The organism is uncultured Oscillibacter sp. (assembly GCF_947654275.1).
Lineage (GTDB): Bacteria > Bacillota > Clostridia > Oscillospirales > Oscillospiraceae > Oscillibacter.
Genome location: NZ_CANTJS010000014.1, coordinates 1 through 56665 on the forward strand (window position 1 = coordinate 1; position 56665 = coordinate 56665).

54 protein-coding genes and 2 tRNA genes (1 of these 56 cut by a window edge) are annotated in these 56665 nt (G+C 61.7%); 35 read left to right on the forward strand and 21 right to left on the reverse strand.

Annotation, left to right across the window (positions count from 1 at the left end; all coding sequences use genetic code 11):
* Positions 1-1350 (forward strand): hypothetical protein (locus Q0063_RS05320; protein WP_367180337.1); only part of this gene is annotated, 1350 nt, incomplete at its 5' end.
* A 538-nt stretch (positions 1351-1888) separates the two neighbouring features.
* Here Q0063_RS05320 and Q0063_RS05325 read toward each other — a convergent pair.
* From Q0063_RS05325 to Q0063_RS05335, 3 genes are all read right to left on the reverse strand, one after another.
* Positions 1889-1981, reverse strand: a tRNA-Ser gene (locus Q0063_RS05325).
* A 45-nt stretch (positions 1982-2026) separates the two neighbouring features.
* Positions 2027-2114, reverse strand: a tRNA-Ser gene (locus Q0063_RS05330).
* Positions 2115-2425: 311 nt separating this feature from the next.
* Positions 2426-2935 carry a dihydrofolate reductase family protein gene (locus tag Q0063_RS05335; RefSeq protein ID WP_297870942.1) on the reverse strand — a complete coding sequence of 170 codons (510 nt, stop codon included), beginning with the start codon at positions 2933-2935 and terminating at the stop codon, positions 2426-2428.
* Between the two features lie 321 nt (positions 2936-3256).
* Here Q0063_RS05335 and Q0063_RS05340 point away from each other — a divergent pair, with 321 nt between their 5' ends.
* From Q0063_RS05340 to Q0063_RS05355, 4 genes are all read left to right on the forward strand, one after another.
* Positions 3257-8041, forward strand: coding sequence for a nicotinate-nicotinamide nucleotide adenylyltransferase (locus Q0063_RS05340; RefSeq protein WP_297870943.1), 4785 nt, complete (start codon positions 3257-3259; stop codon positions 8039-8041).
* A gap of 95 nt (positions 8042-8136) precedes the next feature.
* Positions 8137-9390 carry a lactate dehydrogenase gene (locus tag Q0063_RS05345; RefSeq protein WP_297870944.1) on the forward strand — a complete coding sequence of 418 codons (1254 nt, stop codon included), beginning with the start codon at positions 8137-8139 and terminating at the stop codon, positions 9388-9390.
* A gap of 6 nt (positions 9391-9396) precedes the next feature.
* Positions 9397-9690 carry a hypothetical protein gene (locus tag Q0063_RS05350; RefSeq protein ID WP_297870945.1) on the forward strand — a complete coding sequence of 98 codons (294 nt, stop codon included), beginning with the start codon at positions 9397-9399 and terminating at the stop codon, positions 9688-9690.
* Between the two features lie 19 nt (positions 9691-9709).
* Entirely contained in the window at positions 9710-10780 is a 1071-nt protein-coding gene (locus Q0063_RS05355) for an NAD(P)H-dependent oxidoreductase (RefSeq protein WP_297870946.1), read from the forward strand.
* A gap of 239 nt (positions 10781-11019) precedes the next feature.
* Here the strand turns inward: Q0063_RS05355 and Q0063_RS05360 are convergent, their stop codons facing one another.
* From Q0063_RS05360 to Q0063_RS05370, 3 genes are all read right to left on the reverse strand, one after another.
* Positions 11020-11361 carry a hypothetical protein gene (locus tag Q0063_RS05360; RefSeq protein WP_297870947.1) on the reverse strand — a complete coding sequence of 114 codons (342 nt, stop codon included), beginning with the start codon at positions 11359-11361 and terminating at the stop codon, positions 11020-11022.
* Between the two features lie 109 nt (positions 11362-11470).
* Entirely contained in the window at positions 11471-11788 is a 318-nt protein-coding gene (gene trxA / locus Q0063_RS05365; protein ID WP_297870948.1) for a thioredoxin, read from the reverse strand.
* Between the two features lie 70 nt (positions 11789-11858).
* Entirely contained in the window at positions 11859-12668 is an 810-nt protein-coding gene (locus Q0063_RS05370; RefSeq protein ID WP_297870949.1) for an NAD(P)/FAD-dependent oxidoreductase, read from the reverse strand.
* 596 nt (positions 12669-13264) lie between these two features.
* Between Q0063_RS05370 and rpe the strand changes: the two genes are divergently transcribed.
* Entirely contained in the window at positions 13265-13909 is a 645-nt protein-coding gene (rpe, locus tag Q0063_RS05375; protein WP_297870950.1) for a ribulose-phosphate 3-epimerase, read from the forward strand.
* A 4-nt stretch (positions 13910-13913) separates the two neighbouring features.
* Here rpe and Q0063_RS05380 read toward each other — a convergent pair whose 3' ends face one another.
* A complete protein-coding gene (locus Q0063_RS05380) occupies positions 13914-14171 on the reverse strand; it encodes a DUF6809 family protein (protein WP_297870951.1) in 258 nt (85 codons plus the stop codon).
* A gap of 86 nt (positions 14172-14257) precedes the next feature.
* Here Q0063_RS05380 and Q0063_RS05385 point away from each other — a divergent pair, with 86 nt between their 5' ends.
* From Q0063_RS05385 to recR, 4 genes are all read left to right on the forward strand, one after another.
* The gene (locus Q0063_RS05385; RefSeq protein WP_297870952.1) at positions 14258-14479 is read left to right on the forward strand and encodes a helix-turn-helix domain-containing protein; all 222 of its coding nucleotides are present in this window, start codon (positions 14258-14260) and stop codon (positions 14477-14479) included.
* A 3-nt stretch (positions 14480-14482) separates the two neighbouring features.
* Positions 14483-14704 (forward strand): helix-turn-helix domain-containing protein, encoded by a 222-nt coding sequence (locus Q0063_RS05390; protein WP_297870953.1) that lies wholly within the window; start codon positions 14483-14485, stop codon positions 14702-14704.
* A gap of 27 nt (positions 14705-14731) precedes the next feature.
* Positions 14732-14950 (forward strand): helix-turn-helix domain-containing protein, encoded by a 219-nt coding sequence (locus Q0063_RS05395; protein WP_297870954.1) that lies wholly within the window; start codon positions 14732-14734, stop codon positions 14948-14950.
* A gap of 263 nt (positions 14951-15213) precedes the next feature.
* A complete protein-coding gene (recR, locus tag Q0063_RS05400) occupies positions 15214-15813 on the forward strand; it encodes a recombination mediator RecR (protein WP_297870955.1) in 600 nt (199 codons plus the stop codon).
* A 156-nt stretch (positions 15814-15969) separates the two neighbouring features.
* Here the strand turns inward: recR and Q0063_RS05405 are convergent, their stop codons facing one another.
* The 4 genes from Q0063_RS05405 to Q0063_RS05420 form a co-directional block, all read right to left on the reverse strand.
* Positions 15970-17349: an MATE family efflux transporter gene (locus Q0063_RS05405; RefSeq protein WP_297870956.1), complete on the reverse strand. Its 1380-nt coding sequence runs from the start codon at positions 17347-17349 to the stop codon at positions 15970-15972.
* 19 nt (positions 17350-17368) lie between these two features.
* A complete protein-coding gene (locus Q0063_RS05410) occupies positions 17369-17815 on the reverse strand; it encodes a MarR family winged helix-turn-helix transcriptional regulator (protein ID WP_297870957.1) in 447 nt (148 codons plus the stop codon).
* Positions 17816-18126: 311 nt separating this feature from the next.
* Positions 18127-19143, reverse strand: coding sequence for a stage V sporulation protein AD (gene spoVAD / locus Q0063_RS05415; RefSeq protein ID WP_297870958.1), 1017 nt, complete (start codon positions 19141-19143; stop codon positions 18127-18129).
* Positions 19144-19219: 76 nt separating this feature from the next.
* On the reverse strand, positions 19220-20011 hold the full coding sequence (locus tag Q0063_RS05420; RefSeq protein WP_297870959.1) for a hypothetical protein: 792 nt from the start codon (positions 20009-20011) through the stop codon (positions 19220-19222).
* A 161-nt stretch (positions 20012-20172) separates the two neighbouring features.
* Here Q0063_RS05420 and Q0063_RS05425 point away from each other — a divergent pair, with 161 nt between their 5' ends.
* Positions 20173-20679 carry a YqeG family HAD IIIA-type phosphatase gene (locus Q0063_RS05425; RefSeq protein ID WP_297870960.1) on the forward strand — a complete coding sequence of 169 codons (507 nt, stop codon included), beginning with the start codon at positions 20173-20175 and terminating at the stop codon, positions 20677-20679.
* A 50-nt stretch (positions 20680-20729) separates the two neighbouring features.
* Here the strand turns inward: Q0063_RS05425 and Q0063_RS05430 are convergent, their stop codons facing one another.
* Both Q0063_RS05430 and Q0063_RS05435 read right to left on the reverse strand, forming a co-directional pair.
* Positions 20730-21368: a hypothetical protein gene (locus Q0063_RS05430; RefSeq protein ID WP_297870961.1), complete on the reverse strand. Its 639-nt coding sequence runs from the start codon at positions 21366-21368 to the stop codon at positions 20730-20732.
* Positions 21369-21612: 244 nt separating this feature from the next.
* The gene (locus tag Q0063_RS05435; protein ID WP_297870962.1) at positions 21613-21780 is read right to left on the reverse strand and encodes a hypothetical protein; all 168 of its coding nucleotides are present in this window, start codon (positions 21778-21780) and stop codon (positions 21613-21615) included.
* A 121-nt stretch (positions 21781-21901) separates the two neighbouring features.
* On the opposite strand from Q0063_RS05435, the gene Q0063_RS05440 reads away from it, so the two are divergent.
* The 4 genes from Q0063_RS05440 (at position 21902) to Q0063_RS05455 (ending at position 23663) form a co-directional block, all read left to right on the forward strand.
* Positions 21902-22099 carry a YlcI/YnfO family protein gene (locus Q0063_RS05440; RefSeq protein ID WP_297870963.1) on the forward strand — a complete coding sequence of 66 codons (198 nt, stop codon included), beginning with the start codon at positions 21902-21904 and terminating at the stop codon, positions 22097-22099.
* A gap of 68 nt (positions 22100-22167) precedes the next feature.
* On the forward strand, positions 22168-22362 hold the full coding sequence (locus tag Q0063_RS05445) for a YlcI/YnfO family protein (RefSeq protein WP_297870964.1): 195 nt from the start codon (positions 22168-22170) through the stop codon (positions 22360-22362).
* A 161-nt stretch (positions 22363-22523) separates the two neighbouring features.
* Positions 22524-23093 (forward strand): elongation factor P, encoded by a 570-nt coding sequence (efp, locus tag Q0063_RS05450; RefSeq protein WP_297870965.1) that lies wholly within the window; start codon positions 22524-22526, stop codon positions 23091-23093.
* A gap of 117 nt (positions 23094-23210) precedes the next feature.
* A complete protein-coding gene (locus tag Q0063_RS05455; RefSeq protein WP_297870966.1) occupies positions 23211-23663 on the forward strand; it encodes a CD1247 N-terminal domain-containing protein in 453 nt (150 codons plus the stop codon).
* A 72-nt stretch (positions 23664-23735) separates the two neighbouring features.
* Here Q0063_RS05455 and Q0063_RS05460 read toward each other — a convergent pair whose 3' ends face one another.
* Entirely contained in the window at positions 23736-24992 is a 1257-nt protein-coding gene (locus Q0063_RS05460) for a S41 family peptidase (RefSeq protein ID WP_297870967.1), read from the reverse strand.
* 291 nt (positions 24993-25283) lie between these two features.
* Here Q0063_RS05460 and Q0063_RS05465 point away from each other — a divergent pair, with 291 nt between their 5' ends.
* Entirely contained in the window at positions 25284-25538 is a 255-nt protein-coding gene (locus Q0063_RS05465) for an HPr family phosphocarrier protein (RefSeq protein WP_297870968.1), read from the forward strand.
* Positions 25539-25915: 377 nt separating this feature from the next.
* Here the strand turns inward: Q0063_RS05465 and Q0063_RS05470 are convergent, their stop codons facing one another.
* The 4 genes from Q0063_RS05470 to Q0063_RS05485 form a co-directional block, all read right to left on the reverse strand.
* Positions 25916-28084 (reverse strand): S-layer homology domain-containing protein, encoded by a 2169-nt coding sequence (locus tag Q0063_RS05470; protein WP_297870969.1) that lies wholly within the window; start codon positions 28082-28084, stop codon positions 25916-25918.
* A gap of 160 nt (positions 28085-28244) precedes the next feature.
* Positions 28245-28823, reverse strand: coding sequence for a 5'-deoxynucleotidase (gene yfbR, locus Q0063_RS05475; RefSeq protein ID WP_297870994.1), 579 nt, complete (start codon positions 28821-28823; stop codon positions 28245-28247).
* A gap of 218 nt (positions 28824-29041) precedes the next feature.
* Positions 29042-30400: a tRNA (N(6)-L-threonylcarbamoyladenosine(37)-C(2))-methylthiotransferase MtaB gene (mtaB, locus tag Q0063_RS05480; RefSeq protein WP_297870970.1), complete on the reverse strand. Its 1359-nt coding sequence runs from the start codon at positions 30398-30400 to the stop codon at positions 29042-29044.
* Between the two features lie 310 nt (positions 30401-30710).
* Complete coding sequence (locus Q0063_RS05485) at positions 30711-31190, reverse strand: hypothetical protein (RefSeq protein WP_297870971.1); 480 nt, start codon at positions 31188-31190, stop codon at positions 30711-30713.
* A gap of 174 nt (positions 31191-31364) precedes the next feature.
* Here Q0063_RS05485 and Q0063_RS05490 point away from each other — a divergent pair, with 174 nt between their 5' ends.
* The 14 genes from Q0063_RS05490 (at position 31365) to Q0063_RS05550 (ending at position 45546) form a co-directional block, all read left to right on the forward strand.
* The gene (locus tag Q0063_RS05490) at positions 31365-32492 is read left to right on the forward strand and encodes a cysteine desulfurase family protein (RefSeq protein ID WP_297870972.1); all 1128 of its coding nucleotides are present in this window, start codon (positions 31365-31367) and stop codon (positions 32490-32492) included.
* Positions 32493-32866: 374 nt separating this feature from the next.
* On the forward strand, positions 32867-34270 hold the full coding sequence (locus Q0063_RS05495; protein WP_297870973.1) for an MATE family efflux transporter: 1404 nt from the start codon (positions 32867-32869) through the stop codon (positions 34268-34270).
* Positions 34271-34369: 99 nt separating this feature from the next.
* Positions 34370-35203: a putative RNA methyltransferase gene (locus tag Q0063_RS05500; protein WP_297870974.1), complete on the forward strand. Its 834-nt coding sequence runs from the start codon at positions 34370-34372 to the stop codon at positions 35201-35203.
* 81 nt (positions 35204-35284) lie between these two features.
* The gene (locus Q0063_RS05505; protein ID WP_297870975.1) at positions 35285-36340 is read left to right on the forward strand and encodes a hypothetical protein; all 1056 of its coding nucleotides are present in this window, start codon (positions 35285-35287) and stop codon (positions 36338-36340) included.
* 120 nt (positions 36341-36460) lie between these two features.
* A complete protein-coding gene (locus Q0063_RS05510) occupies positions 36461-37162 on the forward strand; it encodes a cysteine hydrolase family protein (protein ID WP_297870976.1) in 702 nt (233 codons plus the stop codon).
* A 325-nt stretch (positions 37163-37487) separates the two neighbouring features.
* Positions 37488-38390, forward strand: coding sequence for a myo-inosose-2 dehydratase (gene iolE, locus Q0063_RS05515; RefSeq protein ID WP_297870977.1), 903 nt, complete (start codon positions 37488-37490; stop codon positions 38388-38390).
* A gap of 143 nt (positions 38391-38533) precedes the next feature.
* Entirely contained in the window at positions 38534-39334 is an 801-nt protein-coding gene (locus tag Q0063_RS05520; protein ID WP_297870978.1) for a 5-deoxy-glucuronate isomerase, read from the forward strand.
* A 44-nt stretch (positions 39335-39378) separates the two neighbouring features.
* Positions 39379-41307 carry a 3D-(3,5/4)-trihydroxycyclohexane-1,2-dione acylhydrolase (decyclizing) gene (gene iolD / locus Q0063_RS05525; protein WP_297870979.1) on the forward strand — a complete coding sequence of 643 codons (1929 nt, stop codon included), beginning with the start codon at positions 39379-39381 and terminating at the stop codon, positions 41305-41307.
* A gap of 3 nt (positions 41308-41310) precedes the next feature.
* On the forward strand, positions 41311-41523 hold the full coding sequence (locus tag Q0063_RS14710) for a PF20097 family protein (protein WP_367180338.1): 213 nt from the start codon (positions 41311-41313) through the stop codon (positions 41521-41523).
* Between the two features lie 21 nt (positions 41524-41544).
* On the forward strand, positions 41545-42582 hold the full coding sequence (locus Q0063_RS05530) for a Gfo/Idh/MocA family protein (protein WP_297870980.1): 1038 nt from the start codon (positions 41545-41547) through the stop codon (positions 42580-42582).
* Between the two features lie 202 nt (positions 42583-42784).
* Positions 42785-43477 (forward strand): iron-sulfur cluster assembly scaffold protein, encoded by a 693-nt coding sequence (locus tag Q0063_RS05535; protein ID WP_297870981.1) that lies wholly within the window; start codon positions 42785-42787, stop codon positions 43475-43477.
* 18 nt (positions 43478-43495) lie between these two features.
* A complete protein-coding gene (locus Q0063_RS05540; protein WP_297870982.1) occupies positions 43496-44494 on the forward strand; it encodes a GGGtGRT protein in 999 nt (332 codons plus the stop codon).
* A 110-nt stretch (positions 44495-44604) separates the two neighbouring features.
* Positions 44605-44940 (forward strand): DUF3795 domain-containing protein, encoded by a 336-nt coding sequence (locus Q0063_RS05545; protein WP_297870983.1) that lies wholly within the window; start codon positions 44605-44607, stop codon positions 44938-44940.
* Between the two features lie 93 nt (positions 44941-45033).
* Entirely contained in the window at positions 45034-45546 is a 513-nt protein-coding gene (locus Q0063_RS05550; RefSeq protein ID WP_297870984.1) for a nitroreductase family protein, read from the forward strand.
* Positions 45547-45865: 319 nt separating this feature from the next.
* Here the strand turns inward: Q0063_RS05550 and Q0063_RS05555 are convergent, their stop codons facing one another.
* From Q0063_RS05555 to Q0063_RS05565, 3 genes are all read right to left on the reverse strand, one after another.
* Positions 45866-46786, reverse strand: coding sequence for a hypothetical protein (locus Q0063_RS05555; RefSeq protein ID WP_297870985.1), 921 nt, complete (start codon positions 46784-46786; stop codon positions 45866-45868).
* Between the two features lie 672 nt (positions 46787-47458).
* A complete protein-coding gene (locus Q0063_RS05560; RefSeq protein ID WP_297870986.1) occupies positions 47459-48742 on the reverse strand; it encodes an IS4 family transposase in 1284 nt (427 codons plus the stop codon).
* A gap of 492 nt (positions 48743-49234) precedes the next feature.
* On the reverse strand, positions 49235-50605 hold the full coding sequence (locus tag Q0063_RS05565) for a D-alanyl-D-alanine carboxypeptidase family protein (RefSeq protein WP_297870987.1): 1371 nt from the start codon (positions 50603-50605) through the stop codon (positions 49235-49237).
* A gap of 131 nt (positions 50606-50736) precedes the next feature.
* Between Q0063_RS05565 and Q0063_RS05570 the strand changes: the two genes are divergently transcribed.
* From Q0063_RS05570 to Q0063_RS05590, 5 genes are all read left to right on the forward strand, one after another.
* Positions 50737-51147: a helix-hairpin-helix domain-containing protein gene (locus Q0063_RS05570; RefSeq protein ID WP_297870988.1), complete on the forward strand. Its 411-nt coding sequence runs from the start codon at positions 50737-50739 to the stop codon at positions 51145-51147.
* A complete protein-coding gene (locus tag Q0063_RS05575; RefSeq protein ID WP_297870989.1) occupies positions 51144-51821 on the forward strand; it encodes a response regulator transcription factor in 678 nt (225 codons plus the stop codon). Before Q0063_RS05570 ends, Q0063_RS05575 begins: the two co-directional genes overlap by 4 nt.
* A gap of 10 nt (positions 51822-51831) precedes the next feature.
* The gene (locus Q0063_RS05580; protein WP_297870990.1) at positions 51832-53232 is read left to right on the forward strand and encodes a cell wall metabolism sensor histidine kinase WalK; all 1401 of its coding nucleotides are present in this window, start codon (positions 51832-51834) and stop codon (positions 53230-53232) included.
* A complete protein-coding gene (locus Q0063_RS05585) occupies positions 53229-54095 on the forward strand; it encodes a GerMN domain-containing protein (RefSeq protein ID WP_297870991.1) in 867 nt (288 codons plus the stop codon). The genes Q0063_RS05580 and Q0063_RS05585 overlap by 4 nt, the downstream gene beginning before the upstream one ends.
* A gap of 470 nt (positions 54096-54565) precedes the next feature.
* Positions 54566-56665: the 5' portion of a flagellin gene (locus tag Q0063_RS05590; RefSeq protein WP_297870992.1), read on the forward strand. 429 nt of this gene lie beyond the right edge of the window; the window shows 2100 of its 2529 coding nt (coding positions 1-2100); it begins with the start codon at positions 54566-54568; the stop codon falls past the right edge of the window.

The following is a 56665-nucleotide window of genomic DNA, read 5'->3' on the forward strand; positions in this document are numbered from 1 at the left end:
CCCGCTCAGGACGAGGGAACCGGCGGAGCCGGGAATACGCCTCCCGCTCAGGACGGGGAAACCGGCGGAGCCGAGGATACGCCTCCCGTCCAGGATGAGGGAACCGGCGGAGCCGAGGATACGCTTCCTGCTCAGGACGAGGGAACCGGCGGAGCCGAGGATACGCCTCCCGTCCAGGACGAGGGGACCGAAGAACCCGGGGACACCGCTCCCGTTCAGGAGGAGAATTCCAATGAGCTCCCGAAGGTGAAGGCGGAGACAGGCGCTGCGGAGGATATCCTGCGTCAAGGAATCGGCGAGCCTGGGGAGAACGACCCGGCTCAGGAGCCGGAGGCCAATGAGCCTGCGGAGAATGACCCGTCTCAGGAACCGGGGACCAATGAGCCTGCGGAGAACGATCCGTCTCAGGAGCCGGGGACCAACGAGCCTGCGGAGAATGACCCGTCTCAGGAGCCGGGGACCAACGAGCCTGCGGAGAATGACCCGTCTCAGGAGCCGGGGACCAATGAGCCTGCGGAGAACGATCCGTCTCAGGAGACCGATGGAATCGGGGAGATTCCGGAGTGGGAGGCGGAGCCGTCTGCCATTCAGACGCGGGAAGGCGAAATTTTCTCCGGCACCCTCAGCAGCGACGAGGGACATACGTATACCTTTGAGGGCGCACGGAACATCGAGACGATTTCCGCCCCGCTGGGCAGCGTCTACAAGGGTACGGAAAACGACTGGAAACAGAACTGGCAGCCGGTTGGAGACGACAAGACCTACAGATATGATTACTATGATGTGGTCTATGGCGTTTCCGACGGAGAGGGCGGATACAGCCGCCGTTCGAACATGGAATGGGCATCCTCGACCAAGGAAGGAAATGAAATCATCATCCTGCGCTATTTCCGCAATGAGGACACCCCGGGCGGAGACACGCCTCCGGATAAACCGACTCCCCCGCCGGGCGGAGGCGGCGGCACGCCTCCGAAGGACCCGACTCCCCCGCCGGTAACCCCGCCGCCGGAGAATCCCCCGCCGGAGACGCCCCCTGAGACTCCGCCGGAGACGCCCCAGGAGCCCCCGACAGAACCGGAGTATCCCACGGAGCTGCCCGACCCCAACGACCCCAACAGCCCGCCTGAAATCACCATTTGGGAGGACGGCGTACCCAAGACCTATGTGAAGGTATGGGATCCCGAGAAGGAAGAGTGGGTTTACGTTCCCGACGAGGAAGTTCCGCTTTGGAACATGGTTCCCGAAACCGGGGATGACAGCAGCGCGGGACTCTGGCTGGCTCTGGCCGCAGCATCGCTGCTGGGCCTGGCGGCCCTGGTCCCGGCGTCTGAAAAACGCAGAAGCAGATAAGCCATGAAAACATCCCGCGGGACGTCCTGTAAACGAGACGTCCCGCGGGATGCCGTATCATGGAGAAGGAGAGCCGGGGATTCCGGGCGCGCCTTCGGGGAGGAGAAAGCAAAAAAGCCGCCGGGGACGAAAGGCGTCCACGGCGGGAACGGTGAAAGGGGGCGGTTCAGGCGAGGGGCCCGGGGATTCCTGCCCGTTCTGTGTTGTAAATCCGGCAGCAAGAGAAACAGGGGCGGGTTTTGCTCCGTCCCGTTTTTTGGAAGGGATCAAGCTCCTGGAAGACGGGGTGGGACAGAGCCCGGTCCCTGCATCAGCTCCTCAAATCGAACAGTTCCCTGCGAACCCCACAAAGTGATCTGCGAGGGGAATTTCTGATCTGGAATAAGCGGGTAAAATCAAATTTTTCAGAATGGTTGTACCCAAAAACCAAACTGCAACCCAGCAAGGCGGCTGCAGTTTGGAGAGGAGAAGCGGCGGAATGAGCGCGCTCTGACATTTGAAAAAAGCCGGAGCAAGCGATATGACGCTTGCTCCGGCTTGGCGCAGAAGGAGGGATTTGAACCCTCGCGCCGGTTTTATCCAGCCTACTCCCTTAGCAGGGGAGCCCCTTCGGCCACTTGGGTACTTCTGCGTGTCCATAATTCACTTGGCGGCGGGAAAAGGTTAGCAAAAGAGTTGGCGGAGAGAGTGGGATTCGAACCCACGGGCACTTGCGCACCGCCGGTTTTCAAGACCGGTTCCTTCAACCACTCGGACATCTCTCCACAGGGAAGGTGATCCGTGCCTTGAGCACGCTAAGTATCATAGCATATATAAGCCCGGTTGTCAACACAATTTTAGCGGGGGCAGGGTCCCGCTCTGCATTTTACCAAAGGACGGGGCCGCGGGAGCAGGACCGTCTCCCGGGACCGCGGCGGTTTTCACAGGAAATCGCACAGTCCGGCGTTTCTCCGGCGCAGTCAGAAAAGCCGGAAGCGTCTGAACCGGCAGGGCCTTCCGTCCGGGGGGACGTACATGGAGACGGACCGGATGCAGGACCGCGCTTCTTCCCGGCCCCGGCGGCAGGAAAGGCGTGCTATGGCCTGCCGCAGATCAGCTCCGCGAAGGGCCCCCATTTCCGGATCGACTCCAGCCGGAAGCGGCGGAGGGCCTCTTTCTGGGTGAACAGCGGGATGCCGTCCCCCAGCAGCACCGGGGCAATCTGAATGATGAGCTGGTCCACCAGGTCCCGTTCCAGCAGCGGGGCCAGGATGGTATTTCCGCCGACGACCCAGATGTTTTTCTCCGGGCCCAGGGCCTCCACCAGCGACTCCGGAGACTGGCAGACGGCGAGAAAGCCCCGCTGCTCCAGAGGCCTGTGGGTGAAGACGTAGTTTTCCGTTGTGGGGTAGGCTGACGCCGGGTCCTCCAGCTTCTCCAGCTCCCGAAAGGTCCGCCGCCCCATAAGGGTGACGTCCATGCGGCTGTAAAAATCCTCATAGCCGGTTTCCGCCGCGGCGCCGGTCTGGTAGAGCCAGTCCAGCGTGTGGTCCCTGGCGGCAAGATATCCGTCCAGCGTCACACAGCCGTAAAAATAGACGCTCATAGCTGCCCCTGTTGTGAATCGTTTTCTCTATTATAGAACAGGCGAGGCGGAAAAGCAAGAGTCCCGCGTTTTATGCAGAGGCGCTGCCCCGTCCTCCGGAGCCCGGCACAATTGGGAGAACAGACGGGCACAGGCCCGTCCCTGAGTCTTCTTCTGATAAAATGCGCGATCGGGCACGCCCGAACCGGCGGCCCCGCAAAAAAACCTCTGGAGGAACACGGCCCGTTTTTTCCGTTTCCCTCTTCCCCCGGGACCCGAACTGCGGTATACTGAGAGCAAAGCCCAAAATCACCGGCCTACCGGGCGGAACGGAGGAACCCCATGGAACAATACGACAGCCTCTGCACGGCGATGAGCGGGGCCTTTCAGGACGAGGCATTCCTGCGCAAGCTCCACTGTCCCCAGGCGGACGCCGCCGCCCTCTTTGACGGAGCGGACTGGGCCGGCCTGCTGGCCCCTCTGCTGCCCATTGCCGCCCGGCTGGACTGCGGCAGGGTCCTGGCGGTGTTCCGCCCCTTTCTGGACCGCATCGCCCCCGAACCGGAAGGGGGGTGGGCCCTCTGCGCTTACCGGACGGCAGCGTCCCTCCTCTACCCCCAGGAGGACCGGACCTTCAGCTCCAGACAGCGGGACGGGGCCCTGTGCTTCCTCCAGTTTCTCCGGACCCTCTTCGACGCGGAGCGGGAGGCCCTGCCCTTTGATTTCTGGCTGGACTTCGATTTCTGCACCGAGGAGGAACTGAAGGGCAGCGCTGTGGCGGCAGAGTACCGCCAGTTCCTCCGCCGCTGGCGGGAGGAATACATCTATGAGCTGCTGCGCCTGGGCCGGGAGGTGACCCCCTTCCGCACCTGTGAGCATATCGCCGGGGTCCACCATGTGTCCATGATGGTCTCCCGGACCTTCCGCCGGAACGGCGGACTCATCGACCTGGGGCTGATCTCCGGGGCAGCGGCGGGCCACGACATCGGCAAATTCGGGTGCCGGCCCGGTGAGCGGGTGCCCTACCTCCACTATTACTACACCGACCAGTGGTTTACCTGGCGGGGCCTGACGGCCCTGGGCCGGGTGGCCGCCAACCACTCGGTGTGGGACCTGGAGATTGAGAATCTGTCCTCCGAGTCCCTGGCTCTGGTGTACGCCGATTTCCGGGTGAAGCAGGAGCGGGACGGGCAGGGGCATGAAATCGCCCGGCTCTTTTCCCTCCGGGACGCCTTCGACGTGATTCTGAGCAAGCTGGACAACGTGGACGGCGCCAAGCGCCGCCGCTATTCCTATGTCTATTCCAAGCTCCGGGACTTTGAGGAATACCTGGTGAACTACGGGGTGGACACCACCCTGGAGACGGAGGGGGGCCCCGCTCTGCCCCGGAAGACCATCGCCCTGATGAACGAGGACGACGTGGTGCTGGGTCTGCGGCGCACCGCCGTGGACCACAACATCCGCCTGATGCACCGGCTGAGCCGGGAGCGGCTGTTCGTGGGAACCCTGGAGGCCGCCCGGGGGGAGAAGGACCCGGCCCGCATCCGGGCCTATGTCTCCATTTTCAGGGAGTATTTCACCTATCTCAGCGTGGAGCAGAAGGAACAGACCCTGGAATTCCTCTATGAACTGCTGCTGCTGCCCGACGGCGACATCCGCCGCCAGGCCGCCGCCCTTATGGGGCGGATTCTGGCAAAATTCCTCTCCGGCTACAAAAAGGAGCTGCCCCGGGGGGTGGAGCCCAGCTCCCAGGAGGACCGGCCCTTTGAGCTCTGGGCGGAGTACCTGGAAAAGCTGATTCACCCGGACCACCGGCTGACCCCCCGCCAGATCAGCATGATCCGTTATCAGGCCAAGACCGTGGCGGACGCCCTGCTGGGGAGCTGCGACCGGGAGGATTTCCTCCGCTTCTCCGAGCTGCTGTTCCGCCACTACCAGTCCCCCAGGTCCGTGGACGCCGACGGGGCCTTTGCCCTGATGAATACGGCGCTGAACCTGCCCATGGACCGGCTGGACCGGCGGGACCGGCTGCGCCTGGCGGACTTTGCCGCCTGCTGGCTGGAAAACGGCGAGGCCCCTCAGCAGGCGGCGGCCATGCGCCTGGCCCGGCGGCTGCTGCCGGTGCTGTCCCAGGCGGAGCGGGGGCCCATCCGGGCGGCGGCCGCGGCGGCGGACTGCCGTTCCAGCACGCCCCTGCGCTATCTCCAGTCCCGCCTGGGCCGGGCCCTGGGGCTGAAGACCCCGGCTCCGGAGCAGACGGAGGCCGACAGCGGCGTGTTCCTGGACAACCTGAAAACCGCCACCCCCTGGGTGCTGAAGGCCGTGGGCGTGGATTACCTGCTGGACCTGGCCAGGGAGGGGGATGCCACCAGCACCCTCCACATCGCCACGCACTTCTCCAACCTGCTGAAGGTCAGCGAGAACATCGTGGTCCGCCGGATGGCCGGGTCGGCCCTGCTGGAGATTGCCCCCCTGCTGACGCCGGACCGGCGGAACGAGGTGGCGGTGGAGCTGTCCGAGGCTCTGGAGACCGGACAGGCGGAGCTGTCCCAGTATATTCCCCAGTACCTGGGCCAGTTCGCCCTGTGGCTGCCCCCCAGGGAGCTGGACGAGGTCGTCAGTGAAATGCTCCGCCTGCTCTCGTCCTCCTCCGCCAGCGTGGCCGCCGCCGCCCTGTCCACCGTGGGGGCCATGCTGGAGCACTACGCCGTCTATGGCCGCCGCTTCGGAGAGGACGAAGGGGCCCTGACCCGGCGGCGGAAGAAAATGGCGGGGCTGCTGCTCAAGGGCCTGGCCTCCTGCATGGAGCCGGTGCGGCAGGAGGCCCTGCGGGTGCTGGGAGAAGGGCTGTTTGCCTCCGGGACGCTGAGCTACGACGATAAGACCAGCCTGTTCACCCTGCTGGCCAAAAAGCTGCTCTTCCTGATTTACGAGCAGCCGGAACAGGAGCTGACTTTCTTCTATACCGCCGCCGCCCTCTCCCATATCTACCGCTTCGCCGTCAGCCACCGCATCGAAAGCGGGCCCTTCATCTTCGAGGAGCGGTCCCGGGCGGCCTTCTTCCCCGGCACCTTCGACCCCTTTTCCCTCTCCCACAAGGGCATTGTCACCGCCATTCGGGACCTGGGGATGGAGGTATACCTGGCTGTGGACGAATTCTCCTGGTCCAAGAAGGCCCAGCCCTCCCTGATCCGGCGGCAGATTGTCAGCATGTCCGTGGCGGACGAGTTCGACGTCTACCTCTTCCCCCACGACATCCCCGTGAACCTGGCCACCCCCGACGATCTGAGGGCCCTCCGGCAGGTCTTCGCCGGGCGGGAGCTGTATCTTGCGGTGGGGTCCGACGTGGTGGCAAACGCCTCGTCCTACAGGGCCCCGCCCCGGGAGGACTCCGTCCACTCCCTGAACCACATCGTCTTCCGCCGCTCCAGCGACGCCGAGGGCCGGGAGATTGAGACGGACCTCTCCTGTATCTCCGGCAAGGTGATTCAGCTCCAGCTGCCCACCCATCTGGAGGATATCAGCTCTACCCGCATCCGGGAGAACATCGACCTGGGCCGGGACATCTCCAACCTGGTGGACCCCACGGTTCAGGACCTCATTTACCGGGACAGCCTCTATCTCCGGGAACCGCAGTACAAGCAGCTGGTCCGGGCCAGCCTGCTGGACTTCTCCCACAGGGAGGGGACGGACCCGGCGCTGTGGGCGGAGCTCTCCGGCGCGCTGGGGGCCCTGCCTCCGCCGGACCCCAGGGACAGCCTGTTTGTCCTCCGGGCCGCCGGACCCCGGCCCCGGGTGCTGGGCCTGCTGACCTCCCGGGTCATCAACTTCGCCGGGCTCTATGACGCCTTCGGCAGCGAGGAGCTAGCAAACTACGTCCGCACCCGCACGGCGGGCCGCATCCAGCTGCTGACGGGGCTGTACGCCGTCCGCACCCCCGGCGGGAACTACGACGTCCGCCAGCTGCTCTTGACCGAGGCCCTGTCCCAGGCGGCGGCGGAGGACTGCGGCTATGCCGTCTGGTGGGGGGCGGCTCCGCCGGATACGCTGGAGATGCTGGGCCGCCAGGGCTTCCTCTGGGCCCCGGAGGACCTGGGCAGCCCCCGGCCCCTGCTGCTGGTGGACATGCGCTCTCCGGCGGTGCTGGTGCAGAACATCGCCACCACGCTGAAGGAGCCCTTTTCCTCGGACCGGCAGGTCCTCTCCGCCATCCAGCAGGCCCATTTCCGGTTTCAGGCCGCTGTCTGCGGCCTGTACCCCGGAAAGCTGGTGCTGTCCCTCAACGCCGAGGTCATTTACCACCGGCTGGTCCGGAAGCTGACGGAGGAAAACGGCGTCCCCGCCGAGCCCCAAACCCCCAGGGTTCTGGGCCCGAAGATGTGCGTGCCCTTCGGCAAGATTCTCCGGGGCAACGCCGTGCCCAACACCGTCACCAAGACCATCCACACCGACAAGGTCTTTGCCCCGGATCTCCACAGCTTCACCATCGCCGCCTTCCCCGGCTATGCCCCGCTGGAGAGTCAGATCCGCACCATCCGTTCCTTCCGCCGTCCGGTGATGCTGGTGGACGACCTGCTCCATTCCGGCAACCGGGTGGGCGTGCTGGACCCCCTGTTCCGGCAGGAGGGTCTGGAGATTGACCGCTATGTGGTGGGCCTTCTCTCGGGCCGGGGCCGGGATTTGATGTCCGCCCGGGACCGGCAGGTGGACAGCGTATACTTCGTGCCGGATATGCGGGCCTGGTTCGTGGAGTCCACCATGTATCCCTTCATCGGCGGCGACGCCGTGGGCGGCGCGGCCCCCTCGGTGCCGGGCCTGGTGCCGGCGGTGAACCTGATTCTGCCCTATGCCTTCCCCCGGTTCTACCGGGAGAGCGGACGGGAGGCGGTTTATGAGTTCTCCCGGACCTGCATCCGGAACAGCCGGGATATCCTCCTGGCTCTGGAACGGTCCTACCGGGAGCGCTACGCCCGGAACCTGACCCTGCCCCGCCTCAGTGAGGCGGTGATTCTCCCCCTGAGCCCGGACAAGGGCCGGGCCCTGCGCTACGACCCCAGCCTCTCCGCCTCCGTGTGTCTGGACGGGGACCTGCGGCAGCTGGAGCGGATGAAGGAACTTTTGAAATAATTAGGAATGAGGAATTAGGAATTGCCGCGTTATTTCAGTCATTCCTAATTCCTAACTCCTAATTTCTAATTCCTGAATAGTACACGGAGGTTGCCATGAAGCAAAGCCTGTATCACTATGCCATAGATGGAAAAGAGGCTGTGTCCGGCCTGGAGGACCTGCCTCTGCCTCCCGGAACGGGGGGGACGCCGGAGCTGTTTCTGGTCCGGCGGGAGCCCGTCTGGAATTTCGCGGCCTGGCGGGTGACGGACTCCCGGCAGCTGACGGCGGAACAGACCGGCACGGTCTGGCTGGACTCCCGGCGGATGGGGCCCCCGGCGGAGCTTCCCCCGGAGGTCCGGGCTCCTCTGGAGGCGGGGCGGCTCACGGCGGTGAACCTGGGCCACCCCCGGTGGCGGCGGGCCCTGGAATTCACCGCCTCCAGGCCGGGGAAAAAGCGGGTCCACCTGCTGGCCGTGGGGGACGTGGGGGGCGTTCTGCTCACTGCGCTGAAGCTGCTGGGGGGCGATGTGATTTCCACTGTCGGCATCTGCGACCTGAATGAAAACACCGTGGCCCGGTGGGTCACGGAGATGGGACAGATTGCATGGCCCTGGGACTATGACGCCCTGCCGGAGGTGGAGGCGGTGGAACCGGGGCGGCTGTTTGACTGCGACGTGTTCATATTCGCCGCCGCCAGGGCCGTCCCGCCGGTGGGCAGCGGGGTGAAGGACGTGCGCATGGCCCAGCTGGAGGCCAACAGGCCCCTGGTGGAGTCCTTCGCCCGGCAGGCCAGGACGGCAGGCTTCCGGGGGCTCTTCATGGTCCTCAGCGACCCGGTGGACCAGCTGTGCCAGGCGGCGTGGTGGGCCTCCAATGTGGATGCGGAAACGGAGTATCTGGACCTTCAGGGCCTTCTGCCGGAGCAGATACAGGGCTTCGGCCTGGGGGTGATGAACGCCCGGGCGGCCTGGTTCGCCGGACAGACCCCCCGCTTTGCCTCATTCCTCACCGAGGGCCGGAGCTTCGGCCCCCACGGGGCGGGGCTGGTGATCGCCAACTCCGTGGAGCGCTATGACGATGCCCTGTCCCGGGAGCTGACAAGGCTGACCCTGGAGGCCAATCTCCGCGTCCGGGACCTGGGCTTCAAGCCCTATGTGGCCCCCGCCGTGTCCTCCGGGGCCATGCAGCTGCTGCTGGCCCTCCGGGGGGAGTGGCATTGCTCCTCCGTGTCTCTGGGAGGCGTCTGGTTCGGCTGCAGGAACCGGTTTACCCGGTTCGGTCTGGACATCGAGACCCTGGAGCTGCCCGACGCCCTGTTTGACCGCCTCCGGGAGACGGAGGCGGCCCTGCATGCTATGGAGGAATGAGGACGGATGAATCATCGGAATTGGTCTCAATACCTGCTGCTGGCCCTGGCGGCGCTGTGCGCCCTGCTGACGGGACTTCCGGCGGCGGACGCACCCGTCCGGCTCTATGAGAACACCACCGTGTTCATCCAGCTCTTTGCCGTGCTGGCGGTGGCGCTCTCCTGGGCGTACCTGGCCCGGTCGCGGCGGCGGTGGTGGAACTATGCCCTGGCCCTGGGGCTGTATCTGCTGCCGGTGCTGACCCTTTGCAAGGCCCTGAGCGATGCCGTGGCCTGCTATACCTACTATGTCCCCGGCTGAGGGGCGGAAAGGAGGCGCTATGGAGCCGGAGCTGACCATCATCCACGCCGGAAGACCGGGCCGCCTGGAGGGCCGGCTGGGGGAGGTGCTGTCCGCCGCTCTGGAGGGGCGGAAGCTCTCCTATGAGCGGGCGGAGGGGTCCCTTCAAAACCGGCGGATTCTCTTCGCCTTCTCCCTGCCGGAGGGAGGCGTGAACTGCGGCCTGTGCGGCCTGCTGGCCTGGCTCCGCACCCATCCCGGCTGTCTCCGGGGCAGCGTGGGCGGCATAGTCATCGACGGGGCCGGGGACCTGTACACCAAGGCGGCGGGCCGGGAACTGGTGCTGGCGGCCAATCTGGCGGGCTGCGCCTTTCCGGGCCGTCCCCTGACGGAGGCCACCGGCAGTCTCCGGAATTTCACGGTCCAGGCGAAAAACGCCGGCTGCGACCTCATGGGGGCCTACCGTCTGGCGGTCCGGGATCTGGCGGACCGGGTGCTGAACTTCACGCCGCCCCGGCGGACGCGGCCCCGGCTGCTGGTGCTCCACGCCTCCAGCCGCCGGACCAGCAATACCCTGGACCTGTGGAGCCGGTGCCGGGAGCGGCTGGGGGGGGCCTGCGAGATCCGGGAGATCGGATTGCGGAACGGGACGCTGGAGGACTGCGGCGGCTGTCCCTACACCACCTGCCTCCACTACGGCGAGCAGGGGGGCTGCTTCTACGGCGGCGTCATGGTCCAGGAGGTCTATCCCGCCATCCGGGAGGCGGACGCCGTGGTGCTCCTCTGTCCCAACTACAACGATGCCCTCTCCGCCAACCTCACCGCCGCCGTGAACCGGCTGACGGCCCTCTACCGGACCGTCTCTCTGGAGGACAAAGCGGTTTTCGCCATCGTGGTCTCCGGCTACTCCGGCGGGGACATCGTGGCCAGTCAGGCGGTGTCGGCCCTGTGCCTGAACAAGGGCTTCTGGTTGCCGCCGAAGGCCTGCCTGCTGGAGACCGCCAACGACGCCGGGGCAGCCCTCCGCCTGCCGGGGGTGGGGGAGCGGCTGGAGCGGTTTTCCCAGGGGATTTTGGACAGTCTTCTGGCTTCTGGCGGAATAGCGGAATAAAAGAGGAGGCGGCCCGGCAGGCCGCCTCAGGCTGTCAAAAAAGAATTTTTTGACAGCCTGAGCAAGTTTTCAGAACCCGTGGGAAGTTCTGGAAACTTTTGATTGAAAACGAAAGGAACCCTTCCCGGGTTCCTCTCGTAACGCTCTTCCTTCCCGTCGAATCAGTTTTGCTCCTTTTCGACAAGCTCAGAGGTAGCCCAGCGGGCCGCCTTTCGTTCGTTTCTCCGGTTCAAGCCCCATCAGCGGAAATACGGCCAGACCAGCCCATCGGCGCTGCCGCTTTTGGACCAGACCGTGTCCCAGCCGTCCAGGTTCCATGGGTCCGCCCGGGTGTCCCTGGAAAAACGGAGCACGTTCCCATAGCTCCGGCCCGGGCCTACATAGTATATGGACGCCTCCGTGCCGGAGTAGTCCAGAACCTTCAGGGAGTCCGACCGCTCCAGCAGGCCGGTGTTCAGATCCAGACCCTCAAACTCGCGGCCGTGAACGGCGGTCAGAAGCTCGCACCTGCACAGACAGACACAGTAAAAGCCGGCCAGCAGCAATGCGGCGGTAGCCAGAAATTTCGTTCTCTTTTTCAAAGGGCTCCCCCCTTTCATTCGTTGGCCGGAGAAACCCCGGTTTTCCGGCAGAGCCTGCGGCAGCTCAAAAGAGGAGGCGGTCCGCCTCCTCTTTTTGCCCGTCCCGGGCTTACAGGGCCCCGTCCAGCACCCCGGCGTAGACCTCCGCCGGATATGCGCCGGTCTTCCGGTCAAACTCACGGCCGTTTTTCAGAAAGACCACCGTGGGGATGTTCATGATGCCGAAGCGCTGGGCCAGCTCCGGTTCCTCGTCCACGTTGACCTTGGCGACCAGGGCCTTCCCCTCATAGCGCCCCGCCAGGTCCTCCATCACCGGGCCCAGCATCTGGCAGGGGCCGCACCAGACGGCCCAGAAATCCACCATGGCCAGGGGGGCCGCCTCCGCGGCGGCGTCGAATCCTTCGGTTTTCAAATGCTGCAATGCCATTGCAATCGCTCCTTTTCGTTGTTTTCCGGCGTTTTTTACTTGTTATAAGTTCTGCCGGCACAGCCTGCCGTTATACTGGGACAAAGGCCGCCGCCGACTGTCCCGCCACCTGGCCCTCCCCGATGGCCTTGGAAATCTGCAGGGGTCCGCCGGTGCAGTCCCCGGCGGCAAAGAGGCCGGGGAGATTGGTGCTCATATGCCGGTCCACCGCCACAAAGCCCCTGTCCAGGGCCAGACCCGGGAACAGATCCCCGGGGGCCGCGGAGGGCCGCAGGAGGAACACGCCCGCCACTTCCTCCGTCACTCCGCCGCAGGTCACGGACTCCACCCGGTCCCTGCCGGAAATCACACAGTCCCTGGGATGGTCGAACCAGAGGACCTCACAGCCGATGCCCCGAAGGAATTCCGCCTCCTTTTGGGCGGAGGCGCTGAACCCCAGCACCGCCACCCGGCGGCCCCGGTAGAGCATTCCGTCGCAGGTGGCACAGTAGCTGACGCCCCGGCCCAGAAGGGCCTCCTCTCCGGGGAACTTTTTCCCGGCGCCCCGCAGGGCCCCGGAGGCCAGCACCACCGCCCCGGCCCGCTCCATCTCCGGCCCGACGCTGACATACCACTCTTCTCCGGAGCGCAGGGCGCTGAGGGCCCGGCCCTCCCGGAACTCCGCTCCGGCCTCTTCCCCGTGGCGGCGGAGAATCCGCAGCAGCTCCGCCCCGGAGAGCCCGGGGAGCCCCAGACAGTTGTCCACCCGCTCCGCCCGCCAGAGGGGGTTTTCCTCCAGAGGGTTGGAAATCACCAGGACCCGTTTGCCCCGGGCCCGCACATTCAGCGCCGCCGACAGTCCCGCCGGCCCGCCGCCGACGACCAATACATCATAAGACATTGGACAGCCTCCCTTCCCGGCTTTTTCAGCTTATGCAGTTCTATAGTATACCACCCCGGCGGAATTTTATGGATGTATTTGCAACAGCGGCACTCTTTTTCACCGGACCGGCGGAGGCTTGTCCCCTGGCCCCGGTCCTCCGGCCCGTCTTCCGGGAATTTGGCGCTTCCGAAAAAGGGACAGCGCTCCCTGTATTTTATCCTCCTGATAAAATGCGTGAGCGGACACGTCCCCGAGTAAAAAACCGGTTGCTTTTGGGCTGGGACTCTGGTACACTGTTCAAGAAAAGAGCCCGCCGGAAAGGTCCTGCGAAAGGTCCTGCGGGTTCGCGGAACGCGGATGACCAGACAACCGGATAACCCAGCCGCTGAAAAAGCCGGGGCGGGGACCGGCGCGCCGGTCCCCGCTATCTCAAAAGCGGCGGCACCGGACCCGTGGACGGACGCTGCGGGGAGTGCGGGGCTTCCGGCGGGGGCGACCTGGCCGCTTGGTTCATCCTATGCCGGGGCGCTGTCCGGGGTCACCGGGCTTCCGGGAGCGGCTCCGGGGCCAAACTCCGAACATTCAGTAAAATCAACAGAAAGAGGGCGTCTGTCATGATTAAAATTGCGCCATCCATCCTCTCCGCCGACTTCGCCAATCTGGAGCGGGATATTCAGAAAATCGCCTCTGCCGATTACGTCCATGTGGACGTGATGGACGGTGTCTTTGTCCCCAACATCTCCATCGGCATTCCGGTGGTGAAGTCCATCCGTCCCACCACCTCCCTGCCTCTGGACGTTCACCTGATGATTGTGGAGCCTGTCCGCTATGTGGAGCAGTTCTGCGACGCCGGGGCGGACCTGGTGACGGTCCATGTGGAAGCGGACACCGAGGAGAACATCCACGCCGCCATTGACAAAATCCACGCCAAAGGAAAACGGGCTGGCATTGTGCTCAAGCCCGCCACTCCCGCCGGGGCCGCTCTGCCGTTTTTGGAAAAGGTGGAGCTGATTCTGGTAATGACGGTGGAACCGGGCTTTGGCGGCCAGAAGTTCATGGCGGAGCAGATGGAAAAGGTGACGGAGCTGCGGAAGCTGATCGACGAAAAGAACCCCGGCTGTGAGCTGGAGGTGGACGGCGGCGTGGACCCGGAGACCTGCAAGACCTGCATCGCCGCCGGGGCCAACGTGCTGGTGGCCGGCAGCGCCGTGTACAAGGCGGAGGACATCCCCGCCCGCATCGCCGCCCTGCGGGGATAATCCCTCAGAGCCGGGCCAGCTCCAGGCCGATGGAGAGGCCGGAGCGAAAGACCGCCTGACTCTCCAGGTGCTTTACCGTGAACTGCCGGGAGAGCAGACTGTCCAGCTGTTGGCGCTGGTCTTCCGTCAGCAGGGTCCGGAACCCCTGCCAGTCCCGCTCCAGGCCGCAAACGGCCCGCCGGTACTCCGGGGTCTCCAGACGCTGGAGGACGCAGTGGTCTTCGGAATAGAAATATAGGCAGTCAATGAGATTCTGCATCATATCAACTCCTCTCGAAATCAGGCCGTTTGGTCTTGTTTCATTATAATCCGGACCAAACGGTCTGTCAAGAGTCTTGAGGTATCAAAATGGAGATTGTTGCAAAAAATTTGCAGGCTTTGCGAAGGGCCCGGAAACTATCGCGGCTGGCAGTGGCTGAGGCAGTCCAGATTTCAGAACGAAGCTACCAGCGGTATGAGAATGACGAGCGGGAACCGTCGCTTCCTCTTTTCCTGGCCCTGGCGGATTTTTACGGCGTGACTCTGGACCAGCTGGCGGGCCGGGACCCTTTGCCGGAACAAGAGGGTTGACTTGTGAGCGCTTTTTCTGAGAACTTAAAAATCTGCCGGAAGCGCCTTCACGAAAGTCAGGAAGTCGTGGCAGTTCATTGCAGCATATCTTCCATGTCCTACCGCCGCTATGAAAGCGGAGAACGGGAACCGAATGTAAGCAAGTTTTGTGAGCTTGCCGATTACTTCGGCGTGACTCTGGACCAGCTGGCAGGGCGGGAGCCTTTGCCGGAACAAATGGATTAGTGGCCTGTTAAGTCCTTGGAGGACGTTATGGAAGCTCTAGCCCAAAATTTATTTGCCCTTCGAAAAAAGAAAAACGTATCGCGTGAGACGGTGGCAAGAGCCTTGGAGATTTCTGCTATGACCTATCAGCGCTATGAAAAGAATCTGCGAGACCCTACGCTTCCTGTTTTGATTTCTTTAGCTGATTATTTTGGCGTCACCCTGGACCAGCTGGCGGGCCGGGAGCCTTTGCCGGAAGAACCATGAGAGGGCGATAGACGCAGAACCCTCCGACGGCTTTCCCCGCCGCAAACACTCCGTTGATTTGCGCCGGGGTGGAGCCTTGCCATAAAAATTCCCCGTTATCGGGGGGATTCAGGGGGGTGTCCCCCCTGACGGGGATTCCAAAGGGGCTGGCCCCTTTGGGCCCCCGCGGCAGCGGCCCTCCCGCAGCAGCGGCCCCCGTCAGGGCGCAAAAGAGCAAAAAGCAAAAAATCCTCCTCCGGAGAAGGAGAGAACAGGAGTCCCCTATGGAATATTTTCCCGCTCCGCTGGAAAAGCTGGTGGAGCAGTTTGCAAAGCTGCCGGGCATCGGCGGCAAATCCGCCCAGCGGCTGGCCTTTTACGTGCTGGGCCTGCCGGAGCAGGAGGCCCAGGCGTTTGCCGACGCCATTGTGGACGCCAAGCGGAGCATTACCTGCTGCCCCCAGTGCCAGAACTTCACCAGCGGCGGACTCTGTCCCATCTGCGCCTCCGCCAGGCGGGACGGGGGGACCATCTGCGTGGTGGCGGACCCCAGGGACGTTGCGGCCATTGAGCGGAGCCGGGAGTACAACGGACTCTACCACGTGCTCCACGGGGTCATCTCCCCCATGAACCACATCGGCCCCGATGACCTGTCCATCAAGCCTCTGCTGGAGCGGGTTGCCCAGGGGGGCGTGGAGGAGGTCATCATGGCCACCAACCCGGACACCGAGGGAGAGGCCACCGCCATGTATATCGCCCGGCTGCTGAAGCCCTTCGAGGTCCGCACCACCCGCCTGGCCTACGGCATCCCCGTGGGTGGGCACCTGGAGTTTGCCGACGACGCCACCCTCGTGCGGGCCATGGAGGGCCGGCGGGACATCTGAGGCCCATAGACGAGATGACGCGAAAAAGTGCCTGCTGTCCCGGACGGCAGGCACTGTCTGTTTCCGCTGGGGCCGTTCTTGCAATCCCGGCGGTTTCAGGATACAATAGCGGCATGACGGCCCCCTCCATCTCCGCCCAGGGCGTTGCCGAGGCCGTCAGGAGACACCGGGAGCGTCAGGGGAGGACCGGTCCTTGAGCGGAGGACCGCCGTATCCGTACCGGGTTCTCAGGGCGAAGAGAAAGACTGCCGTGACAAACAGGGCCAGCAGCTCCGCCGCCGCCGCAGAGAGCCAGATGCCGTCCAGCTCCAGAAGGAGGGGGAGAACGAGGACCGCCGTCACCTGGAACAGCAGGGTCCGGAGGAAGGAGATGGCGGCGGAAACAGCGCCGTTGCTCAGGGCGGTGAAGAAGGCGGAGCCGAAGATGTTGAAGGCCTTGCCGAAAAAGGACAGGGCAAACAGCTGGAACCCGTGGGCGGTGAGGGCCAGCAGCTCGCCGTCATAGCCCACGAAGATATGGGACAGGGGCGCGGCGGTCCCCACGGCCAGGGCTGTTGTCAGGACGCCGGAGACCGCCGTCAGCCGCAGGCTCTTTCCCAGAAGGCTCCGCAGCTCCCCCTGATTGCCTGCGCCGTAATGAAAGCTGATGATGGGGCCCGCGCCGATGGAGTAGCCCAGGAAGACCGCCGTAAAGACGAAATCCACATACATGATGACGCCATAGGCCGCTACGCCGTCCTCCCCGATGAGGCGCATGAGCTGGAAGTTATACAGAATGCTCATCAGGGACATGGAAAGGTTGCTCATCATCTCGGAGGAGCCATTGACAAGGGTCTGCTTCAGAACCGGCCCCTCCGGCCGTGCCGCCGTCAGCCGCAGGGGCGTTTTGTTGGGCAGCAGAAAGTAAATCAGGGGCACCACGCCGCCCACCAGAGAGCTGGCCACCGTGGCCGCCGCCGCCCCTGCGACGCCCTGGCGGAGAACGCCCACCAGCAGGTAGTCCCCCAGCATGTTGGTGAGCCCCGCCGCCACGGTGAGGCCCAGACCCAGCTTGGGCCGCTCCGCCGCCACCAGAAAGCTCTGGAACATGTTCTGCAAAATAAAGGGCACCAGAGCCAGGGTCAGGATCCGCCCGTAGAGCACGCAGAGGCGCAGCATTTCACCCTCCGCCCCCAGGGCGGCGCAGAGGGGCTCCATGATGAAAAAGCCCAGAACCGTCAGAATCAGGCCTGCGGCGATTCCGGTGTAAATAATCAGGGAAAAGTACCGCCGGGCCCTGGGCAGGTCTCCCTCCCCCATGGTCCGGGCCACCACGGCGCTGCCGCCGGTGCCCAGCATGAAGCCCGCGGCGGCGAAGATCATCAGGGCGGGCATGATGAGATTGACCGCCGCGAAAGCGGTCTTGCCCGCGAAGTTGGAGACGAAAACCCCGTCCACCACACCGTAGATGGACGTGAAAATCATCATAATGATGGTGGGAACGGTGAAGCGGATCAGCTTCCCGTATCCGAAGTGTTCCGAAAGATGAATAGCCATATCATTCTGCCGTGTCCTCTCAGTTTTCTTTGCGCAGGCGTTCCGCAGCCGCCGCCCGGAAGCCGGCAAGCCACCGTTCTCCCAGGCGCATCATGGTCCGCCATTCCTCCGGGCTGATGGACGCGGAGGCGTCCCGTTCCGCTTCCATGACGGGAAGAACCTTTTCCCGGGCCAGGTCCCTGCCCCGGTCCGTCAGGCAGACCCGCACCTCCCGGCCCTCGCCGGGGAGCAGGGAGAGAACGCCCTCCCGCTCCAGCTTCCGCACGGAGGAATGCACCGTCTGCTTGCTCAGGAAAAACTGGCGGCAGATATCCCGCTGGGTACAGCCCTCCCCCAGCTCCAGAATGCTCCAGAGCACCGCAAAGGCGCTGTCCGACAGGCCCTGCCCCAGGGCCAGCTCGTGGTAAAATTCGTCAATCTCATGGTCCAGACGCATGTACGCCCAGAACAGCTCATAGGTATCCATAAACGCTCAGCACTCCCATCGTATGAAATCGGACCTGATGATGACATTCTAGTCCGATATCATACTATAGTCAAGAGACGTTTTTGACAGAAACAACGGGAAAGGCGTCTGGCGGCCCTGGGCGAAAGCGCCAAAGGCGGCGGCGCATTCCGCGTCCCCTTCGCCGTCCGGCAGGGGAATCTGTGAGGAAGGTCCGAAAAACCCCCGCGGCGTCACGGGGAAAAGAACCCGCCCTGCCGGCAATTTCAGACCGGCAGGGCGGGTTTTTCATAACGTTCGGGGAACGCTCCGGACGGAGCGGAGGGCTGGGCTCACTTTTTCATGGACAGGCAGACCGCGTGGCAGATGGAGGGGATGGACTCCCCCTGAAAACTGGAGGTGGGGGACAGCAGGGCCCCGGTGGGGGCAAAGAGAATCTTCGACCACTTTCCGTCCCGCATCCCCGAGAGGAGATAACCGTTGAGCACCGAGGCGGAGCAGCCGCAGCCGGAGCCTCCGGCGTGCATGTCCTGGCTCTCCCGGTCGTAGAGGAGGAGGCCGCAGTCCTGGAAGTTGTTGCCCATGTCGATGCCGTCCCTGGAAAAGAAGTCCCGGACGATGCTGTGGCCCAGCTCCCCCAGGTCGCCGGTTACCACCAGGTCATAGTCCTGGGGTTTGGTTCCGGTGTCCTGGAAGAAGGCGGAGAGGCAGTCGTAGGCCGCCGGGGCCATGGCGGCTCCCATGTTGTTGGCGTCGGCAATGCCCTTGTCCACAATTTTTCCGCAGGTGATGTGGGTGATATAGGGCCCGGGGCCCTCCGCCGCCAGGATGGTGCATCCGGCGGCGGTGGCGGTCCACTGGGCGGTGGGGGTCCGCTGGTTGCCGTAGGGCACCGGCATCCGGTACTGCCGTTCGGCGGTGCAGAAATGGGAGGAGGTCATGGCGGCGGCCTTCCCAGCGAAGCCGCCGTCAATCAGCATGGCCGCCAGGGACAGGGATTCCCCCATGGTGGAGCAGGCCCCGTAGAGCCCGTAGAAGGGCACCCCGAATTCCCGCAGGCCGAAGGAGGAGCCGATGCATTGATTCAGCAGGTCTCCTGCCAGCACATAGTCCAGGTCCCCCGGCTTCAGACGGGCCTGGTCCAGCGCCCGCTGAAGCGCCTTTTTCTGCATGGCGGACTCCGCCTTTTCCCATGTCTTCTCACCGAAGAAGGAATCCTCGTTCAGCTCGTCGAAGTAGTCCCGCAGGGGGCCCTCCCCCTCCATTTTGCCGCCGATGTTGGCAAAGGAGATCACCGAGGGCGGGGCGGACAGGGCCACGGTCCGCCGGCCCACACGCTTGTTGCTCATATGCACACCTCTTGACGTGGATTTTCCGCTAGGTTCTCCCGGAAGAGGCTTTTTTATGTATTTATGGATATGGCCCTCAGCGCTGGGGCGGCCCGCCGCCGGGCCCGTTCCGGCCAAAGAGCTGAGGCGCGATGTCCCGGACCTCCGGCCACATGAAAAAGGCGGCGGAGAAGCCCATCCCCGCTCCCTGACGGAGCTTTTGGCGTAGGGTGCCGGCGTCGTCGAAGAGGACAAAATGGGACTCTCCTTGCCGGGTGTAGGTGAAGTAGCGGGCGCAGAGGTCCTGAGAGAAGAAGACCGCCGGGTTCTCCCGCTCCATCAGGCGGCGAAAGACGTCGGGGCTCAGGGGCTCTCCCTCGCCGCTGGGGGCGGGGAGGCGGAAGTCCATGCACAGCCGCTGAACGTCCAGAGCCAGCCGTCCCGCGCCTCCGGCTCCGGCGGCGGCTTCCTCCAGCCGCTGGACAAAATTGCCCCCGGAGATGGCCGTGCAGATCAGGGACACCCCGCCGGGGACGGCCCAGCGCTCCGGCAGGTACAGCGTCCGGCGGGAGGCCCCCAGCGCCGCCGCCAGCTGCTCCGCAAAGGCCTGCCGGTCCCGCCGGGGGGCCTCCTCAAAGTCCAGCAGCACGCCGCCGTAGTTCCGCCGGCCGCACTCCCGCAGCGCCGCTTCCGCCAGAGCCTCCGGATCGTCGATGAAAGGGGCCTCCCGGTCGCTGACGGACAGCAGGCCGCCCCGGGTTTCCAGCAGCAGGCCGCCCCGCAGCAGCGTGGACCCCGGCCCGATGCGGTAGGCCACATGGGCCAGCGTCCGGCAGAAGCTCCCGGCTTCCCTTGCCGCATCCGGCGTCACGGACAGATAAATCTGCATGTCGTTCTCCCCCTTGCGGACAGACTTCAAACAATGTATACTGTATAGCAGATATAAAATTCCCGGCAGGAAGGGGCCGCCGCCCCCGGCGGCCCGGTTCCGGGATCTGCTTCCGGCCATCTCATTCCTGATGGAATTTCTATGCGCGAAGGAGGGCTCTTATGTCCTTTTCTCTGGTTCCAGACCGTTTATTTGAAAGCTACGCTGCCGTGACCCCGGCGTTTCTGCGGCGCGCCGGGGTGACGCTGCTGCTCAGCGACCTGGATTTCACCCTGGCGCCCAAATCCGTCCGGAAGCCCGACAGGGCGCTGCGGGCGTGGCTCGGGGAGATGAAGGCGGCGGGCATCCAGGTGATGATCGTGTCCAACAACCGTTCCGGGTCCCGGGTCATGGAGTTCTGCGCCGGTCTGGGCATCCTCTACCAGGGCCACGCGGGAAAGCCCTCCACCCGGGGCCTGAAGGCCGCCATGGCCCGGGCGGGGACGGACCGGACCCATACCGCCATGCTGGGGGACAAGCTGCTGACGGACATGCTGGCGGCCAACCGGGCCGGGGTGCTGGCCCTGATGGTGGAGCCTCTGGGCGGGGCCGTCACCCCCTGGCAGAAGGTGCTCCATGCCCTGCAAAGGCCCTTCAAGGCCCTCTGCCGCCGGAGGCAGCGGAACTGAATGCATAAAAACGTCCCGCCGGTGGATTCCACCGGCGGGACGTTCTGTATTCAAAACCAGCCCTTTTTCTTGAAGACGATGGAAAAGACCAGCCAGAGCACTAACATGGTGATGATGGAGACAGATTGCAGGATGTCAAAGCCGGGATGCCGGGCGTGGAATTCTCCCTCTGTCATCACCAGGCCGAAATCCCCCAGCATGTCGGCGTAGTGATCCTTGATGTCCAGACTGTAGCTGCGGTCCAGCACACCGTCGGGGTCCGGGCCCTCCAGGGGGACCCACCGGCCGATGGGAAGGCGGCGGCCGCCGTTCTCCAGGCGCTCCGAGGCGTCCTGGTTGATGCGGGCCAGGAAGGTGGTATAAGTTCCGACGCCGTTCTCCTGGGAATTGATTTCCACCTCATAATACACCTTGCCGTTGATGGGAAGGGGGCGGTCCCAGGCCACGGAGCCGATGATGTAAAAGGTGTCCATGGACTCCATGTCGGCCACGGACTCCGCCAGGGGCGTGTCCGGTGTGGGAGTGCTGCCGATGCTGCCCTCCGACAGGTCCAGGGTCTCCATATAGGCCGGATAGGCCACATTGTCGGTATAGACCCCCAGCAGGACGTTGCCGCCCAGCATCACGAGGACGCCGAGGATAAACGCGGGGATGATGGCCATGAGGGCTCGAAGGGGAACTTGTACCATAGGAAAAAACCTCTCTTTGCGGAATGATATGGGGGATGGCTGAGCACAGTATAGCAGAGCGGATAGAGGATTGCAAGACGCCGGGCAGAAGGGGGGGCCATCTGCGCATTTTATAGCGGGGATGCCATGTAGGGGAGGGGCTCTGTCCCCTCCCGTTCTTCCGGGCTCTCCATGCTTTCGGCAGACGGAACAGGCACCTGCATAAAGTCTCCGAAAAGGACACTCCCGGCAGAAGGACCCGCTTCTATTGGGAGGTTTCTTCCTCTTCCTCCGAGGCATAGGCCTCCTCGGCCTCCTGCTGGCCCCGGATGAGCAGAGCCCTGGCGGTGCCGAAGTCCATGCGGTCGATGGCCTCAATCACCTCGGTCAGCGTGTTGAAAAGGACTGTGTAACATTTTGGCAGATTTTCCATATTTTTCACCTCAACGACATTATAGCATAGTTGGACCTCAAATGCAATCCAAATGTAGCTCAGATGAAAAACATATATGGCACTACAATTGTCATATAATGAACATGCTACGAGGTGCTGTATGTCAAAGTTCAAAATTCCAAAAATTCCTCCGACAACAAGCAAAAGTATTCGGTTCCCCAACGATATCATCGAGAAAATTGAAAAAGCGATTCAGGGAAAACAGTGTACATTCACTGCGTTTGTGGTAGAGGCCGTCCGGGTTGCTCTGGAGAGTCTGGAGGAGGAGGAGACCCGGCGGGACGGGCCGGAGGCGTGAGCGTTTCCGGCCCGGGGACGGCCGGCTGCGGAACATGTCATGCAAATCGTCTTGCGGGGTGAGAACAAATGCCATTCAAAATTCCAAATATTCCGCCGACCACCAATAAAAGCGTTCGGTTTCCCAATGATATGATTGACCAGATTGAAGAGGCCATTCGCGGGCGGGACTGTACCTTCTCAGCCTTTGTCGTCGCCGCCGTCCGGGCCGCCCTGGAGAGCCTGGAGGAGGAACAGACCCCGCGGGACGGGCCGGAGGAATGAAATATTTGAAGGGAAAAGGGAACAATTGCGGAAAAATACTTGCAATTGCCGCCGGGATGGGATAAAATAGCTACGGCTATGAAATGGGAAACCATGAAAGAGAGAACATGCCCTCCTTGCGGGCCGTTTTCTCGTACAAGATTTGTGAGGAGGATACAACTATGCCTACAATTTCCGCCGGCGAGTTCCGGAAGGGTATGATTTTCGAGATGGAGGGCAAGCCCATGCTGGTGGTGGACTTCCAGCACGTCAAGCCCGGCAAGGGCGCGGCCTTTGTCCGCACCAAGTACAAAAACGTCATCACCGGAGCCATCCGTGAGGAATCCTTCAACCCCACCGCCAAGTTTGAGCAGGGCAGCGTGGAGCGTAAGGACGCCGAATACAGCTACAACGACGGCGACCTGTACTATTTCATGGACCCGGAGACCTTTGACATGTCCCCCCTGAACCGGGACGTTCTGGGAGACGGCTTCAAGTTCGTGAAGGAGAACACCGTCTGCAAGCTGGTGAGCTACAAGGGCAGCGTCTTCACCGTGGAAGTGCCCAACTTCATGGACCTGGTGGTCACCGAGACCGAGCCCGGCGTCAAGGGCGACACCGCCACCAATGTTACCAAAAAGGCCACCCTGGAGACCGGCGCTGTGATCCAGGTGCCCCTGTTCATTGACGAGGGGGAGAAAATCCAGGTGGACACCCGGACGGGCGAATACCTGGGCCGCTGCAAGGAGTAAGCGTTCGCGCGGAAGGGGGGGAGTTCATCCCCCCTTTAGATTCCCCTTTCCCAGGGGGAGCAAAACCATCCCTTTTCATCACCTGTACGAGTCTAATCAAAAAGGAGGTTTTTGACAATGGAAATCACTGAGAAGGTTGCCTATCTGAAGGGCCTGGCCGAGGGCATGAAGCTGGACAGCAAAAAGGAACGGAAGCTGCTGAGCGTCATCATCGACGTGCTGGAGGACATGGCGCTGGAGCTGTCGGATCTGAAGGAGAATCAGGATGAGCTCTATGACGGCCTGGACGCCGTCAGCGACGATCTGGAGGACGTAGAGGACCTGATTTATGGGGAAGAGGATGACGAGGACAGCGAATATGAGCTGGACGATCTGGAGGACGGCGAGGACTGCTACGCCACCACCTGCCCCACCTGTGAAGAGATCATCTATTTTGACGAGTCCGTTCTGGAGGACGGCATGGTGATCTGCCCCAACTGCGGCGAGCATCTGGAATTCGACCTGGACAGCCTGGACGAAGAAGACGACGAGACTGACGAGGACGAGGCGGATGAGGACGACGAGGACTGAGGTCTCTGTCCGCCGGCAATGGCAATGAGTCAAAAAAGGACCTGCCCGTAGGGGCAGGTCCTTTTGTTTGGCTCAGGCGGTCCGGTTGTTCTTCCGGATGGTCCGAAGGGCGGTAATCAGCGCCGGTTCCCCGGCGGGAGAGAGGACGTCCGGCGTGGTGCCCGCCTCCTCGCTGCTGGAGCCGTCGGGATTCAGGCCGTACATCATGGTGTATTGAATCAGGATGCCGCTGTTGGGCAGGCGCATCATCACCGGGTCCAGGGCCCCGATGCCGTCGCCGCTGGTCTTCTGTCCCACCAGAGTGGCAAAGCCCGTGGCCTGGCAGAAAACGGAAAAGGACTCGCTGGCGGAGTACACCATGGGGCCCACCAGCAGCCACACCCGGCCATGGAAGGCCGCCCGCTCCGCCGCCGGTTCCACGTGCAGGGTGCTCTCCACAAAGTGGGTGGCGGCCTCCAGCCCGTCCCGCTCCAGCTTCGGCAGGTCCGGCAGCTCCGAGATGGGATGGAGGTCCGAGGGGGCGAAGACGTTGTCGATGTAGGGCCGGTTGTTTTCGCTGTCCGCAAGCAGGGCGTAGTTGGTGCAGGACAGGGGGACGTCTGTCAGGGGGGCCGTGAGAAGGTTCTGCCAGTAGCCCTCGTTTCCGCCGCTGTTGTCCGTCAGGTCGATGATGAGGTCCGTGCAGTCTCCGGCGGCGTTGTAGAAGTCCCGGATGGCCTGGGCCTCCTTTTGATAGTCCGGGTCGTAATCCGCGAGAAAGTCGTCCACCTTCAGATAGGCGATGCCCTCCTCCGGCAGCAGGAGGGTGTGGAGGTTTTCCCCCGTCTCTCCGCCGCTCCAGGAGCCGACGCCCTCATCTCCCAGGGCGTCCAGATAGGCCTTCAGCCTGGCGTACTGGTCCTCTGAGGCCTCGGTCAGCTCCTTCCACCGCTCCCGGCCTGTGGTGTCCTCTGTCCGGCACCAGTCCAGCATCTCATAATAGTCCCCCGGTTCGATGATCCAGAGGTGTCCGTAGGACCCCAGGCGGTAGAGGGAGCTGTAAACGGCGGAGTAGAAGGCCTGGTCGCTGTCGCTCTCCTCAATGAGCTCCCGGTACTCCCGGAAGATGTCTTCCGCCGGGTCGTCCGGGTTCTCCCGGTCCCGCAGGCCCAGGCAGAGATAGCTGTCCTTCAGGGTGTTCACAAAGTAGTCGTAGTCCTCCAGCCGCTGTTCCTGGGTCAGGCCCAGGGCGTTTTTCAGGGCCGGGTTGCTCTCCGGCTCCGCCGGGGCGGCGCAACCGCTTAAAAGCAGGCAGAGGGCCAGCAGGGCCGCGCGGATCGGTTTGTTCATACTTGTTCGTCTCCTTTTTATGATGGGGCGGGCGCTCAGAGATATTACGGGATACCCGCTCCGTTTTCTTCAGCCTCCGGAAGCTGTTTCCAGAATAGCAGAAAATTCTTACGAACGACCGGACAAAAATCTTAAGACTTTCTTACAATTTCAAAGGGGAGGCAAAGGAGTTTCCCGTACAGAGCTCACAAAAATGCAGTTCGGGCCTCTCACTTCTTTAATAAAAGCTGGAAACTGGCTGGAAATGTGGTATACTTGTCCCTATCAATTTTCGCGGAACGGAGTGGGTCGATGAAACGAACAGTTGAAGTACAGATTCCAGAGGACCAGGTCAACCAGGCCGCCACCATGTTTATCAAGACGGCCAATGAGTTTACCAGCTACATCCTGGTCACCCGGAACGGCAACAGTGTCAACGCCAAGAGCCTGCTGGGCTTCCTGTCTCTGGGCATGCGGAGCGGCGTGGAAGCGGAGCTGTCGGCAGAGGGCGGCGACGCGGAAGAGGCTTTGGAGGCACTGGCCGGGATTTTGGAGCATCGGGTCTGAGGAAGAGGCCCGGGAAAGAGGACGGCCCGCGCCGGAGAGGGGGCGCGGCATCCGTCAAAAGCCCGTCAGACAAGCGCCGGTCTGCCTTTCGGCAGATCGGCGCTTTGTTCCCGGAATCGGAAAAAGGCCCCCGGCAGTATAACCTGCCGGGGGCCTTCGTTTTTGCTTGTCTGCCGCTGTCCGGGCGTATAGTCACCGCAGTTGAAAAGAAGCATCCGCTTCTTTTCAACAAGTGCGGCGATGATTCGCCGCACAGGCCGTAAAACGGCCTTGCGGTGGACTTCATAGTCAGCACAGGGGGTTTTTTCCTCACCCGTCAGCGGCTCCGCCGCTGTTTGAAAATCGGTATCTGCCGATTTTCAACTGTGCTGACTATATCAGACCGCCCGCTCCAGCAGGCGGCAGAGCATGAAGGCGGCTTCGCCCCGGCTGGCGGTCCGGGTCCCGTGATAGGTCCCCCTGGCCATGCCCAGGGCCTGGGCCATGGCGGCATAGCCCAGCCCGGAGGCGGGGATGCTGTCCTTGTCGGTGTAGCTTACCGTGTAGATGCCGCTGAGGCGGGCGGCGGGACCATAGTCCGCGTCGTCCAGCAGCAGCTTTACCAGCTCGGCACGGGTAACGGGGGCGTCGTCGGCCCGCTCCGCCGGGGTCAGCAGGCCCCGGGCGTAGGCGTCGGAATAGAGGGCGTCCCGTTCCTCCCCGGTGGCGGTCTCCGGGTCCATCCGCCAGAACCGCAGGCTCCCCAGCAGGCAGATCAGGTCCCACTGGGTCAGGGTCTTGCCGGGGCGGAACACGCCGCCGTCATAGCCCACGCCGTACCGGGCCAGCTTTTCAATGTCCGCCTGCCAGGTACTGCCGGAAAGGTCGCTGTAGGAGATGTCGGAACGGTCGGGGTACTTCTGGAATACGGGCTTTCCGCTCCTGGCGTCGACGCCCAGGCAGGCCTCCTCCCGCTCCAGGGCATAGGTCAGGCGGAGGACGTGGAAGTAGTCCATGCCCTGCCGGATGGCCCTGGCCTGGAGGGGGTCGGCTTCGTCCATCTTCTGGGGAACCAGCCGGTAGGCCAGGACGGTGTCATAGGTACCCATCCAGGCGTCCAGGGCGGCGCTTTCGGAGATGACGCCCTCGGGGGAGGGGAAGGTCAGGTCCTCGTCCCAGGTCCGGTAAAAACGGTGTACGGAGCCGTCCGCAGAGTCGATGTCCACGCTGTAGGCATTGGCGGGGAAGAAGCAGCCGTTGACCCTCCGGGCAAAGGTGAAGCTATAGCTGGGGGAGCCGTCGGCGGTCTGGTCCTCGCTGTCGTAGAGTGCCAGGGCCTCCGTCCGGTCCGGCGCAATGGCCTTCAAAAAGGTCAGGGCCTTTTCCTGGGCCTGGTCTGCCGTCAGTTTCGCCTCCCGGCCCCAGGGGGCGGAGGAGTAAACCCGCCGGATTTCGCCGGTGCGGGCGTCCACGGTGACGGTGCGGGTAGAGACATCTTTTTCCGCGCCGCGGCGGTAGCGCAGGGTGCAGAGGACGGCCTCCGTTTCGTCCTCCTTCTCCAGCGTGTAGGAGGAGGAAGAGAGGGTCCAGCCCTGGAGGCCGAGGCCGGAGAGGGCCCGGAGGGCTTTGTCCAGCTCTTCGGCGGGGCGGACGCCCTTCAGCTTTTCCACCCCCGCCAGCTCGGCGGCGGAGAGGGATTTTGCGCTGCCGTTTTCCGTGGTCATGGGGACGTCTGCCGCGGCGTCCTCGGCCATGCCGCCGGCGGCGGAGGCGAGGCGGCGGCGCATCTTCTCCCGCAGCTCCGTCAGGTCGATGAGGTCCCCGGTGTCGGCGCCGGCATAGAAGGTGTGCAGGTCCGCCTCCGGCACGTAGCGGAGCACGGCGGCGCCGTCCTCGTCCAGGACGTATTCCAGTTTCAGCCCCAGCGTCTGTTTCAGGGCCCCGGCGGCCTGGGCTTGGGAGACGCCGGCCTCATTGCCGGGGACAGAGCCCAGGAAGGTGGTCTGCCGGGCGTCCCGCCGGAAGCTGGTCACCCGGCCGTCATTCACGCGGATGCTGTAGCTCAGGGGAGAGGGCAGGCCGTTTAACAGCAGCGTGCCGGAAAAGCGGATGCCGGAGCTGTTCAGCTGGCCGGCTCCCTGGGGCGTCTCCAGCTCCGCTTGCTCCATGGGGTCCAGGACCTTGCTCAAAAAGGCCTTCGCCGTTTCCCGGGCGTTTGCCTGCTCCTCCTCCGCCGGGAAGACGGGGAAGTCTCCGCTCCGGGCGACGGGGACGGCGATGTTGCCGTTGAGCTGGTACTGGATGACGGTGCCGTCCTCCAGAGCCTCCACCGTCAGGTTCTCGCCGTCCTTCCCGCCGGTCCACCGCAGCGTCCAGATGGGGACCAGCTCCTCATAGCAGTCGCCGCTGAACGCCTCATATGCGTCGGTGTCCAGATCCAGCACGGTTTTCACCGCCTGGGTCACCCTGGCCAGGCGGGCCTGGGTGTCGTCCTCTGCCGCGGCGGCGGGCAGGGCCAGAGCCGCCATAAGCGAGGCGGTCAAAAGCAGGGAAAGCATGCGTTTCATAATCATCCCTCCTGTGTAGAGTTGAGAGTGCGGAGACTGTCCGGTGGGCCTCTTTGCCTCCGCCGCTGACTCTCTGTTGTTTGTTATGACGGAGAAAACGGAGAAAAGTTCCCGGCTGAACCCAAAAATCTCCACTCTTGTCTCTTCACTCTCAACTCTCTTATTTCAGCTCGTCCAGGGTCAGGGAAAAGCTGTCCAGAAAGACCTCCAGGAAATAATCCACTTCCGGCAGCGCCATGGCCTCCAGAGCCCGGCGGGTCTGGGCGGCGGCCTCCCGGAACTCGGTGTTGCCGGCCTTCAGCTCCTCCAGGCACTTGATGTGGGCGGAGAGCTTGTCTGCCGCCTTCACCAGGACCTCCGTCTCCGGGTCTACCTCTGTCAGAAGGGGGACGTACCAGCTCCGGAGATCCTCCGGCAGCATGTTCAGCAGCTTCCGGTCCGCCACCGCCTCCACGTCCTGATAGGCGCTGCGGATGGTGGGGTTGTCATATTTGATGGGGGTGGGCATATCCCCGGTGAGAATTTCGCTGGCGTCGTGGAACAGGGCCGCCGCCGCCACGGCGCTGGGGGCCGCCTCCCCCAGAAAGACCTCCCTGCGGATCACCGCCAGAGCGTGGGCCAGGACGGCCACCTGGTGGCTGTGCTCCTGGACGTTCTCCGGAGCGGTGTTGCGCATCAGGGCCCAGCGCTGAATGAAGCGCATCCGGGAAATATAGGCGAAAAAGTGGCTCTTCTGCATCCGGCCGGTTTTGGGAAGCCCCGCTTTCCTGCCGGAGATTTTTTCGCCGCCCTTCTTTTCCGCCTGCTCCTCAGAAGCGGCGGTCTCCTGTCCGCAGTCCTGGTCCGGGACGGCGGTCTCCATGCCGTCCTCCTCCTCCGGGGCGGCGGTTCCCATTCCGCCCTCTCCATCGGGGACGGCTGTCTTCTCCAGCTCTTTTTCCTGTCCGCCGTATCCGCTCATGTCGCTTCCTCCTCAATTTCTCCCAATAATATGCTGTCGCCAACGCCGGTAATCCGGACGTTTTTGATTTGATTATGCAGGTCCCGCCCCTCCGCCGGCACAAGGACCCCGGCGTAGTTCCCGGCGTGGCCGAAGAAGCCTCCCGCTTTGGGCTGCTCGAAGAGGACGGAATGGACCTCGCCCACACAGCCCTCCAGATAGGCCCGGCGCAGCTCCGCCGCCACGGCTCCGGCCCGGCGGGCCCGCTCCTCCCGGACGGGAACCGGAATCTGCTCCAGGTCCGCCGCCGGGGTTCCGGGCCGGACGGAGTAGGGGAAGACGTGAATCCGGGCAAAGCCGCATTTCCGGAGAAAGGCCAGGGTTTCCTCGAATTCCTCCTCAGTCTCGCCGGGAAAACCGGTAATCAGGTCCGTGGTGACGGCGGGACGGCGGAAGGTCTGATTCAGCAGCTCCACGGACTCGAAATACCGGACGGTGTCGTACTTCCGGTTCATCCGCTTCAGGGTGGCGTCGCACCCGCTTTGCAGGGACAGGTGGAACTGATGGCACAGGTCCGGCAGCACGGACGCCCGGCGGCAGAAGGCCGGCGTGACGGTTCTGGGCTCCAGACTGCCCAGCCGGAGACGCACGCCGGGGACGGCGGCGCTGAGGGTCTCCAGCAGGTCCATAAGGGTCAGCCCCGGGCCCAGGTCCCGGCCCCAGGAGGAAATCTCGATGCCGGTGAGAACGATTTCCTGATAGCCCCGGTTCTTCAGCTCCGCCGCCTGAACCGCCGCCTCCTCCATAGACAGGGACCGCACCGGCCCCCTAGCATAGGGGATGATGCAGTAGGAGCAGAAATTGGTGCAGCCGTCCTCTACCTTCAAAAGGGCCCGGGTCCGGCCCTCCATCCCGCCGGCGGGGAGCCATTCAATGTGGCGGCGGGCAAAGGGGGAGTCGAAGGACTCCAGGGCTCCGGGTTCCGGGGACGTCCCGGAAGCCTCCGCCTCCTGCCGGGGGCTGTTCGCCGCCGCCCGGGCCTCCGCCGCCCGCTCCAGCAGGTGGAGGAAGCCCATCCGGTCTCCGGAGCCCCCCAGCACGTCTGCGCCCAGGGTCCGGGCCTCTCCGGCGTGGGTCTGGGTGTAACAGCCGCACACGGCTACAATGGCCTCCGGGTGCTCCCTGCGGATGCGGCGGACAATCTGCCGGGATTTCTGGTCGCTGACGGCGGTGACGGAGCAGGTGTTGACCACATAGGCGTCGGCCTCCTGGCCGAAGTCCGTGATCTCGTGGCCCCGGGCCTGCAGCTCCCGTTCCATGGCCTGGGTCTCGTACTGATTCACCTTGCAGCCCAGGGTGTAAATGGCAACTCTCATGGGGATTCGTTCCTCATTTCCTTGATGATGTCAGGGCCGTGCCCGTTCCAGGGAACGGGTGCAGCCGAAGCACTGCCTGAACAGGGCCCGCCCCACATACCTCCGGTACTGGCGGCAATCGCCCCATCTGTAATATTCATTCCAATATAGTAAACGCAGCTGAAAAAGCACAGAGCGCTTTTTCAGTCAGCGGGGCATTGGCCCGCTGACGCGCGAGGCGCGTGCGTTTTCTATGAAGTCAAGCGCACAGGGCCGCCCTGCGGCCCGAACCGCCGAGGCGGTTCCTTGAAAAGAATCCTCCGGATTCTTTTCAACTGCGCTGGCTATAACTTACCATGCGGGCGTGGACATATAAAAAACGGGGGAGATTCAGGAGGCACAGCTCCGCATAGGCCGCCGTGTCCCGGTCCCGGAGGCGGCTGTACACCAGTTCCAGAATCTGGACAACATATTCGCCGCAGATTTCCACGACATAGGGCAGGGCCCACTCCGGCGGCTCCCCGTCCAGAAGGGCCTGAATGTGCCGCTGGCGGACATAGCCGTCACAGCTCCGGGAGAAGAGGCAGTGAAGCATGGCGGCCTGAACCGGCGGCAGCCCGGCGGCGTCCGGAGAATCCGGCAGATAGACCCGGTAGGGAAAGCGGAGGGTCTCGCCGCCGGGGAGACGCCAGGAGCAAAGCGCCTCAGCGGTCATGAAACGCCCCGTAGGGCAGAGGCTCCGAAGCTCCAGCCGCTCTTCCAAAGCGGCGGCGTCCCGCTCCAGCGCCCGGGGAAACGCGGACTGAAACATGGCGGGCCGCCTCCTTCCGGTTTGTTGGCTGTTTTTCTGCTTTGGGTCTTGCGCTTTTGGACAATCCTTTATATAATAGATGGACTTTGACTGACATGGGATGTACACAGCCGAAACCGGCCCCCATTATTATACCTGTATTTCTGCCCCAGGGCAAGAGGAAAGGAGCGCTCCGTGATTTATTTGGACTATGCCGCCACCGCGCCGGTGCCCAGGGCCGTGGCCGACGCCATGTATGAGGTGCTGGCCGGGCAGCACGGCAATCCCAGCTCCCAGTATCCCGCCGGGCTGGAGATGAAAAAACGGGTGGAGGGCTGGCGGAAAATCGTGGCCGCCGCCATGGACTGCCCGCCGGAACGGCTCTTTTTCACCTCCTGCGGCACCGAGGGAGACAACTGGGCCATCCGGGCCGCCGTGTGGCAGAACCGCCACATGGGACGGCACATCGTCACCACGGCGGTGGAGCACAGCGCCGTGCTGGAGTGCTGCAGGCAATTGGAGCAGGAGGGCTGTGAAGTGACCCGCCTTGCCCCGGACGGAGAGGGGAACATCACTGCCGCCCAGGTGCTGGAGGCGGTGCGCCCCGACACGGCTGTGGTTTCCGTCATGATGGTGAACAACGAGCTGGGAACCGTCTTCCCCATCGGGGAGATCGCCCGGGGCCTGGGGGCGAAGAATCCCAAAACCCTTCTCCACACCGACGCGGTTCAGGGCTTTCTGGCCTTCTCCGCCAGGAATCTGGGGGCGGATTTTGTCAGCGTTTCCGCCCATAAGATCGGCGGTCCCAAGGGCGTCGGGGCCCTGTACATCGGCCCCCGGGTGAAAAATCCCCGGCCCCTCCTGCCCGGCGGCGGGCAGGAATCCGGCCTCCGGGCGGGCACCGAGGCCACGGCCCAGATTGCCGGCTTCGCCAGGGCGGCGGAGCTGCGCATGGAGACCCGCCAGAGGGACCGGGAGCACCTTCAGGCCCTGAAAGCCCATGCCGTCGAGGCGCTGTCAAGTATTCCTGATTTACAGATCATCGGCGCCGGCGGGGCCCCTCATATTCTGCCGGTCTCTCTCGTGGGCTGGCCCAGCCAGAATATTGTCAACGACCTGGGCAGTCAGGGCATCTGCGTTTCCGCCGGGTCCGCCTGCCACCAGGGGAAGCCCAGCCACGTCGTTGCCGCCCTGAAGCTGCCGAAGCGGACGGCCTCCGGGGTGATCCGGATCAGCTTCGGCCCGGAGACGGCGGTGGAGGAGATCGACGCCTGTGCCCAGGCCCTCCGGCGGCACCATGATACGAGGATGCCCATGCTGTGAGTAGAGTTGAGAGTTGAGAGAGGAGAGTGGAGATGAAAGCCGGCTGCTTTGCCCGTTGTCCCATATCTTCACTCTCCACTCTTCACTCTCCGCTCTGAAAAAAGTTGAGAGAGGAGAGTGGAGATAAAAGCCGGTTGCTTTGCCCGCTGTCCCGTATCTTCACTCTCCACTCTGAAAAAAGTTGAGAGAGGAGAGCGGAGATGAAAGCCGGCTGCTTTGCTCGTTGTTCCTTATCTTCACTCTCCACTCTTCACTCTCCACTCTGAAAAAAAGTTGAGAGAGGAGAGCGGAGATGAAGGCCGGTTGCTTTGCCCGTTGCCCCTTATCTTCACTCTCCACTCTTCACTCTCCACTCTGACATAAAGAGGTATGTTATGTTCACTTCCCTCCGCCGTGAGCCGGGCTTTTACAAACGGCTCTTCAAGCTCTCCCTGCCTATGATTCTGCAAAACCTCATCACCTTTTCCCTGGGGCTGATCGACACCTTCATGGTCAGCCAGCTGGGCAACGAGGAGATGGCGGCTGTGACCAGCGCCAACGTGCCGGTGTTTATCCTCACCAGCACCATTTTCGGCGTCCAGAGCGGCCTGGGCATCCTGGTGAGCCAGTATTGGGGCAGGGGGGACACGCAAAGCATCAGCCGGGCCCTGGGGGTAGCCTCCATCATCGGCGGGGCCATCACCCTGATACCGGCAGTCGTGTTCTTCTGCTTCCCCGTGGAGGTGATGGACCTGCTGAGCAACCGCCACGACCTGAGCCTCCTGGGCGCGCCCTATCTTAGAATCATCGGCTTTGCCTTCGTGTTCAATATGCTCTCCTCCATCTATGCCAGCGCCATGCGGTCGGTGGAGAATCCAACATTCGGCATGAAGCTCTTTGGCTTTTCCACCATTTTGAATACGGGGCTGAACTATCTGCTGATTTTCGGCCACGGCGGCTTCCCCGCTCTGGGGGTGGCCGGGGCGGCCATTGCCACGCTGCTGGCCCGTGTCAGCGAGTTTCTGATCTGCGCCGTCTGCGCCCTGCGGAGCAGGCTGATTCCTCTGGACCTGGCGGGCTTTTTCCGGCCGGGGCGGGACATGGCGCTGCGCTTTTTGAAATACGCCTCTCCGGTGGTCCTCAACGAGGCCGTCTGGGGTCTGGGGAACTCCCTGCTCACGGTCATTCTGGGATATACGGACAACTCCGTGGAGATGCTGGCGGCCAACGCCGTCATGGGCAACCTGAACCGGCTGTTCCTGGTGGTGTGCTTTGGCCTGGGGGCCGCCACGGCGGTCATCATGGGCAAGGCCATCGGTGAGGGCCAGAGCCGGGAGAAGGTCATGGCCCTGAGCGATACGCTGATCTGGTTCACCGTTCTGGTTGGCGGCGTGCTGGCCCTGGTCTCTTTGATTCTGGTGCCCGCGGTCTTTATCCCCTTCATCTTCCCCATGTTCAAGCTTCAGGGGGAGTCCGCCGCCATTGCCGCCGCCCTGGCGGTGACGGCCTTCGCCGGGATTCCCGCCCACGCCTGCGCCATCTCCGCCGTCACCGGCATCCTCCGGGCCGGCGGGGACGTGGTCTGGTCCACGGTGCTGGACATCGCTCCGCAGTGGCTTGTCTGCCTGCCGGTGACGGCCCTGACCGCGCTGGTGCTGAAAACAGGCTGCTGGCCCATTGCCCTGGCCATTCAGCTGGACTGCCTTGTGAAGGTCCCCTTCTGCTTCTGGCGCATCCGCAGCGGGAAGTGGATCAACGACGTGACGGGAAGCGGAGACCGGAAATCCCTGAAGAAATGAGCCGTTTTTCGAGGACGCCGCGGCAGTCCGTCCGCGGACTCGAGGCCGTCCGGGAAACGGGACTTGAATCCATAACATGATGGAAGGGGGCGAGGGCCTGTGAGCCTGTTCCGCTGTCCTCTCTGCGCCGGCCCTCTGGAGCGGGAGGCGCATACATACCGCTGCCCCAATGGTCACAGCTTCGACCGGGCGAAGGAGGGCTATGTCCACCTGCTGCCCCCCAATCAAAAGCACTCCGCCAGCCCCGGCGACGACCGGGATATGGTGTCCGCCCGGCGGGAATTCCTGTCCAAAGGGTATTACCGGCCGCTGCTGGATACCCTCTGTTGTCAAATCATGTCCCTTTCCGGCGAATGTCCGGTGATTCTGGACGCCGGCTGCGGCGAAGGCTGGTATACCGCCGGCATTCTCCAGGCTCTTGCGGCAGGCGGAAAGCGGCCCCGGGCGGCGGGGACGGACATCTCCAAGCTGGCCCTTCGGACCGCCGCGAAACGGGCGAAGGAGGCGGAATTCGCCGTGGCCTCCTCCTATCGCCTGCCTCTGGCGGATGGGTCTGTGGATGTACTGCTGAACTGCTTTTCACCCCTTGCCCTGGAGGAGTTTCACCGGGTTTTGAGGCCCGGGGGAGCCTTTTTGTACGTGGTTCCCGGGCCCCTTCACCTCTGGGAGCTGAAGCAGGTCCTTTACGACCGGCCCTATCCCAACGAGGAGAAGGAAACCCCTTATGAGGGCTTCGCCTACCGGGAGATTGTGCCGGTGGAGGGGGCGGTCACCCTGGAGAGCCGGGAGGACATCCGGAACCTGTTCCATATGACGCCCTATGCCTGGAAGACCCCCAGGGCCGGAGCGGAGCGGCTGGAGGCCCTGGAGCGGCTGACGGTCCGGATATCGTTCCGCGTACACAGCTTTTCAAAAATTAGGAATCAGGAATGAGGAATTAGGAATTTTTCCGTCATTTCGGTTTTTTAATTCCTAACTCATCATTCCTCATTCCTCATTGCAGGGGGTGTGTTGATGCTCCAAAGGGAAAAAGACAGTCTGCGGCGGTATAGGTTTACGGTTTACATCCCGGCCTGCTACGAGGTGCGGCACTCCCGGGCGGAGCGGGTGGTGTGGATTCTGCTGTCCCCTCTGGCCGTTCTTCTGGCAGGATACTGCCTGATTGTCGTTCTGGGGGCGGCTGCGGCGGTGGGGCTCTGGCATGTGCTGTTCCTCTTCGACGGCTGGAAGGGGGTGGTGTTCCTGCTGGGTCTTCTGGCGGCGGCGCTGACTGCGGTGCTGCTGCTGGCGGGGCTGGCCCTCATCTGTCCCCTGCTGGCGGTGAAAAGACGCCGGGAGAGCCTGACGGTGGACGGCGAGACCCTGACCCTCCGCCGCTGGCGGCAGAGGGACAAGACCTTTACATTCTCTGATATCAGGGCGGTTCAGGCCCGTCAGGGCCGGCAGACCCTGGTTCTCCGGGACCGGGAGGGCCGGGAGCTGTGCCGCCTGTACGTGACCATGGAGGGGCTGGACATCCTGCTGGCGGACCTGCGGAGCCGCCGGGCGCTGTTCGTGGAGCGGGCCGGCGGGATGCCGGAGGTTCCGCCGCCCCTGCTGTCCCCCGGTCCCCGGAGGGAGGAGCAGGCTTTGGAGCTGCCGGCGGCGGTGCCGGGCTGGTACCGGCTTGCCTATGCCGGGGCCTTCGCCGTGATTTTTGCCGCGCTGCTGGTGTTTGCCCTGGCCGTGGCCGCCCTGGCGTTTTCCGATGGGGCGCGGGTGGAAGCCCTGTGCCTGGCGCCCTTTGTTCTGCTGGCCGTGCTGGGAATCGCCTGGGTCCGCATGGAGCGGATTGAGGTCATCGGGGACCGTATCCGCCGCCGGGACGGGCGGGGCCGGGTGACGGACTGCTCCTTTGACGACGTGGCCGCCGTCCGTATCCGAACCGCCGTCACCGGCATCGGGCCTGTATCCGGCTGCCGGCTGCTGGACCGGAAGGGGGAAACCCTGCTGGCTCCCGGCGTCGGCATGACAGGCACGGGACTGCTCCTGGCGGACCTGATTTGCCGGGGCGTGCCCTTCACCTACTGACAGAATGAGGAATTAGAAATGAGTAATTAGGAAATTTTCCCCATGTTTCAGTAATTCCTAATTCCTAACTCCTCATTCCTGATTGATACCCGATTCCTAACGAACGAAAGGAGCTTTATCATGAAGCCCAACCCTACCCGTTCCGCCTTTATCCTCATCGACATGGAAAACGGCTTTGTGGACCCCCGGGGAGGTCACTGCATCCAGGGGGCCCTGGCCACCGTTCCCGCCTGCGCCCGCGCCCTGGATCTGGCCCGGAGCAAGGGCATCCCCGTGTTCTTCGTCAAGCGGATTTACCGCTCCGACGGCAGCGACGTGGAGCTGACCCGCTACGCCGCCTGGAAGGCCGGCGGCCATGCCTGCACGCCGGCCTCTCAGGGCTTTAACAGCGCCCAGGCCCCGGAGGCCCTTCGTCCTCAGCCGGGGGACTACACCATCATCAAGCCCCGCTGGAGCGCCTTCTTCCAGACGGAGCTGGACCTGATTCTCCGGCGGCTGGATGTACAGACGGTGATTCTGGCGGGCACCACCACCCCCAACTGCGTCCGGACCACCTGCTACGACGCCATCGCCCTGGAGTACAACACCGTGGTGCTGACGGACTGCTGCTCCTCCCAGACCGAGGAGATTCAGGAGGCCAACCTGAACGACATGTGCCGTGTGGGGGCCATCCTGATGAACAGCCGTTCCTTCGCGGATTACGGCCCGGACACGGTGGAGGACCTCTCCGCCGCCATCCGGGCGGAGATGGAGGCCTCCGACGCCTTTCCCGAACCCTTCGCCCCAGGGGCCAGCGGCGCCGGCTGGGTGGACTGGTGGTGATTTTTCCCGTATTTTGGGAGCTCCCGGCAGGCGGCTGGGCCCTCCGCCGTTCAGGCACGCAGGTTTAACGGAAAAACCGGAGCCCTTCTGTCATAACCATAAAAAAAGGCCGAGGGCCTTTGGCAAAATCGGAAAAATTTCTGAGCCTGTGGGAAAAACCATTGCATTTTTCTCCGGACAATGTTAATTTTTATGTGACGAAAACGCTTACGCAGTGATGCGCCTCTGCGTTTTTGTATAAACAGACAGGACCTTTTTCCCGGGCCCGGCACGGGACCGGGGCATTGGCCCGCAAGCCGTTATTTTTCAAGGAGGTCTGATCACCATGTTTGATCCCAAAACTGTAAACCTTGGCATTGCGCCCATTGGCTGGTGCAACGACGACATGCCGGAGCTGGGCGCTGAGAACACCTTCCAGCAGATCGTCAGCGAAATGGCCCTGGCGGGCTTCACCGGCTGCGAAATCGGCAACAAGTATCCTTCCGACCCCGCCGAGCTGAAAAAGGCTCTGGACCTGCGGGGGATGCGCATTGCCAGCCGCTGGTATTCCTCCTTTATTCTGACCCGCCCCTTTGAGGAAGAGGAGAAGGATTTCATCGCCAACCTGGATTTCCTGTCCGCCGTGGGCGCCAACCGTATCAACGTCAGTGAGCAGAGCTATTCCATTCAGGGCAAAATGGACACCCCCGTCCTCACCGGAGGCCACAAACACGTGATGGACGACGCGGAGTGGGACCGCTTCTGCGACGGGCTGAACAAGCTGGGCAAAATCGCCGCCGACCGGGGCTTCAAGCTCTGCTTCCATCACCACATGGGCACCGTGGTCCAGACCAGCGAGGAAACGGACCGCATGATGGCCAACACCGACCCCCGGTATGTGTTCCTGTGCTATGACACCGGTCATTTCACCTTCGCCGGCGAGGACCCCCTGACCATGCTGAAGAAATATGTGGACCGGGTGGGCCACGTCCATCTGAAGGACATGCGGCTGCCCGTGGTGGAAGAGGCCCGGAAGAACAACTGGAGCTTCCTCCAGTCCGTGCGCAACGGCGCGTTTACCGTCCCCGGCGACGGCAATGTGGACTTCGACCCCGTGTTCAAGGTGCTCTCCGACGCCGGCTATCAGGGCTGGCTGCTGGTGGAGGCCGAGCAGGACCCCTCCAAGGCCAATCCCCTGGAGTACGCCATGAAGGGCCGGAAGTACATCCGCGAGCACACGGGACTTTAAGGTAAAGAGGGGACTCCGCCCTCTCCGCCGGGGGCCGGGACAGAGCCCGGCCCCTGTGCCGCACCCTCTGCCCTCCCTCTTTTTTCAAAAGGGGCGGCATGATGGAGCCTTTCCTACCGAAATTTATTTGGGAGATGATTCCAATGACCTATTTCAGCAAAAACAATGAACTCCAGCAGGGCTATAACGCCTACATCGACGCCGCGGCGGACGATATGGGCACTCAGATGGACGTGGGTCTGCTGGTGATGGAGGCTGGCGACGCCTTTACCTTTGAAGAGGCGGAAAAGGAAATCGCCGTGCTGCTCTTCGCCGGCAGCGTGACGTATGCCTGGGCGGGGAAGACCGTGGAGGCCGAGCGTCCCGACTGCTTCCACCACGAGGCCTACTGCCTTCTGGCGGGCCGGGGGGAGAAAATTACCCTCACAGCTAGGGCCCACAGTGAGCTGTACATCCAGAAGACCCTCAACGAAAAGCCCTTTGAGGCTGTCATGTACACCCCCGACACCGTCCAGACCCAGCACGCCGGCTGCAGCGGCGAGCTGCTGGGCTGCATGGAGCGGGAGATCAAGACCTTCTTCGACCATGACAACGCCCCCTTTTCCAACATGGTCCTGGGGGAGGTGCTGAACCACCCGGGCAAGTGGTCCTCCTATCCGCCCCATCACCATCCTCAGCCGGAGGTCTATTTCTACCGCTTCGATTATCCCCACGGATTCGGCGCGGGCTTCGCCAACGGCGAGATCTATCAGACCGGGCACAACGGTTTGGCGGTCATCACCAGCGGCTTCCACTCCCAGACCGCCGCGCCGGGCTATGCCATGTGCTACGCCTGGGGCATCCGGCATCTGGAGGGAGACCCCTGGCTGAAAACCCGCATCGACGACGAGGAGCACGCCTGGCTCTGGAAGCCCGACGCCAACGACCATATCTATCAGGGCTGATCCTGCCTCATTTCCGATTCCTAATTTAAAGGGAGGTTTTTCCAATGGACACCATTCGCTTAACCACGGCCCAGGCCATCGTGAAATTCCTGGACAATCAGTATGTCTCCATGGACGGCGTGGAGACCAAATTCGTGGAGGGCTTCTTCACCATCTTCGGCCACGGCATCGCCGTGGGCCTGGGCGAGGCTCTGGACACCAATCCCGGCTCCCTGCGGGTGATGCAGGGCCGGAACGAGCAGGGCATGTGCCACGTGGCCATTGCCTTCGCCAAGCAGAACTGCCGCAAGCGCATCATCGCCTGCGCCTCCTCCGTGGGCCCCGGCGCGGCCAACATGGTCACTGCCTGCGCCACCGCCACGGTGAACAACATCCCCCTGCTGGTCTTCCCGGCGGACACCTTCGCCTCCCGCCAGCCGGACCCCGTGCTCCAGCAGCTGGAGCAGAGCAGCAGCCTGGCCGTCTCCACCAACGACGCCTTCAAGCCCGTCTGCAAGTACTGGGACCGCGTCACCCGGCCCGAGCAGGTCATGACCGCCCTCATCAACGCCATGCGGGTTCTCACCGACCCCGCCGAGACCGGCGCCTGCTGCATCGCCCTGCCCCAGGACGTGGAGGGCGAGAGCTATGACTTCCCCACCTACTTCTTTGAAAAGCGGGTCCACCGCATCACCCGGCCCGTGGCCGTGGAAGAGGAGCTGGAGGACATCGCCGCGGTCATCGCCGGCGCCAAAAAGCCCCTGGTGATTGTGGGCGGCGGCGTGCGCTACTCCGGCGCAGGCGAGGCCGTGGAGAACTTCTGTCAGGAGTTCAACATTCCCTTCGGTGAGACCCAGGCGGGCAAGAGCGCCTGCGTGTCCAGCCATTCCATGTGCCTGGGCGGCATCGGCGTCACGGGCACCTATGCCTCCAACCATATTGCCAAGGATGCCGACGTGGTCATCGCCATCGGCTCCCGCCTCAGCGACTTCACCACCAGCTCCAAGCGGCTCTATCAGCATGAGGGCGTGAAGTTCGTCACCATCAACAACTGCCGGTTCCACGCCTATAAAATGGACGCGGTGAAGGCCATCGGCGACGCGAAGGTCACCGTCCAGGCTCTGGCGGAAAAGCTCCGGGCCAGGGGCTGGAAGTCCGCCTACACCAACGAGATTGCCGAGGCCAAGGCCGTGTGGGCCAAGGAGATGGAGCGCCTTGGCTCCATCGAGTACACCGGAGATGACTTCGATCCCATCATCAAGGCCCGGGACCCCCGGACGGTGCCCGAGTTTGTGAAGCTGACCAACGGCAAGATCACCCAGACCGCCGCTCTGGCGGCCATCCGGCGGGTCATCGACAAGGACGCCACCATCATCACCGCCGGCGGCTCCCTGCCCAGCTGCATGCAGCGGATGTGGACCACCGACAAGCGGGGCGGGTATCACGCCGAGTACGGCTATTCCTGCATGGGCTACGAGGTGGCCGCCACCCTGGGCGTGAAGTTTGCCGAGCCTGAGAACGAGGTTTACTGCGTGGTGGGCGACTCCAGCTTCCAGATGCTCCACAGCGAGATTATGACCATCCAGCAGGAAAAACAGAAGGTCAATATCCTGATTTTCGACAACTGCGGATTCGGCTGCATCAACAATCTGGAAATGAACCACGGCATCGGAAGCCTGGCCACCGAGTTCCGCTACACCGACGGCAAGAAGCCCACCGGGGACCTGATTCCCGTGGACTATGCCAAAATCGGCGAGGGCTACGGCCTGAAGAGCTACACCTGCCGGACCATTGCCGAGCTGGAGGCCGCCCTGGAGGACGCCAAGAAACAGACCGTGGCCTGCCTCTTCGACCTGAAGGTCATTCCCAAGACCATGACCGACGGCTATGAATCCTGGTGGAACGTGGGCCTGGCCGACGTGTCCGAGAAGGAGAGCGTCCGGAAGGCCTGGGAGGGCGTCAAGGCCGGCCGGGACGAGGCCCGGAAATACTGATCCATGGACTGCCCCTTCTGCGGCGCGGAAATGGAAAACGGCGTGCTGCAAAGCACACACGGAATCCACTATGATCGTAAACCCTGCTTCGCTGGCGTACCATTCAATCCCAAAGCCAGAAACGAGGCCCTCGGGCAGTCGAACGGACCGCTTCAGCCTCCGTTTATCACGGTTTCCCGGTGCCCCGCCTGTAGAAAAATCATCTTTGACTACTAAATTAAAGGAAGGTTGATTATCATGGACAAAGTTCTGAAAATCGGCATCATCGGCTGCGGCGCTATCGGCAAGGACCACTGCCGCCGCATCATCGAGACCGTCCCCGGCGCCACCGTGGTGGCCGTCTCCGACTACGTGGCCGCTGCTGCCGATGAGACCGCCGCCAAATACGGCATCAAGTCCTATGGCAATGACTGCGACGGAATGATTAAAGACCCCGACGTGGAGGCCGTGGTCATCACCTCCATTGACCCCACCCATCACGACTATGTCATGAAGACCCTGGCCGAGGAAAAATGGTGCTTCTGCGAGAAGCCCCTGAGCCAGAATGCCAAGGACTGCGAGGAGATCATCAACCGGGAGCTGGCCATCGGCAAGCGGCTGGTTCAGGTGGGCTTCATGCGCCACTATGACCGGGGCTATGCGGAGATGAAGCGCATCATCGACTCCGGCGAGATCGGCGCTCCCCTGGTGATTAAGGCCTGCCACCGGAACGTGGCCCAGGGCCCGGGCTTCAAGACCGAGAACGGCGTCACCAACGTGGCCATCCACGAGCTGGACATCTGCCGCTGGCTGCTGGACGACGAGTATGAGGACGTCCAGTGCGTCAAGGTCCGTCAGTCCGCCAACTCCGACAAGGGCTATGACAACCCCCAGGTCATGCTGATGCGGACCAAGAAGGGCTGCTTCATCGACGTGGAGGTCCAGGTGGCCGACGGCTACGGCTATGACATTCAGTGCGAGGTGGTCTGCGAGAACGGCACCGTAAAGCTGCCCGACCCCTACGCCGTGGTCCGCCGCTCCCGCCCCGCCGGCTGGGACAGCCTGAATCCCGCCGAGTCCATGCCTATCATGACCGACTGGAAGGAGCGCTTCATCGAGGCCTATGACATCGAGTTCTGCCAGTGGGTGGAGTCCGTCCACGCCGGCAAGCTCACCGGCCCCTCCAGCTGGGACGGCTATGTGGCCTGCGTGGCCGGCGACGCGCTGAACGCCTCCCGGGGCACCTCTCAGTTCCTGAAGGTGGAGACCATGGAGAAGCCGGAGCTGTATAAGTAATTCCTGAATCCTCAGAACCCGGAGACGGACCTCTGTGCCGGTCTCCGGGTTTTCTTTTAAGGGAAAGCATAAAAATTCTGACAGAGAGGACTGTCCGCTTGACAAGGTAATCGTTTACCGATATAATAAGGCCGTTCGAAAGCCCCGGAGGGCCTCACGCAAGCCCTTCGAACGAATACAAACAGGAAAGGATTGGACGACTATGATCTATTCCACCGAAGTGCAGAACATGTGCCCCGTCGCCAAGGGCGCGTACCATGGTCCCGCCCCCATACCCGAGGAGGGCAAGTGGGTCCAGGCCAAGGAAATCAAGGATATTTCCGGCCTCACTCACGGCGTGGGCTGGTGCGCCCCCCAGCAGGGCGCCTGCAAGCTGACCCTGAACGTCAAGGACGGCATCATTGAAGAGGCTCTGGTAGAGACCCTGGGCTGCTCCGGCATGACCCACTCCGCCGCCATGGCCAGCGAGATCCTCATCGGCAAGACCCTGCTGGAGGCTCTGAACACCGACCTGGTGTGCGACGCCATCAACACCGCCATGCGGGAGCTGTTCCTTCAGATTGTCTATGGCCGGACGCAGACCGCGTTCTCCGAGGGCGGCCTGCCCATCGGCGCGTCCCTGGAGGATCTGGGCAAGGGCCTGCGCAGCCAGGTGGGCACCATGTTCGGCACCAAGGCCAAGGGTCCCCGTTACCTGGAAATGGCCGAGGGCTATGTCACCCGCATCGCTTTGAACAAGGACGACGAAATCATCGGCTATGAGTTTGTGAACCTGGGCAAAATGATGGACGCCATCAAAAAGGGTACCGACGCCAATGACGCCCTGGAAAAGGCCAAGGGCTGCTATGGCCAGTTTGAGGGGGCCGCCAAGTACGTTGACCCCCGTCACGAATAAGAAAAGGAGGAATTGACAATGGCTCTGTTTGAAAGCTACGAAAGAAGAATCGAGAAAATCAATTCCGTCCTGTCTCAGTACGGAATCAAGAGCGTGGAGGAGTGCCGGGAAATCTGCCAGGCCGCCGGCTTCGACCCCTATGACATCGTCAAGGGCATTCAGCCCATCTGCTTTGAGAACGCCTGCTGGGCCTACTGCGTAGGCGCGGCCATCGCTCTGAAGAAGAACGTTGCCACCGCCGCCGAGGCCGCCGAGGCCATTGGCGAGGGTCTCCAGGCCTTCTGCATCTCCGGCTCCGTGGCCGACGACCGCAAGGTGGGCCTGGGCCACGGAAACCTGGGCGCCATGCTGCTGCGGGACGAGACCAAATGCTTCGCCTTCCTGGCGGGCCACGAGTCCTTTGCCGCCGCCGAGGGCGCCATCGGCATCGTCCGCAACGCCAACAAGGCCCGGAAGGAGCCCCTGCGGGTCATCCTCAACGGCCTGGGCAAGGACGCCGCTCAGATTATCAGCCGGATCAACGGCTTCACCTATGTGCAGACCCAGTTTGACTACGGCACCGGCGAGGTGAAGGTGGTCAAGGAAACCCGCTACAGCGAGGGAGAGCGGGCCAATGTCCGCTGCTACGGCGCGGACGACGTCCGGGAGGGCGTGGCCATCATGCACCTGGAGGGCGTGGACGTCAGCATCACCGGCAACTCCACCAACCCCACCCGGTTCCAGCATCCCGTGGCCGGCACCTATAAGAAGGAGTGTGTGGAGCAGGGCAAGAAATACTTCTCTGTGGCCTCCGGCGGCGGCACCGGCCGCACCCTGCATCCCGACAACATGGCCGCCGGCCCCGCCAGCTATGGCATGACCGACACCATGGGCCGGATGCACTCCGATGCCCAGTTTGCCGGGTCCAGCTCCGTCCCCGCGCACGTGGAGATGATGGGCTTCCTGGGTATGGGCAACAACCCCATGGTAGGCGCAACGGTTGCCGTGGCGGTTGCCGTGGCCGAGAGCAGGAAGTAACTCGACGCCTGTCTGTATCATTCGACAGAAAAAATCCCCGGAGTATTTCATGCTTCGGGGATTTTCTCCATTGATGGGACGGGCCGGGATTCGGGAGGGAAGATTCTGATATGAAAGATATGATTGCGTACTGCGGGCTGAACTGCGAGACCTGCGACGCGTACCTTGCCACCGTTCATGACGACCAGGCGCTACGGGAGAAGACCGCGAAGCTGTGGGCGGAGCTCAATCAGGCCCCCATTCTGCCTGAGCACATCAACTGCCGGGGCTGCCGCGTGGATGGAGTCAAGACGGTGTTCTGCGAACACCTGTGCGCCGTCCGGCAGTGCGCGCTGAAAAGAGGCGCGGCCACCTGCGGCAGCTGCCCGGAGCTGGAGAGCTGCCAGACCGTGGGGGCGGTCTTCGCGAACAGCCCGGACGCCCGGGAGAATCTGGCCGGTCTCTGACGGGAGGGGAGCGGACTGCGTCTCGGGGGCTTGCGGCGGCGGGAGGGCTGTGGTACAATGGGCTTATTCTGAAAGAAGCGAGGATTGATTTCCATGGATTTTGCCGCACTGGCCGCCGCACGCTATTCCCTCCGCAAGTTCGACCCCCGTCCCGTGGAGCCGGAGAAGCTGGCCCTGATTCTGGAGGCGGGCCGGAACGCCCCCACCGCCCACAACAACCAGCCCCAGAGAATCTTTGTGCTCCAGAGTCCCCAGGCCCTGGAGAAGGCCGACGCCTGCACCGCCGCCCACTTCCATCCGCCGGTGATGCTGGCGGTGGGCTATGACCCTTCCGCTTCCTGGAAGCGGGAGACCGACGGCAAGGACCACGGGGAGATTGACGCCGCCATTGCCGTTACACAGATGATGCTCCAGGCGGCGGACCTGGGGCTGGGCACCACCTACGTGGGCATGTTCGAGCCGGAAAAGCTGCTGGCCGCCTTCCCGGAGATGGCGGGCACCTGCCCCATCGCCCTGCTGCCCCTGGGCTATCCGGCGGAGGGCGCGCACCCCGCCCGGCTCCACGGGGACCGCAGGCCTCTGGAGGAGCTGGCGGTTACCCTGTAACCTGACAAAAAAACGGAGGCAGACGCCCAATGTCATTAAGTTAAGGCTTCCAAGCGCCCCAAAAAAAGCCCACCACCTTCTTACTGAAAAAGGTGGTGGGTATTTTTTCGGGTCTTACATGCTGTCAAAATGACAAAAATCGTCTGAATTTACTGCCCCATAGCGCGATAGAGGAAGGTGACAATCTGTCCACGGGTACAGGTAGCGGCGGGAGAGAAGTTGCCGCCGCCTGTTCCGCTGTGATTTCGTTCTCTATCGCCCATGCCACAGCTTGCGCATGGACTGCATTCGTGTAAAAATCAGCAAATCCGCAAATATATCACTTTTTGCGATTCGAATACCATAGAAAATGGTCAAACTTTCTACGTCTAAAAGGAATATCGATACTCTTTTGATCTAGGAGTTCTTCAATGCAGTCATTAAAAGCAAGATAGTTACAAGTAGTCCGCCATTCTCCAATAGCGGACTTTGTAAGTTTGGGTATATAATAAGGCAGGGCATCTTTCACTACTCTATCAAAAATAGAGTAGTCGTCTCGTTCATAAATTTCTACATTATGATATGTGCAATATTTGGATGCAAAAGAAAAGAGATTGATTTGCCCATTACTTTCGGCAAGTTGACTGACTAATAACGGATCTCCTTGAGAAACCCGAATATCAAAGTCTTGGATACTCAATATCAAATCCACTATTTCAGAAAGGGATATTTTCTTTATATGTGTACTTATGTGGGTGGAATTTGTTAAATCAATGAGTGCAACTTTCATCGCAACCAATTCTCGGTCAACATTCTGGGGAAACCGTTTTAAAACATCATGTATTAAGGTGAAGTTTGAGCCATAGTCTGAAGTTGCAAGGACTTGTTGATGAACATATTCGATATTTTCTCGTGTAAGGGGCAGATAATCTTTTTTGTTGTCAAGATTACGCCCATACGATATTGGTGTACAAGAACTTGATATCATAGATTGTGTTTCTGTTTTCGAACTCTTTTCTTGAGCAACTTTTATTGCTTTTCTAACATACCAATGAGGTCCTCGTTCTCCAAAGGATTCAATGTTAATTCCATTCAGCGACAAATAGTTTCTCAATAAGGAACGCTGTTTTCCCTGCGGTATTTCGCCAGTAGAAAGGTCAATCATATAGGGATACTTATTAAGCGGGCCATTTTTATATAGGGCATATTCTTTCCCCTCAATGGTGATGACTGTATCTGCGTCTTTATATCTTTCTATCATTTTATTTTACCACTTCATTTCAAAAGGCCTCGCCAAAAGCCAATGAAAACGCCCAATAGAAATCTCAACATAAATTATCCCTCCGATAAATTTTATATATGTACCCTGTCCCTCCTTGACAAAGTCCAAAACTTTCAGATAGCTCTTTTAAATCAATTTTAGCCTATCGCGGAAGAAATTGCAATAGCGTTTTCGGGAAAAGTCTGCAAAAACAGACTTTCCATCTTTTTCATTGTCATATCCCGGACTTGTTGATTCTTTCGTGTTATATTTTTGATTCTTGCGGCTTAAGGAAATAGCCACCTATTTTTATATCATTTTGTAGACAAGTTGAGAATTTTATTTTCTCTTAACTAAATGCTAGTTTCTGGAAAATTTTCCCACAGAAAAACAGGGGGTGCAAAAATAGCTTTTACAACGTATTTTGGACAGGTTGCAGTTTGAGTGCAAGCGTAATTTCAGCGAAAAAGGAGAAAACCGACCATTTTCTGGTGCATTGACCAGACATGTTGAAATTTTACTGAACCGCAAATCTTAAAAGTGGATTTGCCTGCCATTAAGATAAGGCGGCACATTTTTTTGAAAAATCCCGCGATTTTGGCTCTAAAACCGGCCTTTTCAAAAATAGCGCCACGAAGAAGGGCGGGAGTTCAACCCCCAGCCCCTCTTTTTTTACGCCGCCACGCGATAGGTGAAGCCAACGAAGCCCTTCACTTTCAGTTTGCGCTTGTCTCGCCGTCCCTCCCGGATGGGTACAGTGTATCGGCTGATTTCTTGAAGTAGCTTCTCACTGTCGGCGCTGTTCGTCCTGAAATACTCCCGACAAAGGGCTACCGCCATCTTGAAGTTGACGCGGTAGGCATAAACGCCCTCCGGCGGTTGTTTGACAACTGCTTCCCGCACAATTCTGCTTGTGAAGTTGAACATTGTCAGCGCCGCCCATATCTCCTGCTCTGCGAAAGCGTCCCGTTTGCCGTGGAGATTCACCAGGCCCAACGTGTATTTCAGGTCACGAAAGCTGGTTTCAATTCCCCAGCGCAGATGATACAGTTCCCGGATGTCCTCTAATGTGAATGTGCGCGGAAGAGACGTGGCGATTGTCTCAAACTCTCCCGTTTCAAGCTGGAACCGGACAATGCGGATTTTCATTTGATAAGGACTCGGAAAGTCCCAACGCCCCCGGCGCGTCTTTGCGCCCGGTTTGCTTTTTTTCGGGACTTGCAGAAAGATGTAACGCTTCTCTTTATCCTCCTTCGTCTGGGTTGTCGTGATGGTAAAACCGATCTCACAATCCAACTCAAACATGGGCAAACGAGCCACTTCCCGCATGGCGGAGTGGTTCTGTTTAATGCGGATTAAAAAGTCCGTGTTGGGCTTTTCAAGCAGGTGAGCCATCACGTTGTAGCTCTCATATCCACGGTCTGCGATTATAATTGTTTTTTCGGAAAAATGATTCCTCTTTATCATCTCAATCAACGCACCGATTTCATCCTTTTGGGGCTCTGGCTGGATGAGCGCGTCGTAAAATATCTTGTTGCACAAATCATAAAGCGGGTTTAGGTGTAGTTGATTGTAGCCGTTTGGTGCGCTTTCGTTTTGAACGAATGAGGGAGCTTTAGGGTTGCGCGGGATGTTGACGGAAGTTCCATCTACTGCCAACAGGCGATAACCACGAAAGTTCCCGCTATCCTCGCAAGAAGCGTTGAATCTCTGGAACACGTCCCGGAATGTCTCCGGGCTGATTTGTGCGCGGCGCTGTGAAATGGCGGCGGGGGTTACGTCAATGTCTGCCCGATGAAGTTCCTTTGCCAAAGAGCCGCCCTCCGCTCCGATTAGCAGACAGATTACGCCAGCCCTCGACAATTTGCGATTGCGGGACGGCTGGCCTGCTCTCATCTTTTCAGCCGCTTTCCTGATTGCATAGTTGAGCGTCTGATTTATAAAATTGATATTCAAATTTGTTTCCTCCGTTGGCTGTACTAGCCGCCGGACGAAAAAAGAACGACAAACGCACGCTCCAAAACATGGGGCATGTCTTTGACGTTCTCGTTCGCTACTAACTATCTAAAAATGTGTTTATGTGAGGCTATTCAAACATGTAAGCTATAAAAATCAATCAAAAATGGAAAACAAATTCAAAATATCAAACAAAATCAAATTCTGTAAACTTAATAAAATGTGGTTATTGTGGTTTATTCAAAAATTTCCATGCGACCGTCCGTCACGACGACTGCGTATAGGGTAGCATATACCGCGCATACGTTCAATATTTTTCGGGGTTAGTTTACACTTCGTTTACAATCCCGCTTTAACTTAACGATTTGCCCGGATTTCTGTATGACTGTTAAGGGGACAAATGCCCCGCATTTGCCCCTTTAAGCCCTTAGCTTAATGACATTGGGCAGACGCCTCCGTTTTTTTATCTGTCCGGCAGAGAATCGGGAAGGGTCAGCGCCGCCGGCCCCGGTAGCCGCTGCGGGTCCGGCCCACGCTGCGTCCGTAGCGGTAGCGCCGCCGGCTGAATACCAGCTTCCAGAGGAGGTAGAGGGCCGCCAGCGCTCCCAGCACAGCGCCGCCCACCTTGGCCTGGGTGGTGCCCAGGAAGTTTTGGATGTCCCGCCAGAGGACCCGGAGGCGGGACGCCTCCACATCCGTGAAGGCCAGCAGGTCCACGGAGGCGTATTCCTTCCCGTCCAGGCTGACGGAGAGGGTTCCCAGCACGTCGCCGGCGGCAATGGGGGCCTCCACCGGGTCGGAGCGCAGGGTGATGGTTTTCTCCAGGTCCTCCACGTTCAGCTCCTGGGGCACCAGAATCTCCACCGGCTGATCGGTGTGGAGGGTCACGTGGTCCTGACGGGAGAGGGAGACGGGGGCCTCCCCCGCCACATCGTTTTCCTTCAGGATGGTGCGGTAGGTAAAGTTCTCAAAGGCCCAGTCGAACAGGCGGTTGGTCTCTCCGAAGCTGTAGGTCCACCAGGTGGTTCCGTCCTCCAGAAGGGTCCGGTCCGCCCCCAGAATCACGCTGACAAAGCTGAGGCTGGCTCTCCGGGCGGTGGACACCAGACAGTGGCCCGCCAGGGAGGTGCTTCCGGTTTTCACGCCGTGGGCCTCGCCGTTGAGGTAGCCCCGGGAGCGGTAGCCGCAGATCAGATAGTTGGTGTTATACAGGATGCGCTCCGGGGACAGGTTGGTGGCGGGAATGGTGGTGGAGGTGGTGTCGCAGACGGTCATGAATTCCGGGTACTCCATGGCGGCCCTGGTAATCAGGTACAGGTCCCAGGCGGACGTGTAATGCTGGTCGTCGTGAAGGCCGTGGGGGTTCATGAAATGGGTGTGCTCACAGCCCAGCTCCTCCGCCTTGGCGTTCATGGCGTCCACAAAGGCCCCCACGGAGCCGGAGACCTGCTCCGCCAGAATGGTACAGGCCTCGTTGGCGGAAACCACCAGCATGCAGTACAGCAGCTGTTCCACCGTCAGCACCTCGCCCACCTGGATGCCGGCGGTGCTGCCGTCGGCGGCCAGGGTGGTCATGGCGGAGGCCGTGGCGGTAATGGGCTGGTCCAGCTTCAGCGTTCCCCGGTCGACAGCCTCCAGCACCAGCAGGGCGGTCATAATCTTGGTGAGGCTGGCGGGATAGAGCTCCTGGTGTTCGTTTTTTGCGTAGACCACCGCGCCGGTCTTCTGGTCCACCAGCAAGGCGGCCTTGGCTTGTATGTCCGGGTCCGGCACAGCCGCCGAGGCGGGGACCGCCAGCAGATTCACCAGCAGAAGCAGCAATAAAAAAATTGAGAAAAACCGGGAAAAACTGTTTGTTTTCATGTCCATCTCCTCAAATTTATGGTATACTATTGGTCGGACTGTATCATCGAAGGGGAGGCCCTCCGGGGGCTCCCTTACAGGAAAGGTTCAGATTTAACACAGTATACCAAAAAAAACGGAGGAGCGCAACTGTGGATGTGCGGAAATCTGTCATAAAAGCGGAATTTATTCTGCTGGGCATCACGGCGCTGTTCCTCTGCCTGCTGCTGGGTCTCTTTTTCCATGACCGGAGGGAGGCCGCCCAGCCCGCTTATCTGGAGACGGAGCACCCCGCCGCCCCGGAGGAGCTCCATCCTCCGGCTCCGCCGCCTCTGGATCTGAACGCGGCTTCGGAGGAGGAACTGACGGCCCTGCCCGGAATCGGCCCGGAGCTGGCCCGGCGGATTGTCGCCTACCGGGAAGCCAACGGGCCCTTCCCCACAGTGGAGGCCCTGACGGAGGTGTCAGGCATCGGGCCGGCAAAGCTGGAGGCTCTGGAGGGACTGGTGGCGGCGGGCAGCGAAACGGAAGCGCCGGAAGGAATAGGAAAGGACAAGGAATGAGAATTTTAGTGGTGGATGACGAGAGGACACTGGTGAAGGGCATCAAGTTCAACCTGGAGAACGAAGGCTATCAGGTGGAGTGCGCCTATGACGGCGCGGCGGCGGTAGAGCTGGCCCGGGAAAGCAAGCTGGATATGATTATTCTGGATTTGATGATGCCGGAGGTGGACGGGCTGGAGGCCTGTATGCGCATCCGGGAGTTTTCCAATGTGCCCATCATCATGCTGACCGCCAAAAGCGAGGACGCCGACAAGCTCATGGGCTTTGAGTGCGGCGCCGACGACTACCTGACCAAGCCCTTCAACATCCTGGAGCTGAAGGCCCGGGTCCGGGCCCTGCTGCGGCGGGCCGCCGGGGTCCAGCGGAGCCGGAACAGCATTCTGACGGCGGGGGACCTCTCCCTGAACACCGAGGAGCGGGTGGCCATCCGGGACGGGCTGACCATCGACCTCACCGCCAAGGAATACGACCTGATTGAGCTCCTGATGCGCAATCCCCGGCGGGTGTACAGCCGGGAGAATCTCATGAATGTGGTCTGGGGCTACAGCTACACCGGGGACTACAGAACGGTGGACGTGCACATCCGCCGCCTGCGGGAGAAGCTGGAGCGGAACCCGGCGGAGCCCGAGCACATCTGCACCAAGTGGGGGGTGGGGTACTATTTCAAAGAGTAAACGTCTGCTGGTGCACAGTCTCCAGTTCCGCATCGGCCTGAGCTATATCCTGGTGCTGCTGGGGGTTCTGCTGCTGCTGAATACCTATCCGCTGCTGGTGTCCGAGGACCTGGTCTTTCACTCCAAGACCGTCAACCTCCAGAACAGCGTCTCCGTCATGGTCAACTCCCTGTCGGGCCTCAGCGTCCTGACGGAGGAGAATGTGGCCGACGCCATGAGCGTGGTGGAGGAGACGGGCCTCTCCCGCATTCTGGTGACGGACAGCGCCGGCCGGGTTCTCTACGATACCCGGGAGACCGACAGCGCCGTGGGCTCCTATGCCCTGTATACGGAGATTGTTCAGGCCCTGATGGGCGAGGACGCCTCCAGCTGTACTTACCGGGGGGCGGCGTTCCGGAGCCGGGCGTCCTCGCCGGTGCTGTATCAGAATCAAATCATCGGGGCGGTGTACGCCTATGAGTACGACACCGACCAGGCGGCTCTGCTCTCAGGGCTCCAGGAAAATCTGCTGCGGCTGTCCGCCGTGGCGGGGGTGCTGGTGCTGGCCCTGAGCCTGATTCTCTCCAAGGCGCTGACCCGGAAGATCGGATTGCTGCTCACCGCCATTCAGAAGGTCCGCGAGGGCTCCTACAGCCACCGGGCGGACATCCCGGGCCGGGACGAAATTGCCCGGATTGGCCGGGAGTTCAACAGCCTGACGGACCGCCTCCAGACCACGGAGGCCGCCCGCCGCCGCTTCGTCTCCGACGCGTCCCACGAGCTGAAAACCCCTCTGGCGGCCATCCGGCTGCTGTCGGACTCCATTATCCAGACCGACTGCATCGACCTGGACACCACCCGGGAATTTGTCTCCGACATCGGCCGGGAGGCGGAGCGCCTCTCCCGCATCACCGAAGACCTGCTTCGCCTGACCCGGCTGGACAGCGGCGTGCTGGAGCCCCCGGCGGCGGTGGAGGTGCTGCCGGTGCTGGAACAGGTCATGCGCATGATGAACCTGGTGGCACAGGAGAAAAACGTGGACCTCACCTACAGCGCGTCCGGGGACTGCGCGGTTCTGGGCACCCGGGACGAGATTCATCAGGTGATTTACAACCTGACGGACAACGCCGTGAAATACTGCGGCAGCGGGGGTTCCGTCCAGGTTTCCCTGTTTTCGGAGAAGGAGGACGTGGTGCTGACGGTGGCGGACAACGGCGGCGGCATTCCCGAGGCGGACCTGCCCCGGATTTTTGAGCGCTTTTACCGGGTGGACAAGGCCCGGTCCCGGGCCGCCGGCGGCACCGGCCTGGGTCTCGCCATTGTCAGCGACACGGTGAAGCGCCGGGGCGGCGCTGTGGAGGCCGCCAACCGGCCCGGCGGCGGCGCGCTGTTCACGGTCCGCTGGCCCCGGCTGGAGGGAGGGGGAGCATGATGAGAAAAACCGCCCTGTGTCTGGCCCTGCTGTGCCTGCTGGCCCTGCCGGCGGGGTGCGGGGAGAGGGAAGAGGACCCCTATTTCCTCTACTACCGGGAGGCCGACCTCTCCTTTGCCGCCGGCGGCGGCGTGTTCCAGACGGAAACCGTCTATTTCACCGAGGCCGAGTCCGCCGACCCCCGGGCTCTGGCCGAAGCGCTGCTGACGGAGCTTCTGAAGGGTCCCTTTGACGAGACCCTGAAAAGCCCCATCCCCGCCGGAACCGCCCTCCTCTCCCTGAAGCTGGAGGGGAGCCGGGCCCTGGTGGACCTCTCCGCCGCATACGGAAGCCTCTCCGGCGTGGCCCTGACTCTGGCGGACTGCGCCGTGGTCATGACCCTGACCCAGATTCCCGAAATTCTCTCCGTGGAAATCACCGTCCGGGGCCGGGAACTGGCCTATCGGGAACAGCCCCTGCTGTCCGCCCGTGAAATGCTCCTTTTCCCCGAGGAGGACGTCATCAGCACCGTGACGGCGGCGCTGTATTTCCTGGACGCCGGGGGCCGCCTGACGCCGGAGGAACGGGTGCTGGACCTCTACGAGGGGGACACCCAGGTCTCCGCCGTGGCCCAGGCTCTGGAGCGGGGACCGGAAAACAGGGAGCTGACCTCCGCTCTGCCGGAGGGCTTTCAGGTGAAATCCGTCTGGCAGGAGGAGGACATCTGCTATGTGAATCTCTCCTCGGCCCTGCTGGAGGAGCTCGGAGAGTCCGCCGTCCGCACCGCCCTGGAGGCTCTGGAAAATTCCCTGGGCTCTCTGGAGAGCGTGGAGGAAATCCGCTTTCTGGTGGACGGCGAGTTTACCCGGAGCCTGTCCGGCTAGACCGGAGAGGACCCAAAGAGGCGCTAAAGAGGCACAAAAAGTCTCCCGTGGAAAAATTTCCGCGGGAGACTCTTAATTTTCAAAATATTGTGACGATAAACCTGTTGTAAGCAGTCCGCAGGAGGCGGACAGCGTGCGGGAACACGGAAAGCGGGGCCGCTTCTAAAACAGGCCCTGATGCCAAACAGGCCTCAATAGAAGAGCGCCGCCATGCGGAGCATGGCGGAAACCAAAAAAGAGCCGCCGCACAGAATGCGTCGGAAACGCAAAAACTTCCCATAGAAGGAAGCCGCCGCACAGAGTGCGGCGGAAACCAAAAAGATTTCAGCCGGCCGGCGCGGGCCGGATGAAATATTGTCGGGCGTCCCTCCGGGCCGGGCAGAAACGGCCGTAATGACCGGACCGGACGGCGCGAAACCCTGCGGCCAGACGAAAGGATTTGTCTGGATAATTTAAAAGGAGTTTAAATTATGCGTATTCAGCACAATATTTTGGCAATGAATGCCTACCGCAACTACAACACCAATACCTCTGCCCTGGCTAAGAACCTGGAAAAGCTGTCCTCCGGCTATAAGATCAACCGCGCCGGCGACGACGCCGCCGGACTGGCTATTTCCGAGAAGATGCGGGCCCAGATCACCGGCCTGAACGCCGCCAGCAAGAACGTCAAGGACGGCATCTCCCTGGTGAAGACCGCCGAGGGCGCCATGCAGGAAATTCAGGACATGCTCAACCGCATGGACTACCTGGCTACCCAGTCCGCCAACGGCACCTATGACGATCCCGTGGACCGCCTGAACCTCCAGAAGGAAGTCGACGCTCTGAAGACCGAAATCAACCGTATCGCTGATTCCGCCAACTTCAACGGCATCAACCTCCTGGACGGCTCCATGCAGGACGGCAAGATCACCGGCGCGAAATACGAGTCTGTTGACGCCGCTGATATTCTCGGCCTGATTCCCCCCGAGCTGAACAAGGGCCAGCCCGCCGTGGATTCCGACAAGACCATTGTGGAGGCCGACGCTGAGAAGGCCACCCCCGCTTCCTTCTCTGTGAAGCTGGATAACCTGAACGTCCTCAAGGACGACAACAACTTTGTCCTGAACATCGGCGGCAAGGACCTGGATGCTGTTTCCGTGAAGGAAGGCATGAGCTCCGACCAGATTGCCGAGCTGTTCAACGGAAGGGAAGTCGACCTTACCGATGATAACGGCAATACCGTTACCTTCAAGATCACCGCTCAGGACAACATCCTGAACTTCAAGGCCACCGAGTCTGTTGCCTTCAATCCTCCCAAGGACGTGACCTTCACCACTTCCTCCTCTCAGAAGGCTACGGATAATATCGAGGTCCGTCTGCCTGGCCCCAAGGATGCTACTGGCGCTGGAACCCCCAACAAAGTGATTGTTGAGGCTTATGCTGAGGCGAATGGTAATGCCTCTGCGACCATGGCAGCTACTGGCGTAACTAATCTTACTTTGGCAGATGGAGATAACGCTGGCACTGCCAACGCAGGGCTTGATGTAGATGAAATCATTGCTAAGGCCAAGGCTGATGGTCTGACAGGTGATGTTACCGTTCGGGTAGACGATGCTGGTAAAGTTGGATTGTATATCGGCAATGACAAGATTGCTGACGGCGATGCCGACGTTACTGCTGGTGTTCCGGCAAATAACGCTGGTAATATTGATGTTAGCTTTGGAGACTTTGGAACGGTTTGTTTCAAAAATACCCATGCAACCGACAATGTTGCGGCCGATGACATTTATGGCATCAGTGTCGGCACTGGCCTGACCATCAACAGCGGGAAGAGCGGCGAGACGCCCATCACGGTCAACGACACAAATCTGAAGGCTGCGCTGGGGGATGCCGGACTGGACGGCCTGGCTTCCGGCAATGTGTCTGTCGCCTACAACAAGAATGCCAATAACGGTGCGGGCGCTTGGGAGATGACTGCGGACGGCCAGACTATCGCCCTGACTGCCGATGCCACGACTACTGCCGGCAAGCTGCTGCTTCAGGATGCTGGCGGCAATACGCTTTTCACCGTTGACCTGAGCGGCGCGGCCATCAAGCCCACCGAGGCCGATTTCCAGGACGCCTTTGCCAACGGCAAGACGGTTGCCAAGCTGGGCAAGGAGGCCACTGTCACCGGTACCATCAACGGCGCTACCCAGAACATCCAGCTGGGCACCGACGGCGGAGACAACCGCGTGGCTAACACCACCATCGACCTCAGCGAGTATTTCCAGAAGGACGGCACCACCATCACCCTGGGCGACACCACCTATACCATTGCTGTGGGCAAGGACAGCAAGTTCAAGAGCGCCGAGAACGTCATTGACCTGACTGACTTCGAGCCCAACAACGTGGACGCTCAGGTTGCTGCCACCCGTCTGACCACCGTTGCCAAGAACAACAACGGAATCTTCTCCGTGGGCCACGACGGCAAGGGCAACACCACCCTTCAGCAGCTCTCCGAGGCCAAGGACAGCACCGATATGACCACCCGGGAGAAGATCGCCAGCTATATCAAGATCTCCACCGTGGATGCCAAGAGCCTGCGGGAC

Coding starts and splice junctions, on each gene's coding strand:
- Q0063_RS05335 (WP_297870942.1), bottom strand. CDS start 2,935: ATGAGCGTCTATTTTTACGGCTGTGTGACGCTGGACGGATATCTTGCC.
- Q0063_RS05340 (WP_297870943.1), top strand. CDS start 3,257: ATGGAACAATACGACAGCCTCTGCACGGCGATGAGCGGGGCCTTTCAG.
- Q0063_RS05345 (WP_297870944.1), top strand. CDS start 8,137: ATGAAGCAAAGCCTGTATCACTATGCCATAGATGGAAAAGAGGCTGTG.
- Q0063_RS05350 (WP_297870945.1), top strand. CDS start 9,397: ATGAATCATCGGAATTGGTCTCAATACCTGCTGCTGGCCCTGGCGGCG.
- Q0063_RS05355 (WP_297870946.1), top strand. CDS start 9,710: ATGGAGCCGGAGCTGACCATCATCCACGCCGGAAGACCGGGCCGCCTG.
- trxA (WP_297870948.1), bottom strand. CDS start 11,788: ATGGCATTGCAGCATTTGAAAACCGAAGGATTCGACGCCGCCGCGGAG.
- Q0063_RS05370 (WP_297870949.1), bottom strand. CDS start 12,668: ATGTCTTATGATGTATTGGTCGTCGGCGGCGGGCCGGCGGGACTGTCG.
- rpe (WP_297870950.1), top strand. CDS start 13,265: ATGATTAAAATTGCGCCATCCATCCTCTCCGCCGACTTCGCCAATCTG.
- Q0063_RS05380 (WP_297870951.1), bottom strand. CDS start 14,171: ATGATGCAGAATCTCATTGACTGCCTATATTTCTATTCCGAAGACCAC.
- Q0063_RS05385 (WP_297870952.1), top strand. CDS start 14,258: ATGGAGATTGTTGCAAAAAATTTGCAGGCTTTGCGAAGGGCCCGGAAA.
- Q0063_RS05395 (WP_297870954.1), top strand. CDS start 14,732: ATGGAAGCTCTAGCCCAAAATTTATTTGCCCTTCGAAAAAAGAAAAAC.
- recR (WP_297870955.1), top strand. CDS start 15,214: ATGGAATATTTTCCCGCTCCGCTGGAAAAGCTGGTGGAGCAGTTTGCA.
- Q0063_RS05405 (WP_297870956.1), bottom strand. CDS start 17,349: ATGGCTATTCATCTTTCGGAACACTTCGGATACGGGAAGCTGATCCGC.
- Q0063_RS05410 (WP_297870957.1), bottom strand. CDS start 17,815: ATGGATACCTATGAGCTGTTCTGGGCGTACATGCGTCTGGACCATGAG.
- spoVAD (WP_297870958.1), bottom strand. CDS start 19,143: ATGAGCAACAAGCGTGTGGGCCGGCGGACCGTGGCCCTGTCCGCCCCG.
- Q0063_RS05420 (WP_297870959.1), bottom strand. CDS start 20,011: ATGCAGATTTATCTGTCCGTGACGCCGGATGCGGCAAGGGAAGCCGGG.
- Q0063_RS05425 (WP_297870960.1), top strand. CDS start 20,173: ATGTCCTTTTCTCTGGTTCCAGACCGTTTATTTGAAAGCTACGCTGCC.
- Q0063_RS05430 (WP_297870961.1), bottom strand. CDS start 21,368: ATGGTACAAGTTCCCCTTCGAGCCCTCATGGCCATCATCCCCGCGTTT.
- Q0063_RS05435 (WP_297870962.1), bottom strand. CDS start 21,780: ATGGAAAATCTGCCAAAATGTTACACAGTCCTTTTCAACACGCTGACC.
- Q0063_RS05440 (WP_297870963.1), top strand. CDS start 21,902: ATGTCAAAGTTCAAAATTCCAAAAATTCCTCCGACAACAAGCAAAAGT.
- Q0063_RS05445 (WP_297870964.1), top strand. CDS start 22,168: ATGCCATTCAAAATTCCAAATATTCCGCCGACCACCAATAAAAGCGTT.
- efp (WP_297870965.1), top strand. CDS start 22,524: ATGCCTACAATTTCCGCCGGCGAGTTCCGGAAGGGTATGATTTTCGAG.
- Q0063_RS05455 (WP_297870966.1), top strand. CDS start 23,211: ATGGAAATCACTGAGAAGGTTGCCTATCTGAAGGGCCTGGCCGAGGGC.
- Q0063_RS05460 (WP_297870967.1), bottom strand. CDS start 24,992: ATGAACAAACCGATCCGCGCGGCCCTGCTGGCCCTCTGCCTGCTTTTA.
- Q0063_RS05465 (WP_297870968.1), top strand. CDS start 25,284: ATGAAACGAACAGTTGAAGTACAGATTCCAGAGGACCAGGTCAACCAG.
- Q0063_RS05470 (WP_297870969.1), bottom strand. CDS start 28,084: ATGAAACGCATGCTTTCCCTGCTTTTGACCGCCTCGCTTATGGCGGCT.
- yfbR (WP_297870994.1), bottom strand. CDS start 28,823: ATGCAGAAGAGCCACTTTTTCGCCTATATTTCCCGGATGCGCTTCATT.
- mtaB (WP_297870970.1), bottom strand. CDS start 30,400: ATGAGAGTTGCCATTTACACCCTGGGCTGCAAGGTGAATCAGTACGAG.
- Q0063_RS05485 (WP_297870971.1), bottom strand. CDS start 31,190: ATGTTTCAGTCCGCGTTTCCCCGGGCGCTGGAGCGGGACGCCGCCGCT.
- Q0063_RS05495 (WP_297870973.1), top strand. CDS start 32,867: ATGTTCACTTCCCTCCGCCGTGAGCCGGGCTTTTACAAACGGCTCTTC.
- Q0063_RS05505 (WP_297870975.1), top strand. CDS start 35,285: ATGCTCCAAAGGGAAAAAGACAGTCTGCGGCGGTATAGGTTTACGGTT.
- Q0063_RS05510 (WP_297870976.1), top strand. CDS start 36,461: ATGAAGCCCAACCCTACCCGTTCCGCCTTTATCCTCATCGACATGGAA.
- iolE (WP_297870977.1), top strand. CDS start 37,488: ATGTTTGATCCCAAAACTGTAAACCTTGGCATTGCGCCCATTGGCTGG.
- Q0063_RS05520 (WP_297870978.1), top strand. CDS start 38,534: ATGACCTATTTCAGCAAAAACAATGAACTCCAGCAGGGCTATAACGCC.
- iolD (WP_297870979.1), top strand. CDS start 39,379: ATGGACACCATTCGCTTAACCACGGCCCAGGCCATCGTGAAATTCCTG.
- Q0063_RS14710 (WP_367180338.1), top strand. CDS start 41,311: ATGGACTGCCCCTTCTGCGGCGCGGAAATGGAAAACGGCGTGCTGCAA.
- Q0063_RS05530 (WP_297870980.1), top strand. CDS start 41,545: ATGGACAAAGTTCTGAAAATCGGCATCATCGGCTGCGGCGCTATCGGC.
- Q0063_RS05535 (WP_297870981.1), top strand. CDS start 42,785: ATGATCTATTCCACCGAAGTGCAGAACATGTGCCCCGTCGCCAAGGGC.
- Q0063_RS05540 (WP_297870982.1), top strand. CDS start 43,496: ATGGCTCTGTTTGAAAGCTACGAAAGAAGAATCGAGAAAATCAATTCC.
- Q0063_RS05545 (WP_297870983.1), top strand. CDS start 44,605: ATGAAAGATATGATTGCGTACTGCGGGCTGAACTGCGAGACCTGCGAC.
- Q0063_RS05550 (WP_297870984.1), top strand. CDS start 45,034: ATGGATTTTGCCGCACTGGCCGCCGCACGCTATTCCCTCCGCAAGTTC.
- Q0063_RS05555 (WP_297870985.1), bottom strand. CDS start 46,786: ATGATAGAAAGATATAAAGACGCAGATACAGTCATCACCATTGAGGGG.
- Q0063_RS05565 (WP_297870987.1), bottom strand. CDS start 50,605: ATGAAAACAAACAGTTTTTCCCGGTTTTTCTCAATTTTTTTATTGCTG.
- Q0063_RS05575 (WP_297870989.1), top strand. CDS start 51,144: ATGAGAATTTTAGTGGTGGATGACGAGAGGACACTGGTGAAGGGCATC.
- Q0063_RS05585 (WP_297870991.1), top strand. CDS start 53,229: ATGATGAGAAAAACCGCCCTGTGTCTGGCCCTGCTGTGCCTGCTGGCC.